Consider the following 57,671-nt stretch of genomic DNA (forward strand, 5'->3'; position numbering starts at 1 on the left):
AAGGCGATGGGCGCTGCGATGCGCCGGATCCAGGCAGGGAACGTGCTGAGCGCGTTCGGGCTCGGGTTCACCGTTCCGTATCTCTATGTGTATGTGGCTCAGGTGCGGGACCTGGGCGCGGGCACGGCCGGTGCCGTGCTCGCCGTCTTCGCCATGGCCGCGCTCGTCGTTCTCCCCTTCACCGGGCGGACCATCGACCGGCGCGGGCCGCTGCCCGTGCTCGTCGTGGCCGCGCTGCTGGCCTCGGCGGGTGCGCTCGCCATGGGGCTGGCCGGGAGTGTGCCCGCCGCCGTCCTTGCCGCCGCGCTGCTGGGCGCGGGTACCGCCGTGATGCAGCCGGCGCTGGCGACGATGATCGTCTGGTGCTCCAGCCCGTCCACCCGGACGCGGGCGTTCGCCATGCAGTTCTTCCTGCAGAACCTGGGGCTGGGCGTCGGTGGTCTGATCGGTGGGCAGATCGTCGACAAGACCCGCCCCGACAGCTTCATCCTGCTGTTCTCGATCGAGGCGGCGATGTTCGTCGTGCTCGCCGTGATCGCCGCGACCGTGCGGATGCCGAAGGCTCCGTCGATCCCCGACGCGATGCCGGAGAACACCGAGGCCAAGGCCCGGGGCGGGCTGCGGTCGCTGCTCGGGCACCGGGCGATGGTCCAGCTGTGCGTACTGGGCTTCGTGCTCTTCTTCGCCTGCTACGGGCAGTTCGAGTCGGGGCTCGCGGCCTACGGCACCGAGGCCGCCGGGATCGACCCCGCGGGGCTCGGCTACGCCCTGGCCGCGAACACCGCGGTCATCGTGCTCGCCCAGTTCCTCGTGCTGCGGTTCGTCGAGCGGCGGCGGCGTTCGCGCGTGATCGCCGCGGTCGGTCTGATCTGGGCCGTCGCATGGGTCATCGCGGGGTACGCGGGCCTCGGGCACGGCAGCCAGACGATGGCGACGGCCGCGTTCATCTCCACGTACGCGCTCTTCGGACTCGGTGAGGCGATGCTCTCGCCGACCGTGGCGCCGCTCGTCGCCGATCTGGCGCCGGAGTCGATGGTCGGGCAGTACAACTCGGCGTTCGCGCTGGTCAAGCAGCTCGCCCTGGCGGTCGGTCCGGCGGTGGGCGGGCCGATGGGCGCCGCGCTCCACGGCCCGTACATCGTGACCTTCGTCCTCTTCTCGCTGGGCATCACCGCGCTGGCCCTGAAGCTGGGCCGGAACCTGACGGCCGTACAGGACCAGCCGGCGCTCGCGTCGAAGTCGCGCATCGTCGCTCGGCACCGGCCCGAGCAGGACAAGGTCGAGGCCACCGCCTAACCGGGCAGCGCGAACTCGCACCACACCGCTTTGCCACCGCCAGGAGTGCGGCGGCTCCCCCAGGACGAGGCGATCGTCGCGACGATGGAGATCCCGCGACCCGCCTCGTCCTCCGTTTCCGCTCGGCGGCGGCGCGGCAGGTGGTCGTCGCCGTCCGTCACCTCGATGATCAGCCGGCGGTCGGTGCGGCGGAGCCGCAGGCGCATGGGTGGCGTGCCGTGCTGGAGCGAGTTCGCGACGAGCTCGCTGGCCGCGAGGACGCCGAGATCACGAAGCTCGCCGGGGAACCTCCAGGAAGCCAGCACTCCTGACGCGAAGGCACGCGCGCGTGGTGCGGCCTCCACTCCGCCGAGCAGTTCGAGGGCGGCGTTGTGGAACAGCTCCGCGTCCGGGCCGGAGCGGGTGGGGTGCTGCAGGACGAGGACCGCGACATCGTCGTCATGCTCCGCGGTCACGCCAAGGGAACGGATCAGCCGGTCGCACACCACCTGGGGGGTGCCGGTCGCGCCGGCCAGCGCGCGCTCCAGCGCGGCGATGCCTTCGTCGATGTCCTCGCCGCGCCGCTCGACCAGACCGTCCGTGTAGAGGACGGCGGTCGAACCGGGCTGGAGCGCGATCGTGCCCGAGGAGTGGAGCCAGCCGCCGGTGCCGAGCGGCGGGCCGGTCGGCTCCTCCGCGGAGTGGACCGTGCCGTCGGCGTCGCGTACGAGGATCGGCAGATGGCCCGCCGACGCGTACACGAGCCGGCCCTCGTTCGGGTCGTGCACCGCGTACACGCAGGTCGCGATCTGGCTGGGGTCGATCTCGGAGGCCAGTCCGTCGAGCAGTTGCAGTACTTCGTGCGGGGGAAGGTCGAGGCGGGCGTAGGCACGGACGGCGGTGCGCAGCTGGCCCATGACGGCGGCGGCGCGCACCCCGCGGCCCATGACGTCGCCGATGACGAGGGCGGTGCGGCCGGCGCCGAGCGTGATCACGTCGTACCAGTCGCCGCCGACCGCGGCGTCCGTGCCTCCCGGGCGGTACTCGGCGGCGATCCGCAGATCGTCCGGCTGCTCCAGCTCCTGCGGGAGCAGTGAGCGCTGGAGGGTGACGGCGGTCTCACGGTGGCGGCGCTCGCTGGCGCGCAGCCGCTCGGCGGCCTCGGCGTGGGCGGTGACGTCGGCGGCGAAGACGAGGATTCCGCTGATGACCTCGCCGGCGTGGCGGGGGTCGGGGGCCTCGGCGGGCAGGCAGGTGACCGTGTACGAACCGCCGCCCTGGATCCGGCGGGACTTCACGGTGCGGGGCTTTCCGCTGCGCAGCACCTGGTCCAGCAGCGGCAGCAGCCCCAGCTCGGCGAACTCGGGGCAGACCTCGGCGGCCGTGGCACCGGCGGGGCGGGCGCCGAACGCCGCCTCGTACGCCTCGTTGACGTAGGACACGCGGTGCTCGGGCCCGTGGACGAGGGCGACCAGCGCGGGCAGCGGGCCGAGCAGCTCCCCTGCCGAGAAGTGCTCCAGCGCGGGCACGGCGGGCACGCCCGGTGTGCCGGATGCGCCCGGCGTACCCGGCGTACCCGGTGTGCCCGGTGTGCCTGGTGCGCCTGCTGTGCCTTGCGGGTCGGTGAGGGCGTCGGTGGCGTCGGCCTCGCGGTCCGGCCGCTGGTCGTACTCACCGCGGGCCGCGGGCACGGAGCCACGGTCCAGCCGCGCTGCGGCGCGACGCTGCGTACCGGGGAGCCGGGCGCTCCAACGCGTGAAGTTCACGGATCTTCAAGCCTCGTGGTGTCGTTGCTGATTGGTGTGCGCGGCTGCGCCCGTGGTGTCTGCGGGGGGTCCGGGGTCGTCCCCGGGTGGAACAGCCAAGCCTCGTGGTGTCGTTGCCGGTCGGGATTGCGCAGGCGGGATCGCCCAGGGACGAATCACTCTGTGCAGGCCGCAGGTCCACCTATCGTCACACGTCCAGTGTGACCGACCGCACTGACAGAGAGGGGACGGTGAGCGATCAGCCCTCTCCGGGATCCGCCTCGGGCGCCGCGCCCGGGGCCTGTCCACGTCGTCTTTCGCGGCCTCTCGGAGGCGGGTCCTCATGGCGGCGCTCCAGCGGCCTGGACGGGACACCGCCCGCGGCGAGTTCGAATTCGGCACGCGGATGTTCCAGCGAGCCGAGCGAGACGATCTCACGCTTGAAGAGTCCGGACAGCATCCACTCGGCCAGGATGCGTGCCTTCCGGTTGAAGGTGGGCATGCGGCTGAGGTGGTACGCGCGGTGCATCAGCCACGCCGGGTAGCCCTTGAGCTTGCGGCCGTACACATGCGCCACGCCCCTGTGCAGACCGAGCGAGGCCACCGATCCGACGTAGGCGTGGACGTACTCCTTGAGGGGCTGCCCGCGCAGCGAGGCGACGATGTTCTCGGCGAGCACCTTCGTCTGGCGGACGGCGTGCTGTGCGTTCGGCGCGCACTCCTTGCCGGCCTCCTTCGCGGTCACGTCCGGCACGGCGGCGGCGTCCCCGGCCGACCAGGCGTGTTCGACTCCCTCGACGGTCAGCTCGGCCGTGCACTTGAGCCTGCCGCGCTCGTTGAGCGGGAGGTCCGTGGCGCAGAGGACGGGCGCGGGCTTGACGCCGGCGGTCCACACGACCGTGCGAGTGGGGAAGCGGGAGCCGTCGCTCAGAACGGCGACGCGGTTCTCACACGAGTCCAGCCGGGTGTCGAGGCGTACGTCGATGTTGCGGGCGCGCAGCTCACGGATGGCGTACCTGCCCATCTCCTCACCCACCTCGGGGAGGATGCGGCCGCTCGCCTCCACGAGGACCCATTTCAGGTCCTCCGGCTTGATGTTGTGGTAGTAGCGCGTCGCGTAGCGGGCCATGTCCTCCAGCTCGCCGAGCGCTTCGACACCGGCGAAGCCTCCGCCCACGAAGACGAAGGTGAGCGCCGCGTCGCGCAGGCCGGGCTCGCGGGTGGAGGAGGCGATGTCCATCTGCTCGATGACGTGGTTGCGCAGGCCGATGGCCTCCTCGACGGACTTGAAGCCGATGCCGTACGTGGCGAGGCCGGGGACCGGGAGGGTGCGGGAGATCGAGCCGGGCGCGATGACCAGCTCGTCGTAGCCGACCTGGACCGCGCCCGCGCCCTCCTCCTCGGTGGCGAGGGTCGCGACGGTCGCGGTGCGTTTGGCGTGGTCGACGGCTCTGACCTCGCCGATGAGGATCCGGCATCTGTTCAGGACGCGACGGAGCGGGACCACCACGTGGCGGGGCGAGATCGCGCCGGCCGCCGCCTCGGGGAGGAAGGGCTGGTAGGTCATGTACGCCTCGGGCGTCACCACGAGGATCTCGATCTCACCGTGCCCCAGCTCGGCCTTCAGCTTCTGCTGGAGACGGAGCGCGGTGTACATCCCCACGTAGCCGCCGCCGACGACGAGAATGCGCGTGCGCGGCGAGGAGCCGGGGGTCGTGTCCCGGGAGTATGCAGCCTTCACCATCCCATGAGGCAACGGTCCCAGGAGTTTGTCCACAGGCCCGGCAAATTGTGTGACCGGAGGTTTTGGCCAGACCTCACCGGGGCCGGTACCTACCGCAGTGGAAGATGCGCAGGTCAGCGAGGATTTGGGGGGTCTTGGGCAGGGGCGGAATCAGGAAGGTTCCGGCCCTTGGTCCGATCGGGGGGCGCACCGTGCGGAACTACCCCTTCTGAATTGACCTCGTCTCAACTATGTTCGTACCCCGTCGGGATGTCGGGCCGGTGACTCGTCTGATTCATCCTGGCTGCCACGACGGGGCGTCTCCGGGGGGAGACAAATCATTACCGGGGGAACACATATGCACATTCAGGATTCGCATTGGCCGGGTGCTGTCGCTTCCGAGGCCGGCGTGAACGGACGTGTGGGTACGGCAGTGACCGGCCGTTCCGCGCCGCTGCGTGTGGACGCGCAGCGCAATCTGGAGCATGTACTGCGCGCTGCGCGCGAGGTGTTCGGCGAGCTCGGTTACGGGGCGCCGATGGAGGACGTGGCGCGCCGGGCCCGGGTGGGTGTCGGCACGGTCTACCGCCGCTTCCCGAGCAAGGACGTGCTGGTACGGCGAATAGCCGAGGAGGAGACGTCCCGGCTGACGGAGCAGGCGCGTACGGCCCTCGGGCAGGAGGAGGAGCCGTGGTCCGCGCTCTCCCGCTTCCTGCGGACGTCGGTCGCGTCGGGTGCGGGACGGCTGCTGCCGCCGCACGTGCTTCGGGTCGGTGTGGACGTGGACGACTCGACGGTCGTCGCGGACGTGGCGCGCGAGGAGACTCGGGACGAGACGCGGGTGCCTCAGCAGCGGCTGGGCGTCGCCGGGCAGAACGGTCTGCGCGTCGTCGCACCGCGTCCGGTGCCCCCGGCGGAGCTGGACGACGCGGGTGCGGGCGAGCTGCTCGAGGTCGTGGGTCGGCTGGTCGAGCGGGCGCGGGAGGCCGGTGAGCTGCGGGTCGATGTCACGGTCGCCGATGTGCTGCTCGTGATAGCCACGGCGGCACCGTCTCTTCCGGACGCGGCGCAGCAGGCCGCGGCCTCGGCCCGGCTGCTGGACATCCTGCTGGAGGGGCTGCGCTCGCGACCGGCGTGACGGTGCGATGGCGTGACGGTGGGACGGCGTGACGGTGCGCATGTGACGTCGTCCGCCTGGCTGCCGTCGGCGTAACGGTGTCCGCGCCGCGCGCTGCACGGCGGCGTCACGGTGTCCGCGCGGTGGCCGGTCGTACGGCACGTTCGGTGTCTGTTGTGCGGGTGAATCGTCGTGCTTGGTTTCGGAAAGGCCTCCCCGGACGGGTGGTTGGGGTACCGGGGAGTCCGGGCCGTCGCCTCGCTGTGGCACTCTTGGCCGATACTTCGGGTCACTGGGTGCGTACGGGGGCTTCCGCGATGAGCGGTGACGGTCGGAACGAGCCAATCGCCGGTGGGGCGGGCGCGGAAACCGGCGGACGTGTGCCGCCGCAGCGGGAGGGCGGTGCGGCGAGCGCCGCCGGCGGTCCGCCGCCGTCCGACGCCGACCTGATCCAGCGGATGCGCGGGGGCGAGGACAGCGCGTACGAGGAGCTGTTCCGCCGCCACTCGGACGCCGTGCGCCGATACGCGCGTACGTGTTGCCGCGATGCCGACACCGCGGACGACCTGACGGCCGAGGTGTTCGCCAGGACGCTCCAGGCGGTACGCGGCGGCGCGGGGCCCGAGCAGGCCGTACGGGCCTATCTGCTGACCACCGTGCGCCGTGTCGCCGCCGCCTGGACGAGTTCCTCCAGGCGGGAGCAACTGGTCGAGGACTTCGCCGTCTTCGCCGACCAGGCCGCCCGCTCGTCCGAGGTACCGGACCAGAGCGCGCTCGATCTGGGCGCCGATGTGCGCGCGATGCACGAGGCCGATCGGTCGATGGCACTTCAGGCCTTCCGCTCGCTGCCCGAGCGCTGGCAGGCGGTGCTGTGGCACACCACCGTCGAGGAGGAGTCGCCCAGCACGGTGGCACCGCTGTTCGGCCTCACCGCCAACGCCACGGCGGTGCTGGCCAGCCGGGCCCGCGAAGGGCTCAAGCAGGCCTATCTGCAGGCCCATGTCAGCTCCGCGCTCACCTCGGGCGGCGACTGCGCGCGGTACGCCGACCGGCTGGGGGCGTACGCCCGGGGCGGCCTGCGGATGCGGGCCGAGCGCGGGCTGCGCAAGCACCTGGAGGAGTGCGCCAAGTGCCGGCTGGCCGCAGGCGAGCTGGAGCAGGTCAACGCCGGTATCCCCGCCCTGCTGCCGGTCGCGGTCATCGGCTGGTTCGCCGGCGGGTACTCGCTCAAGGCCGCCGGGATCGTGGCGGGCGGCGCCGCGGGGGCGGCGGGCGCCGGTGCTGCCGCCGCCACGAGCGGGTCCGGATCCGCCAGTGGCGGTGGTTCCGCCGGGGCCGGGGCCGCGGCCTCGGAGGGCATCGGGGCCCCGGTGAAGGCCGGGATCGCCGCGCTGGTGGCCGTCGCGGTGGCGGCCGGGCTGGTCTTCGCCCTCGCGGGCGACCCGCAGCCGGTGTCGAAGCCGCAGGCGCAGGCGCAGCCGCCGGCCGCGCAGCCCGTCGTACCCGAGCCGCCCGCACCGTCGGCGCCGAAGCCTCCGGCCCCGCCCTCGCCTCCGGCGCCGAAGCCCGAGCCCGAGCCCGAGCGGCCGTCGCCCCGGCCCGAGGAGCCGAAGCTCGAAGCGGCTGCTCCGAAGCCTTCGTCTCCCCCGCCCGCACCGGCGGAGCCGGCGCCCGAACCGCCAGCGCGCAAGCCCGCGCCCAGCACGCCGCCCCCGGCGCCCCCCGCGTCCGTCTACCAGGTCAACCGGCTGGAGTACGGAACGTTCGGCGATCACACCGAGCCCGAGGTGCGGCTGGGTGAGAGCAGCTGGGTCTGGAAGCGCCGGGGCATGTCGATCGACGGCACCCGGTACGGGCACGGGATCTCGGTCCACGCCAGGTCCTCCGTGACCATCGACCTGAACCGCCGGTGCACCTCGTACGACGCGCTGGTCGGCGTCGACGACATGTCGCCGGGCTCGGGCCCGGTGCGGTTCTCCGTGTACGGGGACGGGGTGCGGCTGTGGCAGTCGCCGCCGATGCGCGGCGGTGACGCGGCGGTCCCCGTGCACGTCGTTCTCTCCGGCCAAGAAACGATTCGGCTGGTCGTGGCACCGCAGAGGCCGTCCGCTTCGGTGGCCGTCGCGGACTGGGCGCAGTCCCGGATCAGCTGCGGCTGACGCCCCCGCCGCCAGGAGGACCGGGCTCGGCGGCGGTGGTCGCAGGACCGTCAGCGTCACGAGCGGTCCCGACGCGGCCCCGGACCCGCTACGCCTGCAGTGTCGGCCTTCTCGGAACGCCCGCCGCCACCGCTCGGCGGCGCGGCGCCGCCGTGCCCGTCCAGCAGGTGCCGCGCCGGGCGAGGAGGCGGCGGAGCCACAGTTCCGTGGAGACCAGGTCCGCGAGCCCGTCCAGGGGGACCGGCTCGCCCTCGGAGGCCGCGCGCAGGGCCTTGCGGACGACGCGGGCCTCGACGATGCCCGCGTCCGCGAGCAGGGGGGTGTCGAACAGGTCCAGCAGATGCGGCAGCGACATGCGCAGCCCGGCCCGTGTCGCCGCGCTGGACGCCGTCTGGGACGGTGCGCCCCACCCTGTCGGCAGGTCGTGGATGCCCGCTCCCGCGAGGACCGTGCGCAGGACCGCGGCCCGCGCCCCCGGCTGCACCCGGAGCGCCTCGGGCAGGTCGCGTGCGGCCCGTACGACCTGGTTGTCGAGGAACGGGGCGTGCAGCCGCTGGCTGCGTACCTCCGCCGCCTGCTCCAGCACTCGGTGGTCCGCCGCGTGCCGGGCGAGCGCCGCACGAGCGCGTGCCTCGCCCGGCCGCTGCACCGACGTGGGCCGGGTCGCCGCCTCCTGCAGCCGAACCGATACGTCGGCGAGCGCCTCGCCCGTGAGCCAGCGCGCCGCGGGCCCGGGGCGGGACCAGGACAGGGCGGCCAGGGACGCGCCCAGGGGCCCGTTGACCGCCGGGACGAGGCGGTTCGCCTCGGGCAACCGGGCGGCCGCCGACTCCAGTCCGGTGCGGTAGGGCGTACGGGCGAGCCTGCGCGCGGCCCGGTACACGGTCAGCGGGACGAGGAGCGAGCCCGCGGACGGACCGGACGCACGCGCCAGTGCCGAGACGGGACGGAGCAGGGGCCGGCGCCGACGGTCCATCAGCAGGTCCGCGAGGCGCGCCGGGTGCGCGTCGAGGACCTGGCGGGCGCCGAGCCCGGTGAAGTGGTCGGCGCTGCCGGACACCAGCCGTCTCCGGTTGCGTTCGGCCTCGACGAGCGAGGGGCCGGGCTCGTCGGTCAACGGCCCGTCGAGGTCGGCGTACGGGAGGGCCTCCTCGCCGGCCGCGACGACCACGTGGTGCAGCCGGGGGTTCTCGGCGATCGCCCGGGCCCGTTCCATCTCGGCCTCCCGGCCCTGCGGCACGGCCAGGTCGTTGAAGGTGACGGCCAGCAGTCGCTCGCCGGCGCCCGTGCCGTGGCCGAGTATCGTGCCCGGCACTCCGGGCAGCCCGGCGGCGAGCAGCGCGAGCGTTCCGGAGGCGCTTCCTCCGGACAGGTCGGCGCCGATGCCGGGCGCGGGCGCGCCCCGTGCCGCGCGCCGTTCCGCCGGTCCCATCCCGGGCACGGGTCCCGGATCGGGCGGGAGCGTCTCGGGCGCGTGCCGGGGCGCGGTGAGTCTCGCGCGTACGGCGTCGACGAGCGCGTCCCGCATCCCTTCCATGGCCTGGACCGGGTCGAGTTGGGGCGCGGCGACGGCGAGCGAGGCGACCGGTTCGTACCCGGTGATCTCGCGCGAGCCCTCGCGCAGGATCAGTGCGTGTCCGGGCGGGATCCGTTTGACTCCGGAGTACGGGGTGGAGTCACGCAGTGCCTCGGGCGACTCGGGGCAGGCGAGGAGCGCGGCGAGGTACCCGATGTCGAGCTGGGCCTCGATGAGGTCGGCCAGCGGCAGCGCGGCGGTGGCGTACGCCGTGCCGTTGGCCCAGGGCGTGTAGAAGACGGGCCGTGCGCCGGCGAGGTCGCCCGCGATGGTGATGCGGCGGCCGACCTGGACGACCGCGGTGTAGCTGCCGGGCCAGGCGGTGAGATGCCGCAGCGCGCCACCGCGGGCCGCGAAGAGCCCGACGCGCAGCTCCTCGTCGCTGGCGGCGCAACAGCCCAGTACGGCAAGGCGGGTGTTGGGGTCGACGGTGACGACGCGGACCTCGTCGGGGCGCCAGTCGCCGACGGCCCAGAGCGGATCGGGGTCGCCCCACAGGAGCCGGGCGCCGACGGGGTGGACGGTGCGGCTGTCGTCGTCGGCCGTGGTGGTGGGTGTACGGGATCCGACCGCTCCTGCCGTGCCGAAGCTTGCGGCGATACTGCTCCATCCCACCAGCCACCGCATCGCGCCTCCACAGCCTGTGGACAACTCTCGGCACACCCGGACCCCTGATTCGGCGGACCGGGTGCACCCGATGAGGACATGCTGCCACGACAACGGCGCACAGGAGGGTCTCCGGGTCGCGTGCGCAAAAAGTGAACGCGCCCCTGGCATTGGCCATTTGCCGACGGTCGACGGCACCCGGTGCCACAGGGTGGCCGTGTTGACCGCCACGCGACCGCACAGGGTCGCCGTGCGACCACCGCACCCGGCGCACGAGCCGCACGGCCCCACGCCGCCCCACGCGACCCCACGCCGTCCGGCACGCCCCGGGGCGGGGACCCTCGGGGACAAAACGCCGGGGTAAGGGCGGCATTCGGCCATTTTCTGAGCACCGGGGAACCGAACATACCCCCAGACATCCGGACAGACGCACAGTCCGGGAGGCGCTGTTCGCCTCCCGGACCGGTCCGCCGCCCGCGGGGAATTGAGGCGGCGGTGTCCCCCAGCCCACTGGATCCCTGGCCAGTGGGCCGACCCACGCAGCACTCATGGAAGCGCTCCCGCCGAGGCCGGACGAGAGCGCACGGACAGGCGCACGGCCACACACCCGGAGCACGGTCCCGGCCCCGTCCCTCGCCCGGGCACACAACAATCCCGCCATACGGAACACCGCCTCTTAACGGTCGGGATGCGGCGAACTACCCTGTGTGTCACTGCTGTTCTCCGCGGGGGGTGCATATTCCTGGGGGCTCGGCCACGCGCTCTTGCGTCCGGGTTCCGGGGGGTTGTCCCACTGTGGTGAGGGGCAGAACGAACGCCGGACGCGGAAGCCCGGCGGCCGTCTGTGTGTCGAGGGGTGGCGCATGTCCAGGGAGCAACGCGGGCCGAACGAAAAGCTCGGCACCGTTCTCGCCCTCGCGGGAATCAGCAACGCCGGCCTCGCCCGGCGGGTCAACGACCTCGGGGCGCAGCGCGGTCTGACCCTTCGCTACGACAAGACGTCGGTGGCCCGATGGGTGTCGAAGGGCATGGTGCCGCAGGGCGCCGCGCCGCATCTCATCGCCGCCGCCATCGGGCAGAAGCTGGGCCGCCCCGTGCCGCTGCAGGAGATCGGGCTCGCGGACGCCGACCCGGCGCCCGAGGTCGGGCTCGCCTTCCCGCGCGACGTGGGCGAGGCGGTGAAGGCGGCCACCGAGCTGTACCGGCTGGACCTGGCGGGCAGGCGCGCGGGCGGTGGCGGGATCTGGCAGTCGCTGGCGGGCTCCTTCGCGGTGAGCGCGTACGCGACTCCCGCGTCCCGCTGGCTGATCACCCCCGCCGACTCGTCGGTGGAGCGCGCGGTCGAGAGCACGGCGAGCGCCGAGGGCGCGGGCGAGAGCCCCGAGGACGGCCAGGTGCGAGTGGGCCACAGCGATGTGGCCAAGCTGCGCGAGGCGGCGGAGGACGCCCGGCGCTGGGACTCCAAGTACGGGGGCGGGGACTGGCGTTCGTCGATGGTCCCCGAGTGTTTACGGGTCGACGCGGCGCCGCTGCTGCTCGGTTCGTACTCGGACGAGGTCGGCCGGGCGCTGTTCGGCGCGACCGCGGAGCTGACCCGGCTGGCGGGCTGGATGGCCTTCGACACCGGCCAGCAGGAGGCGGCGCAGCGGTACTACATCCAGGCGCTGCGGCTCGCGCGCGCCGCCGCCGACGTGCCGCTGGGCGGCTATGTCCTGGCGTCGATGTCGCTGCAGGCGACGTACCGGGGCTTCGCCGACGAGGGCGTGGACCTCGCGCAGGCGGCCGTGGAGCGCAACCGCGGGCTGGCGACGGCCCGCACGATGAGCTTCTTCCGGCTGGTGGAGGCACGTGCGCACGCGAAGGCGAGCGACGCGGCGGCGGCCGGGGCGGCGCTGAAGGCCGCGGAGAGCTGGCTGGAGCGGTCCCGGGAGGGTGACGCGGACCCGTCCTGGCTGGGGTTCTACTCGTACGACCGGTTCGCGGCCGACGCCGCCGAGTGCTACCGGGACCTGAAGGCGCCGCGCCAGGTGCGGCGCTTCACGGAGCAGGCGCTCTCGCGGCCGACGGAGGAGTTCGTCCGCTCGCACGGGCTGCGCCTGGTGGTGAGCGCCGTGGCCGAACTGGAGTCGGGAAACCTGGACGCGGCGTGCGCGGCGGGCACCCGGGCGGTGGAGGTCGCGGGCCGGATCTCGTCCGCGCGTACGACGGAGTACGTACGCGATCTGCTGCACCGGCTGGAGCCGTACGGGGACGAGCCACGGGTGGCGGAGCTGCGGGAGCGGGCCAGACCGCTGCTGATGACCCCGGCGTGAGCCGTACCCCGGCCGTACTCCGTCCCGTGATGCGTGTCCCACCTGGTTTAACGCGTTTGTCAGTGGGCCAGTGCATCATCGGGGGTCCCGGGTGCTTTCCCGGGGCAGCACTGCCGGGGTGGAAGGTGTGTGGTGACGGCAGCCGCGTTCGACTGTGACGTGCTGGTGATCGGCGGCGGGATCATCGGCCTGTCGACGGCGTATGCCCTGACGCGTGCGGCGCCGGGCACCTCCGTGGTGGTGCTGGAGAAGGAGCCGGGCCCGGCCCGTCACCAGACCGGGCGGAACAGCGGAGTGATCCACAGCGGGATCTACTACCGCCCGGGCTCGCTGAAGGCACGTTTCGCCGTGCGCGGCGCGGCGGAGATGGTCAAGTTCTGCGCGGAGTACGGAATCCCCCACGAGGTCACCGGCAAGCTGATCGTCGCCACGGACCGCGAGGAGCTGCCCCGGCTGCACGCCCTGGTCCAGCGCGGCAGGGAGAACGGGATTCCGGTGCGCGAGCTGGGCCCCGCGGGCATCGCGGAGTACGAGCCGCAGGTGCAGGGCGTCGCGGCGATCCGGGTCGGGACGACCGGGGTGTGCGACTTCGGCGCGGTCGCGGCGCAGCTCGCGGAGGCGTCGGGAGCCTCGGGTGCGGAGGTGCTCTACGGCGAGGAGGTGCGGGTCGTCGACCGCCGGCCGTGGGGTGTCGCGGTCCGTACGGCCGGTGGCCGCGTCGTCCGCGCCCGGACGCTGGTGAACTGCGCGGGGCTGCACTGCGACCGCGTCGCGCGGCTCGCGGGTGACGAGCCGGGCATGCGGATCGTCCCCTTCCGGGGGGAGTACTACGAGCTGGCCCGGCCCGAGCTGGTCCGCGGACTGGTGTACCCGGTCCCGGACCCGGCGTTCCCCTTCCTCGGCGTCCATCTCACCCGCGGCATCGAGGGCGGCGTCCATGTGGGGCCGAACGCGGTCCCGGCGCTGGCCCGCGAAGGCTACGACTGGTCCACGGTCCACCCGCGCGAGCTCGCGGCCACGCTGACCTGGCCGGGCACCTGGCAGATCGCGCGCCGCCACTGGCGCTACGGCACGGGCGAGCTGCACCGCTCCCTCTCCAAGCGCGCCTTCACGACGGCGGTCCGCAGGCTGCTGCCCCCCGTCACGGAGGACGATCTGCGGCCGGCCGCCGCCGGCGTCCGCGCCCAGGCGGTGCTCCGGGACGGCACCCTGGCGGACGACTTCCTGATCATGGAGTCCCTCCGTACGGTCCACGTCCTGAACGCACCGTCACCGGCGGCGACGGCGTCCCTCCCGATCGGCCGTGAGGTGGCCAGACGGGCTCTCGCGCACCTGACGGATGCGTGACGCGCACCACCCGGGGACCGGGCGGGCCGCCGTACAATCGGGGCATTGTGTCTGAGTCCGAGAACGTCGTCACCGAAGGTCCCCGCGTGTCCTCCCCCCGTACCGTCACCGTCCGCCCCAAGGGCGAGCCGCGCTTCCCCGGCGGCCCCGCCGCGGATCCCGCCGGATCGCACCACGAGCGTCGGATCCGCAGCTTCCAGCCGCGCCGGAGCCGGGTGACCACCGGGCAGGGCGAGGCCCTGCAGCGGCTCTGGCCGGTCTGGGGCCTGGACATCGACGGGCTGCGCACCCTCGACCTGGGCGAGATGTTCGACGGGCTGCCGGTCGTCCTGGAGATCGGCTTCGGGATGGGCGAGGCGACCGCGCGGATGGCCGAGGCCGACCCCGGCACCGGCATCCTCGCCGTCGACGTCCACACGCCCGGCCAGGGCAATCTGCTCGGCCTCGCGGACCGGGCGGGGCTGACCAACGTGCGCGTGGCCAACGGTGACGCGATCATCCTGCTGCGCGAGATGCTCGCCCCCGACGCGCTCGACGGACTGCGGGTGTACTTCCCGGACCCCTGGCCCAAGAAGCGCCACCACAAGCGCCGGCTGATCCAGCCCGAGTTCCTCACCCTCGCCGCGAGCCGGATGAAGCCGGGTGCGGTCCTGCACTGCGCGACCGACTGGGAGCCGTACGCCGAGCAGATGCTCGAGGTCCTCACCGCCCACCCCGACTTCGACAACACCGAACCGGCCGGCGGCTACGCTCCCCGTCCGGCGTTCCGCCCCCTGACCCGCTTCGAGGGCCAGGGCCTCGACAAGGGCCACGTGGTGCACGACCTGCTCTTCCGCCGCGCGGGCTGACCGCGCCGGCTGATCGCGCGGGCTGACCGCGCCGGGCCGGGCGGCGGCGCCGCACGGACGCTGTGGACCATGGCCGGAGGAAGCCCAACGGCGGTATCGCCGTCGCGCGGTGTCGGTGGTGCTCGTTAGGGTCGTCTGGTGTCCGACTGGTCCCCGCAGCCGCAACAGGCCGCCCGCCCCGACGTTCCGACGTTCGACGAACAGCCGCTGTTCGACGCCGTACCGGAGCGTGCGCGCTGGCGGTACAAGCCGCGCCGTGACTTCTGGCGCAGCAAGGCCGTGCGCGCCGGGACCCTGATCACCCTGCTCGCGCTGTCCGGTCTGGTCATCCTGGCGCTGGTGCGCGAACAGACCGGTACGGAGGGCTTCCTCGTCGGCCTCGGCCTCGCCGTGCTGCCGGTACCGCTGCTGATGGCGGCGTTCCGCTGGCTGGACCGCGTCGAGCCGGGCCCCTGGCGGAACCTCCTCTTCGCCTTCGCCTGGGGCGCCTGCGCGGCCGCCCTCGTCGCGATCATCGCGAACTCGTTCGCGACCCAGTGGATAGCCACGGCCACGGCCGACCCCTCGCACGCGGACACGATCGGCGCAACCGTCATCGCCCCCGTGGTCGAGGAGAGCGCCAAGGCGACGGCCGTGCTGCTCATCTTCCTCTTCCGAAGACGGGACTTCACCGGCGTCGTCGACGGAGTCGTCGTCGCCGGCTTCACCGCGACCGGCTTCGCCTTCACCGAGAACATCCTGTATCTCGGCACCGCCTTCGGGGAGGACCAGCAGATCGGCACGTCCGGTTTCGCCTCCGTCACGGCCGCGACCTTCTTCGTACGGATCGTGATGTCGCCGTTCGCCCATCCGCTCTTCACCGTGCTGACGGGCATCGGCTTCGGCCTCGCCGCCGCCGGCGCACAGCGCCGGAAGTTCCGCAGGACCGTACTGCCCCTGCTCGGCCTCGTCCTCTCCATCGGCATGCACGCGTTGTGGAACGGCTCAGGGGTGTTCGGCCCGTGGGGCTTCTACGCCGTGTACGCGGCGTTCATGGTGCCGGCCTTCGGCCTGCTGACCTGGCTGGCGGTCTGGACCCGGCAGCGCGAACTGCGCACGGTCGCGGCCGAACTGCCCGCGTACGCGGCAGCGGGCTGGCTCGCCCCGGCCGAGCCGCACGCCCTGTCGTCCATGCGGGCCCGCACGATGGCCCGCGACATGGCGGGCCGTACGCACGGCCGGGAGGCCGCCCGCGCCGTCTCCGAGTACGAGGTCTTCGCGACCTCCCTGGCCTTTCTGCGGCACCGGGCCCATCGGGGCGCGGCGGGCACGGACTTCGTCGCCCGTGAGCAGGAGCTGCTCCACCACCTCTGGCAGCGCAGGGACGTGGCGGGCCCGGCCCTGACGTACGCGGCCCGCGCGACGGGCCGGGTCTGGCAGCCGCCCCCGTATCTGGACTACGGGGGCTACAACCCGTATCGCGGCTAGGGCCTTCGGGGCCGTCCTCGCGGCATGGCGTCCGGGCAGGGCAGACCGGCGACCCAGGCGTCGGGGGGAGTGCGCCAGGGCCGCCGGCGACTTGGGGGAGGACGAGCACGCGTACGAGCACGCGTCCTCGTACGCACACGGGTGCGGCCCGGTCCGGCGAGAACCGGAACCGGGCCGCGGCCCCGGGCCGGAAGCCGACCCGGAGGAGCACGCAGAGGGAGATGCCTTCAGGCGGAAGGGCCCTCAGAGGGAGAGGCCTCCGGACGCAGAGGTCCTCGGCCGGAAAGCCCTCGGACGGACAGACCCCCGGACGCAGAGACCCTCAGCGGAAGGCCCTCAGACAGAGAGGCCCTTGCCGCGCAGCCACGCCGCCGGGTCCACGCCGTCGCCGCCCGCCGTGTGCACCTCCAGGTGCAGGTGCGGGCCGGTGACGTTGCCGGTGGCGCCGACGCGCCCGATGGTCTCGGACGTGGAGACCTTCTGCCCCACGCCGACGGTCATCGACGACAGGTGGCAGTACCAGACCTCGCTGCCGTCCTCGAGCTCCAGCACGATGCGGTAGCCGTACGAACCGGACCAGCCCGCCGACTTGATGGTCCCGCCGTGAACGGCCTTGACGGGCGTACCGGTCGGGGCCGCGAAGTCGAGACCCGTGTGGTAGCCGGAGGACCACATGGAACCGGACTGCCCGAAGGTGGAGGTGAGCGTGTACGACGAGGTCGGCAGCGAGTAGCTCGCGGCGAGCTTGGCGAGGCGCTCGGCCTCCGCCTTGCGCGCGGCCTCGGCCTCGGCCTCGGCCTTCGCCTCGGCAGCCACTTCGGCGGCCTCGGTCTGCTGCTTCTTCGCCTCGGCGGCTGCCTTCTCCGCGGCGGCCTTCTCGGCGGCCGCCTTCACCTCGGCCTCGGCAGCGGCCCGCTGCTGATCGGCCTGCTGGAGGATCCGGGCGCGCAGCGCCTCGCCCGCGTCACCGGCGCCCTCGGCGCCGTCCGCCGCCGTCTGGGAGGCGGCGAAGGCGGTGAGCGGCGCGTCGTTCCCGTCCTCCTGGTCGGAGTCGTCCGACATGAAGGAGCCCACGCCGGGAAGGGATCCGGGATCCGGGAGGTTGTCCGTGATGGCGTCGGGGAGCGAGATGGAGACGGCCGGCTTGTCCTGCGCGGTGGCGATGCCACCCGCGCCGACCGCGGCTATGACGCCGACGCCGAGAACGGTGGAACTCCGGGCCAGTCCGTTGCGCTGCTTGACGACGCGGTGCCTGCCACGGACCGGACGGACCGATTCCTCGGTCGGGTTCCACTCCTCCGCCCCGGTGGCCGGTGTCCACTGGTCGCTGGGGACCCACTGTGTGGTGGGAGGCTCCTGGAGGGCAGGCTCGTTTGACGCCACGGAGGCGTGCTCCTTTCCTTCCTTCTCGCCTACCGGGTTAGCTGACGGGTTCGGAGCAGGAAGGTCTCCTACGAGCACGACGTAGTGCCCGATTCACCCCAATTGGTGGTTCCCCGGTTCCCTTGCGGAATTCGGCGCATGCGCACGGTGCCGTCTCTTGCGACGGCTGGGACGACCGCGCTGCGTTATCGAACGTTAATAGACACCGAGGTCGGATTCCAAGCTGTTCCCACTGATCGTTAACGACGTTGGCCTGGACTTACCAGCAACAAGAGGATCGAATCGGGCAAGTTGACCAACCCTCGATCCACTCCACTTTCCTGACGGTCTATCAAATGTTATGCGGAGCGGTGTCCTTCGATCACGGTCCGTGGCGCCCCCTCCACCGCAGGGGTCACGGGACGACGGGCATCGTCCTGCGCCGCTCCGGCTGGCGCTCCCCCGGCCGCCCGACCGCGAGCAGCGCCATGTCATCCGTCGACCTGCCGCGCGTATGCCGCCGTACGTCCTCGACGACCGCGTCCAGCAGCTCCTCCGGCCCGGGAAAGATCCGGCCGCTCAGCCGTGTGCGCGGATCGTAGAAGGCACCCTGCTTGTCACGCGCCTCCGACAGTCCGTCCGTATAGAGGAGGAGCGTGGCGCCGGGCAGGTAGGGGGTCTCGTACGCCCGGTCCGGCCACGCGTCCAGATCGCCCATGCCGAGCGGCAGGGCGCGCTCGGGCGGCTCCAGCACGTCCAGCCCACCGTCCGCGCCCAGCAGCAGCGGCGGCGGATGACCCCGGTTGACCATCCTGACCAGGCCGCTCCCGTGCGGGATCTCCGCGAGCACCGCGGTGGTGAAACCCTCGAACGCGTCGAACCCGGAGCGCCCCGTGCCCGCACGCGCCAGCGCCCGCTCCAGCCGCTGGGCGACACCCTCCAGCGAGGACTCCTGCTCTGCGGCCTCCCGGAACGCCCCGAGCACCACGGCCACCGCCTCGACCGCGTCCAGTCCCTTCCCTCGTACGTCGCCGACGACCAGCCGCACCCCGTGGGGAGTCTCCTGCACGGCATACAGGTCTCCCCCGATGAAGGCGTCCCGCTGCGCCGCCTCGTACCGCGCCGCGACCAGCAGCCCGCCGATCCGTTCGTCCGGCGTGGGCAGAACGGCGCGCTGCGCGGCCTCCGCGATGACCCGCGCCGACGCGAGGCGCTCGCCGCTGCGGCGTACGACCTGATTGATGAAGAGGGCCAGCACGGAGACCGTGAACACGGTCAGCAGCTCCGTCACGGCCGGGATCTCGCTGGTCCTGCTGTTGTACGCGTGGAGTCCTGCCACCGTCGCGACGGAGGCGACGCCCGTGAGCAGCGTGTAGAGGGCGGAGAAGAAGGGAGCGGCGACCAGCGGCGCCGCGGCGAAGAGGGGCGAGGCGGTGAACGACTCCGGGGTGCCCAGATCGAAGAAGACCCCGGTCACGATCAGCAGCACCGGCAACGCTCCGACGACCCTGCGGCCACCGTTGCGCCGCGGTCGTTCGTCGCGTTCTCGTTGCCCCACCAGTGGTCTCCTGCCAGGTCCGCCCGGCTGCGGACGGTACCGCGCCCTCTCCAGGCTGGCCGTAACCGCACCGCACGACGAATCGCCATCGGCCAACCGGACCAGCGGGCCGGCGGCTGTGCCATTTTGCCCCTGGCCGTGCCGTTGTGCCGTGCCGTTGTGCCACGCCGTTGTGGCCAATGCCGCTGTCCGTGCTGTCGGCGGGCTGTCCGGCCGTGCCGACGCCACCAGGGGGCCCTCCTGGTGACACCACCACACGTGGCGCGCCTCAGTCGTCGCTGAGGTTGCGCTCCGCGTACATCGTGATCGCATCGCGGACGAAGACCGCCGTTCCGTCCCCGTGCCGGTCGTAGTTCGCCGTGAAGCGCGGATCGGCGACGTACATCTCACCGAGCCCGATGACGTACGACCTGGTCGGTGCGGCCGTCACCGACAGCCACTCGCAGTGCCGCTGCGCGATCGCCTGAACCTCGTCGCTGTCCGGCGCGAGCCCGTCCTTCAGAGCCTGGCCGAAATCGCGGGCGATCGCGAGCTGACGGTCCTGGAACGCCTTCTTCTCCTGCGCGCTCAGCGAGCGCCACCAGCGGTCGCCCTTCTCGTACGCCTCGCGGCCCCAGCGCTGGGTGACCTCCTCCTCGTACCGGGTGTGGTCGAAGCCGTCGAAGACTTCTTCCGCCATGAGTTCCTCTCCCTTCTCCGTGCGGTCGAGAGTGGTCCGCACCGAGGCGATCTGTCGCCCGATGCGCTCCCGCTCCTGCTCCAGCAGCCCCAGATGGGCACGCAGGGCGGCGGCCGTGTCCCGCTGCCCCTCCAGGGCCTGCGCGATCGCCGGCAGCCCGAGACCCAGCTCGCGCAGCAGCAGAATCCGCTGCAGCCGGATCAGGGCGTCCTGGTCGTAGTAGCGGTAACCGTTGCCGCCGACGCGGCTGGGTGCGAGCAGGCCGAGTTCGCCGTAGTGCCTGAGCGTGCGGCTCGTCGTACCGGCCTTCTTGGCGATTTCCTGGATGGACCACTCCATGGCCCTCACGCTAAATCTTGACGTTGCGTAAAGGTCAAGGCCGGGCGGACGGAGACGGCCACCGGAACGCGGGCGACGGGAGAGCACCGCGCCGGAAGCCGGGAAAGCACCACGGAAGCCTGGAGAACCGGGAAAACACCGATGACCCGGGACCATGTGGTCCCGGGCCATCGGCCTTCAGTAGCGGGGACAGGATTTGAACCTGCGACCTCTGGGTTATGAGCCCAGCGAGCTACCGAGCTGCTCCACCCCGCGTCGGTGAACACAACCTTACGCCATCCGGAGCAAGATCCACTCCACTTTTCCCGCCGGGCCCCTCAGAACGCGGAAAACTGCAGGCCAGAGCATTCCGAAGCGGGCCCAAGCAGGCTGAAGCGAGCCCTCAGCAGGCCCTCGATCGGCCCACCACGTACGTCCCTGCCCGCGACTACTCGGCGACTTCGGTCCGCTCCCACCACTCGTACACGGTCAGCCGCCCCTCCGCGCTGTCCTCGTGCCGGGTCGTGGCCTTGAAGTGCTCGTAACCGCCACGGTGGGGAATCTTCAGCTCCTGTCCCGGAGGGGTGATCGGGACGATCTGCCCCTGCAGATCGTCCGGCCCGCCCTCCAGGCGTGCCTTGGTAGTCATACCTCCAGTTTTCCCACTCAGGCGACCTCCCCGCACGCCCGGAGCGCACCGGGAGCACACCTGGCGCACCCGTTCGGCTCATCCGGAGAGCTTGTCCAGGAAGCCGAAGAGATGGTCCCGGGTGCGTTCGGCCTGCTGCTCCACCGTGAGCGACTCCTGGAGGCGGCCGCCGGGAACCGGGGTCTTGATCCCCCGTACGTAGAGGGAGCAGGCGAGGTCGGTGCACATGTACAGCCCGACCGAGTTGCCCTCCCGGCCGGCCTGGCCCGTCTTGCGGGCCGTCATCAGGGAGACGCCGTCTCCCGGGTGGGTGGTCAGACACAGGGAACACATGCTGCGATGCAGATATCCCCGCTGCCGGGAGGGAAAGCGCAGCGCGATCCCGACGGCCGGGCCGTCGTCCCGCTCGGCGACGAGATAGCTGCGGTCGGGGGCGCCGGGGTCGCGCCACCCGAGGAAGTCCAGGTCGTCCCAGGGCCGCGCGTCGAGGTCGCGAGGGACGGCGAGACGCTTGGCCTCACCCTTCGAGCAGTTGATGAACGACGCGCGGACGGCGGACTCGGTGAGTGCCTTCATGACGCGGGACGCTACGTTTGCCTAGGATCCCTAGGCAAACGAATAATTCCCCTAGGAAGGGTGTGCATGCCCCCTGCTGATGCCCGTACCCGCACTCACGGCCGCGCCGGACTCAACACCGAGCGCGTGGTGCGTGCGGCAGCCGACCTTTCGGACGAGGTGGGGTTCGACGGCGTCACGGTCTCCGCGCTCGCCCGGCACTTCGGCGTCAGGGACGCCAGCCTCTACTCGCACGTGAGGAACCTGTCGGACCTGCGGACCCGGGTCGCCCTCCTCGCCACCCGGGACTTCGCCGACCGCATCACCTCCGCCGTGGCGGGCCGGGCCGGCAAGGACGCCCTGACCGCCTTCGCCGAGGCGTACCGGACGTTCGCCCTGGACCACCCGGGGCGCTACGCGGCGACCCAGAGCCGGCTCGACCCGTCCCTCCTCGACGCATCCCTCATCGACGCATCGCCGGACCTCGCCGCCGGCCCGCGCCGCATCATCGACGCCACCTACGCCATGATGCGCGCCTACGACCTCCCCGAACCGGACCTGACCGACGCCGTACGCCTGCTGCGCAGCACCTTCCACGGCTACAGCAGCCTGGAGGCGAACGGCGGCTTCCGCGCGGAACGCGACGTACAGGCATCCTGGGAGCGCGCCATCGAGGCACTCGACCACCTGCTGCGGAACTGGCCGCGCGCGTCCCCCGGCGACCACGACCAGCCGCTGCCACCGGACTCACCGGCTCCCCCGGCCCCACCGGCTCCCCCGGCTCCCCCGGCTCCCCCGGCTCCATGAACTTGCTGCTCGGCCACAGGACATGGACCCGCGCAGACCCGTCGCCGACGCCCCGGAACGGGGGTTGGCCTTCCGGTCGCACATGTCTGCCATGACGCGTCAGTGCCCGGCCGGACCTGGGGCCGGCCGGGCACTGGGAGGTAGGCCGTGTGGGACTCGAACCCACAACCAACGGATTAAAAGTCCGCTGCTCTGCCAATTGAGCTAACGGCCCTCGGCGAGTCATCCCCGAGCATAGCCGCACGACGCCCGGCATCCGATCGGGTATCGGTTGCCGGGCGTCGTCGCAGGCGGAAAGCGGGCCGGGAACGGGGAGCGTGGCCGGTCAGAAGAGTGTGCGGTAGTACTGCCAGCCCGTGGCGAGTGTCGTCGTCGCGCCGAACGACCCCTTGCCGTCGCCCTTGTTGCGGAGCAGTTTGCCGTTCGCGTCGCGCGAGAGGAGGTCCGGGAGGCCGTCGCCGGAGATGTCCCCGACGCCGAGAATGTCGGTGCGACCGGCGCCCCAGTCCCTGAAGACCAGCGCGCGGGGCTTCAGCGTGCCCGTTCCGGTGCCGCCGTAGCGCCACAGCTCGCCCGCCGGGTCGCGGGCCAGGAGGTCGGCGTGGCCGTCGCGGTCGATGTCGCCCGCGCCGATCAGGCGGTAGCCCTTCCAGCCGGTGCCGATGACGACGCCCGGGTCAAGGCCCGCGCGGGCGTTGGAGCGGTACAGGTAGAGCTTGCCCGTGGCGGCGTTGCGGGCCAGCAGGTCGGGGCGGCCGTCGCCGGTCAGGTCGCCGGGCGCGACGAGGGCGTCCATGCTGTTCCAGCCGGTGCCGATGAGCGTATGCGTGGAGGCCTGGCCGGACGGGAAGTACACCCCCTCGCACCGGCCGCCGATGCGCCACAGCCTGCCGTCCACGGTGCGGAGCACCATGTCCTCACAGCCGTCGCCGTCGAGGTCGCCCATCGGGACGAACCGCGTCGCCAGGTTCCAGGGACCGGTCGCCCAGTAGCCGGTCGCGCCGATGCGGTGCGCGGACAGCTTCCCCGCCGTCGTCATCGCGTAGTACTCGCCGAGCCCGTCCCCGTTGGCGTCCCGGAACGCCGACGCGCCGCCGGTCAGCCGCATCGAGCCGGAGCCGAGGCTCCGCGTGCCCGTGCCCGTGCCGTCGCCGGCGTCCGCGGTGAGGGCCCAGGTGTACGGGCCGCTCGCCGCCGTGCGGCCGTCGTCCCTGCGCCCGTCCCAGCTGATCCGTATCGCGGCGCCGTCCCGCTCCGTGCCGGAGAGCACCCTCGCGACCTTCCCGTACGCGTCCTTGAGGGTCAGCTTCCAGGAGCCGGCGGGCCGGCTGAGGCGCCAGTGGCCCGACCAGCGCGCCGACTCCTTGCGCAGGTCGAGCGTCGCGTCCGTACGCGCGTCCAGGAGCACCATCGGGGAGCGCGGCACGGTCACCGGCTTGATGTGGATGCGGCCGGCCTCGTCGGTGTACGCGAGGTGGCCGCCGTACTTGTCGACCGTCCAGTCCCACACGTACTGCCCGGCGTCGACGACCTGCTCGGACGTGGGCTGTCCGCCGCCCCGGTGGAAGTCGAGCAGCCGCAGCTTCGTCGGGTCGGGGTCCTTCCAGACGAGGAATCCGTCACCGATCTGGGCGCGTTGCACCACCGGCACCGGGATGCCGCGACCGGTGGTGTGGTCCCAGACGCCGGACTTGTTCGCGTCGGTGCAGCGCCAGTACAGCCAGCGGCCCACGGCCTGCAGCTCGTCCGGCCGGCAGCCGGAACCGAGCACGAGGTCCGGCGAGTTCACCTTCGTCCGCAGGTCGTACGAGTTGACCGTGCCGACGCGCGTCCCCGGCTTCCAGAGCTTGTCCCCCCACACGGCGGACGCGGTGATGGAGCGTGTGTGGACGAGCCCCAGGGGCTCGCCGGACGGATTGCGGTCCGCCTCGTCGAACGACCCGATGAGCTGCTTGCCCTGCCTGGTGTTGTTGACGACGACGTACGGTCCCGCCGCCCCGGCGACCAGGTCCGGCGCCTCCCACCAGCCCAGGGAGACCTCGCTCTGCGGTACGCGACCGCCGGCCGCCTCCTGGCCCACGCCGATCGGCACGTTGTAGGCGACCCGGCCGTCCCCGAGCGCCCACAGCCGGGACTCGAAGCCGTCGCACAACTCCCCGGCTCCCGGCCCGCACGGCCACTGCACCCAGAAGTGGGGCTCGGCCAGCCGCTGCGGGCCGGGCGTGGGCGTGCCGGCGGCGGCGAGGTCGTACTCGTACAGCCCCCGCCACTGCTCCGGGTCGATCCAGGCCGTGACGCTGAGCTTGCCGCCGCCGAGGGCGATCCCCTCCGGCCTGGCCGGGCGGCCGTCGCGGGTGCCGAGCGTGATGACGACCTCGTCGTCGGCGGCGCGCGCCGACCCGGGCGTGGCGGCCGCGGTCAGCGGGGAGAGACCGAGACCGCCGGCGGCCAGTGCGACGGCGGTCCCGATCGTGAGCGGTGTGCGTCTGAAGGTGCGGGTTGTCATGGTCGGCCCCCTGGTGAACGCGACGTCCCATCGTCGTCCTGGAAGCTATGACCGCCCGGACCTGCTGCGGGTTGTACAGGATTGAATGATCGTCAGTACGTCCGCCCGGCCGTCACCGGTCAGGTCTCCGGGCGCGGTGAGGGTTGAACTGGCACCAGCCGTTGCCGAGCAGAGTGGAGCCCTCGAACTGGGGTCTGGTCGCGAAGCCGGTGCCGATCTACACGTAGACGCCGCCGACAACGGGGCAGGGCCCGTACCCCTCGTGGGGTACGGGCCCTGCTCGGTGCGTCAAACGTCAGCCGTTGCGCTTCCAGCGCGGCTTGTCGTCGCGGCGGCCGCCTCCGAAGGAGCCGGAGTTCGAGCCACCACCGCGGTGGTCGTCGCGGCGGCCGTACGGACGGTCGTGGCCGCCGGAGCGGAAGCCGCCGCCCGAGGGGCGGTCGTCACGACGGTCGCGGTTGAACGGACGGTCGCTGCCACCGCGGTGGTCGCGACGCTCGAAGCCACGGTCGTTGTCGCGGCGCTGGAAGCCGCCCGAGGGACGGTCGTTGTCGCGGCGGAAACCACCGGACGGACGGTCGTTGTCCCGGCGCTCGAAGGAACGGCCACCACGGTCGTCGCGACGGTCGTCACGGCGCTGGAAGCCGCCACGGTCGCCGTCCCGGCGGTCGTCACGACGGTCGTTGTCCCGGCGGAAGCCGCCCGACGGGCGGTCGTCGCGGCGGAAGCCGCCACGGTCGTCACGACGGTCGTTGTCGCGGCGCTGGAAGCCGCCCGAGGGACGGTCGTTGTCGCGGCGCTGGAAACCACCGGAGGGACGGTCGTTGTCGCGGCGCTGGAAGCCACCGGACGGACGGTCGTTGTCCCGGCGGAAACCACCACGGTCGTTGTCCCGGCGGTCGTCACGGCGCTGGAAGCCGCCACGGTCACCGCCACGGTCGCCACCGCGGTCGCGACGCTCGTAGTTGCCCCGGTCGTCGCGGTACGCCGGACGCTCCTCGCGGGCCTCCCGTACCGGCTCCGCCTCGACGGCGGCCGCAACGGCCTCGGCCTCGGCCGCCTCCGTCACCTCGGCGACCGCGGCCTCCGGGTCCTCGCCCCGCTCGCGCGCGGCACGCGCGACCAGACGGTCGGCCTCCTCGCGCAGCTCGGCGGCGCGGCGCTGGACACGCTCCAGCTCCTTGGTGAGCTGGGCGACCTCGCGCTCGGCCTGCTTGGCCGCGTTGTTCGCGGAGTCGGCCTGGACCTCGGTCAGCGAACGGGCGCCGGTGATCTCGGCGACCTCCGGGTCGAACGCGCCGGCACCGCCGACGATGTGGCGCGAGGCGTCGACGCCCGCGTCCTCCATCAGACGGAAGATCTGGCGGCGCTGGTGCGGGAGCGCCAGCGAGACGACCGTGCCGGACTGGCCGGCACGGGCGGTGCGGCCCGAACGGTGCAGGTAGTCCTTGTGGTCCCCGGCCGGGTCCACGTTCAGGACGAGGTCGATGCCGTCGACGTGGATACCGCGGGCGGCGACGTCGGTCGCCACCAGCGCGTTGACGTAACCGTCCTTGAAGTCGGCGAGGACGCGGGTGCGGGCACCCTGCGTCATGCCGCCGTGCAGCGCGTCGGCCTTCACGCCCGCGTCGACGAGCTGCTCGGCGATACGGTCGGCGCCCAGCTGCGTACGGACGAAGATGATCGTGCGACCCTTGCGCGCGGCGATCGCGGCCGTGACCGGCGCCTTGTCCTTCGGCTTCACGACGAGGACGTGGTGGGTCATGGTCGTGACGTTGCCCTGGGCGCTGTCGACCTCGTGGCTGACCGGGTTGTTCAGGTAGCGCTTGACCAGGGTGCCGATCTCGTTCTCCATGGTGGCGGAGAAGAGCATGCGCTGGCCGCCCTCGGGCACCTGGTCGAGCAGCTCCGTGACCTCGGGCAGGAAGCCCAGGTCGGACATCTGGTCGGCCTCGTCGAGGACCGCGACCTGGACGTTCTCGAGGGAGCAGGCGCCACGGTTGATGATGTCGCGCAGTCGGCCCGGGGTGGCGACGAGGATGTCGACGCCGCGCTCGAGCGCGTAGATCTGGTTACCCATGGACGTACCGCCGCAGACGACCTTGATCTTCAGGCCGAGGACGTCGCCGTAGGGCTGGAGGGCGTCCGCGACCTGCATCGCGAGCTCACGGGTCGGGGTGAGGATGACGGCGCGGGGCTTCTTCTTCTCGGTCTGGCCGCCGGCCAGCGTGGCCAGGGTCGGCAGACCGAAGGAGAGGGTCTTGCCGGAGCCGGTACGGCCACGGCCCAGGATGTCCTTGCCGGCCAGGGCGTCCGGGATGGTCGCGGCCTGGATCGGGAACGGGACGGTGACACCGTTCTGGGCGAGCTTGCGGACGACGCCCTCGGGGAGACCGAGGTCGCCGAAGGTCACGTCGGGGGTGCTGGGGGCCTCGGTGTCGGCCGTGTCGGCCGCCTCGGCCTCGACGACGTTCTCGACGTTCTCGACGCTCTGCGCGTCGTCGATGTTCTCGTCGTTCTCGGGCAGGACGGCACGGTCAGTACTGGAAATGGACATGCGAAATGCGAAACCTTCCGGAGTCTCGGCACGCGCCCAAACTCCGTGATTCGCAATTCGACCGCCTCAATGCGGTCAGCCACGGCAAGGGAGAGTACGCGCCACACGCGGCGCGCTTCTGCTGGCGCCGGGCAAATGGGATCAAACGATCTACCACCATACGCACCCTCACCCTCCGATGGCAAACCGCCGCCCTGCGTCGCTCGTCACACTCCTCGGCCTCCCCTCGAAGCCCCTCGGCTTCCCGAAGGCCGTTCGCTGCCCGAAAGCCGTTGGCTGCCCGACGCCCGGTACCTACGCCGTGACCCGGCGGGCGGTCACTCAGGCCCCATCTGCGGCGAGGCTTCCGGCTCGATCCGCAGCTCGTCCTCCTCGTCGTCGATGGCCTCCCGCATCGCGCCCATCTGCGTATCGGCCGCCGGTGACGCGGTCGGCGGCTCGGTCGGCGGCTCGCTGGGGTCCGGATCCGGGTCCGGGCCGGGCGGGCTCGGGTCCGTGGGCGGCGTCGGCTCGGCCGGTGGAGTGGGATCCGTGGGCGAGGTGGGATCGCCCGGCGTCGTGGGCCACTGGGGCTCGAGCGGCTTCGGGCCGCCGTCGCCCTTCGGCGGGGTCGCCGGGGGCGCCACGGTGGCGCCCGGGCTCGCCGTGCCGCTGGGCTTCCCGCTCCTGGCCCCCGCCTCGGAAGGCGCGGCTCCGCCCATGCCCGTACGGCCGTGGCCACCGGCTGCGCCGGGCGCGGCGCCTCCGCCGTCCGGTTCCGCCGCGGTGCCGCGGTGCGGGGACTTCACGGGCACCGGCTCGTCGGCGCCGTCGCTCACGCTCATGCAGCCGGCGGAGGCCGCGGCTGCCAGGGCGGAGGCGATCCAAACGGCACAACGGCCTGGGGCGGACAACTGGCGCACGGGCGGCACCTCCGGGACACGGGACACGGGTTTCCCTGCCCAACTCCCTTTGCCCCGCAAGGGACACGCCCCCCGGGAGGCGGCTCCGTGCCCGCTAGCCCTCCAGCCCTCCCGTCAGGCCCGCCCCCAGCACCACCGCGCCCAGCCCGACCAGCAGCGACACCAGCACGTTCGCCACCGCCAGGAAGCCCCAGCCGCGCTCGGCCAGCCTGAGCGTCTCGTACGAGAAGGTCGAGTACGTCGACAGCGCCCCGCACAGCCCGGTGCCCAGCAGCGCGTACGTCCCCGAGCCGACCGAGGCTCCGGCCAGCACCCCCAGCACGAAGCTCCCCGACGCGTTCACGACGAAGGTGCCCCACGGGAACACCGAGTCGTGCCGCAGCTGCACCTCACGGTCCATCAGATAGCGCAGCGGGGCGCCCACCGCCGCTCCCACGATCACCAGGACCCAGTTCATGGACCCACCATCCTGCGGGTCACCGACGCCCCCAGCCACACCGCGCCCAGCGCCCCCGCGACCGTGGCCGCGGCGTACGCGAGGGCGGCGCCGCTCTGCTGACGCTCCAGCAGCCCGGCGAAGTCCAGGGCGTACGTCGAGAAGGTGGTGAATCCGCCGAGCACCCCGACGCCGAGGAACGGCCGCGCGAGCGGCCGCCTGACCACCTGACGCTCGCTCACCAGCACCATGAGGACGCCGATGAGCGCACACCCGAGCACGTTGATGGCGAACGTGGCCCAAACGGACGGCCAGGCCAGGGACACCGCGTACCGCGCGGTCGCCCCGATCACCCCGCCCGCCGAAACCGCCGCGAGGACCTTCCACTTCGCGGCACCCGCGGTTTCCGCCCGCTGGGCCGGCACATGGAGGTCGACGTCCGGATCGATCGCCTGCGGACGCCGATCGCGGGAGTGCGGATCGCGCTTACTCCGATCGCGGGAGTGCGGATCGCGCTTACTCCGATCGCGGGAGTGCGGATCGCGCTTACTCCGATCGCGGGAGTGCGGATCTCGGGAGTGCGGATCTCGGGAGTGCGGATCTCGGGAGTGCGGATCGTGCGGGTTCGGTTCGGGGGAGGCCGGACCGGGGTGTTCACTCATCCGTACCCCAGGGCGTGCAGCCGCTCGTCGTCGATCCCGAAGTGGTGCGCGATCTCATGGACGACCGTGATCTCGGTCTCCTCGACCACGTCCTCGCGGGAATCGCACATCCGCAGCGTCGGCCCCCGGTAGATCGTGATCCGGTCCGGGAGCACGCCCGCGTACCACTCGCCGCGATCGGTCAGCGGAGTCCCCTCGTACAGCCCGAGCAGCTCGGGGTCGGACGGGTCGGGTTCGTCCTCGACGAACACGGCGACATTGTCCATCAGGCGTGTCAGCTCCGGCGGGATCCTGTCCAGCGCCTCGGCGACCAGTTCCTCGAACTCCTCGCGCGTCATCTCCAGCACCCGGCCATTGTCACGCACATGCGCCCCGGCGGGCGGGCATAGCCTGCCGCGCACATGGGCATACGGGACCAATGGCCGCTCGTGAACGGCTCCATGCCGGCCTCGCCCGCCTCAAGCGCCACTACCGCTCGCGCCACACAAGCCCCATCAGCACCCTCGTCCACACACCCCACCCGTACGGCCGCGCCCTCGGGCTGATCGTCGTCGTCCTGCTGGGGGCTTGGCTCGGCCTGCTGATCGTGGGGTCCGTCCGTACGCCGGTCGGCCCCATGGACACCAGCATGACGCTCCGCCCCTCCCTCTCCGGCGGCACGAAGATCAACGTGTCCCCGCTCGGCGCCCTCGAACTCGATTCGCACACGGCACCCATCCGCCTCGACGTCGACATCGACCAGCTCGACCCGGTCCGCTCCCAGGCCCTCGTCGAACACCCCGAGCGTCTCGCCGGCCTCCAGGAGGAGGTCACCCAGGACGTCGCGGCCGGCACCCGCGAGCTGGCCCTGCGCTCCTGCGTCGCCGTCGTCTCCGGCGCCACCGCCCTGGGCCTCGCGGTCTTCCGCCGCCCGCGCCGCGCCCTCGCCGCCGGCGGACTCGCGTTCACCCTGCTGGCGGCCTCCGGCATCAGCGCGTACACCACCTGGAACCCGCAGTCGGTCCTGGAGCCGAAGTTCTCCGGCCTGCTCAGCAGCGCCCCCTCGGTGGTCGGCAACGCGCGCTCGATCGTCACCGAGTTCGACGTCTACCAGAAGGAGTTGGCGCGCCTCGTCACCAACGTCACCAAGCTGTACGAGGCGACCTCCACGCTCCCCGTCTACCAGCCGGACCCGGGCACCATGCGGGTCCTGCACGTCTCCGACATCCACCTCAACCCGGCGTCGTGGCACATCATCGGCTCGCTCGTGGAGCAGTACGACATCGACGTGATCATCGACTCCGGCGACACCATGGACCACGGCACCGCGGCCGAGAACACCTTCCTGGACCCGATCCCGGATCTCGGCGCGCCGTACGTCTGGGTCCGCGGCAACCACGACTCGATCGTCACCCAGCGCTACCTCCAGCGCCTCAAGCACGTCCACGTCCTCGACGAGGGCCGCGCGGTCACCGTGGCCGGGCTGCGAGTGGCGGGCACGGGCGACCCCCAGTTCACGCCGGACCGCTCGACGGTTGCCCAGGGCGACCCCGCCGAGCGCATGGCCGGGATCCGCCTCGCCTCCGCCCTCCGCGACCAGAGCCGTGCCGGCACCCCCGTCGACATCGCGGTCGCCCACAACCCCGTCGCCGCCCGTGAGACCGACGGCGAGGTCCCGCTCGTCCTCGCGGGCCACGTCCACCACCGCGAGACCGAGCTCCTGCCGCTCGGCACCCGCCTCAAGATCGAGGGCTCCACGGGAGGCGGCGGACTGCGCGCCGTCGAGAACGAGAAGCCGGAGAAGGTCCGCGCCTCCGTCCTCTACCTCGACCGGGGCACCCGCACCCTCCAGGCCTGGGACGAGATCACCCTGGGCGGCCTGGGCCTCACCACGGCCGAGGTCAGCCGCCACCTGGCCACCGAGCCGCCACCACAGGGCCCCGACGCCGAGCGCACCACGCCCCCGGCGACCCTGCCCTCCCCCGCCTCGTAAACCGTTTTGGCGATAGGTCCCCGCATCCCATATGCTTCTCACGTCCCCGACGCGCTGCGAAGCGCCCAGGCGGGCCCTTAGCCCTCATCGTCTAGTGGCCCAGGACGCCGCCCTTTCAAGGCGGTAGCACGGGTTCGAATCCCGTTGGGGGCACGTACAACCGTGTGCGAGACTTGCTCTCGCACAATGCATCACCTCTGGTCCTGTGGAGCAGTTTGGAGTGCTCGCCACCCTGTCAAGGTGGAGGCCGCGGGTTCAAATCCCGTCAGGACCGCTGCGACTCTTCGTGAGTCGCGTGGCTGGGTAGCTCAGTTGGTACGAGCGTCCGCCTGAAAAGCGGAAGGTCGCCGGTTCGACCCCGGCCCCAGCCACCGTACCGAAGGCCCCGATCCTCTGGATCGGGGCCTTCGTCGTACCCGGGATCCGCCCCCCGGGCCCACCCCCGAAATGGCATGCCCGTGTCGGAGGTCGTTGCTACGCTCCAGCGGCCCGCCGCCCGGGCGGGCGTCACAGGGGAGGGGACACACCTTGGGAAGACGCTTCCGAGGCAGAACGACGGCGGTGATCGCCGTCGCGGCGCTGGGTGTCATGACGGCGCCGGGAGCGGCGGTGGCGGCGGAGAACCAGCCGCCGTCGCAGCCGCTGATCAGTGAGCTGAAGACGGGCTACGAGGGATGCGCCACGGGCGAGAACCGGTTGTACGTCGCCCAGCCGCCCGCACTCACGGCCGTTCTCCGAGACCCCGACGCGGTGCCGCCGCTGTACGTGGGGCTCACGGCGCAGTTCGAGATGTGGTGGACCGATCCGCAGGGGCAGGAACAGCGCAGGTCCTACTCGTCGGAGTACCAGCAGGGCTCGGGCAGCTCACACCGTTGGCAGGTGCCCGCGGACATTCCGGCCGACACGTTGATCTCCTGGCGGGTCCGCGCCTTCGACGGCACGGCATGGTCGCCCTGGAGTTCCGACGGTAATGGGGCGCCCTGTCAGTTCATTCACGACAAAGTGAGCCCCGAGAAGGCCACGGTGACATCGACCGACTATCCGGCCGACACCTGGACGGACGGCGAAGGTGTCTACGGCAGCTTCACGGTCGACTCGCCGTCCGACGACGTCGTGAGGTACGAGTACGGCTTCATGGGCGGTCCGTACGGTTCCGCGGAGCCGGAAACGCCCGGGGGATCGGTCACGATCCGGCACCTCCCTCTTCGGTACGGGCCGGACCGGCTCGATGTGTACGCGGTGGACCGGTCCGGTCGGCGCAGCGGCACCACGTACTACTCCTTCGGCGTGAACAGGGGTCGCGCCCCCTTGGCCCACTGGAAGCTCGCCGACCCGGCCGGCTCCCGGAGCGCCACCGCCGAGAACGGCCCCGTCGCACGGGCCGGGGCCGGCGTCACCTTCGGCGCCGCCGCGCCGAGCGGGACCGGGCTCACCAGCACCGCCCGCCTGGACGGCTCCGGGCACGGCTTCCTGACGCCGGACGTTCCCGCCGTCACACCCGGGAAGACCTTTGCCGTGGGCGGCTGGGTACGCCCGGAGCGGACCGACCGGGACATGACCGCCGTCAGCCAGGACGCCGGGACGACGGCCCCGGGCTTCACCCTGGGGCTGCGCACGGCGGACACGGCGCCCGTCTGGTCGTTCGAGATCGGCGACGCGAAGGTCAGCGGCAGTGCTCCCGAGACCGGCGAATGGGCGTACGTCCTCGGGCTGTACGACGCGGAGACCGGCACCGCGCGGCTGTACGTCAACGGGACCGAGACCGGCACCGCCGTGCAGGCCACCCCTTCGACCGCGAGCGGCAATCTGCAGATCGGGCGCGCCAAGGGCAAGCTCGGCTACCGGGACCGCTGGCAGGGCGAGATCGGTGATGTCCGGACGTACGACCGGGTCGTCGTCCCCGAGGAACTGACCCGGCTCGCCCGCCGCGCCGCACAGCAGACAGGGCACTGGTCCCTCGAATCCGCCCCCGACGGAGTCTCCCAGGAGGAGAGCGGCGGGCAGGCGCTGCGACTCGGCGGTGGAGCCTCGATCTACACGCAGTCGCAGGAGTGCGATCTGCTGGATCCGGAGTGCGTCCCCGCGCCCTGGCCGCTGGACGGCGAGGGGCACCTCGAACTGGACGGCGTGGACGGGTACGCGGCCACCGAGGAGCCCGTTGTCGACACCAGCGACAGCTTCACTCTCGCCGTACGGGTGAGGCTCACCGACCGTGAGCCGGCCGGCCCCATGACCGTCCTGTCGCAGCGCGGAGAACAGGCCGACGCGTTCCGACTCCGCTACGTCCCCGCCGAGTACCGCTGGCAGCTCGTCATGACACACGCGGATACGGCCGGCGCGCAGGAGACCGTGGTGGCTTCGATCGCGTCACCGGACGGCGGCGAAGGGTCCGGACACCGGCTGGCGATCGTCTACGACGACGCGGCGGACCAGATCCGGCTCTACCTGGACGGGCACACGACCGTCGGCTCGACGGCCGCTTTCCGAAGTGCGTGGAAGAGCGGCGGCGGCCTTCAGGTCGGCAGGGCCACGGCCGGTGACGGCTGGAGCGAGTACCTGCATGGTTCGGTGGACGAGATCCGTTCGTTCTCGGGTGCCCTGACCGCCACCGAGGTCGTTCAGTTCGGCTGATGACCGGTGGGGCCCGTCCTTCCGGACGGGCCCCACAGCGGAAGCGGACCGCTCACGCCCGGTCCCGGCCCCGCCACCCCCGTACCGCGAGGACGATCGCCGCGATCGCCACCACCGTTGTCAGCAGTACCCAGTCGGGGATCGCGCGGCCCACCGAGGACGCCCACTGTTCCGCGGCGAAGGAGTCGTCGACCGACAGGAGGCCCGGGAGGGCCGTGGTGCCGTCGAAGGCGAGGAAGAGGGTGCCGAGGACGATGAAGAAGAGGCCGGACAGGGCCGAGGTGGTGTGCAGTTCGAAGCGGCCCGCGATGCGGACGGTCCGGCCGCGGAGCCAGCGGCGGCGGGAGATTTCGTAGCGCTCCCAGAGGAGGGCGAGGACGAAGAGCGGCACCGCCATGCCGAGGGCGTAGACGGCGAGGAGGAGTCCTCCGTAGGCGGGGCTGCCGCTGAGGGCCGCGACCGTGAGGACGCTGCCGAGGATCGGGCCCGCGCAGAAGCCCGCGAGGCCGTAGACCAGGCCGAGGGCGTAGACGGAGACCGCCGTCGTGGGGCGGATACGGCCGCCGACCGCGGCGAGCCTTCGGGAGGCGAAGCCGAGGCCCGCGAGCTGCGCCACGCCGAGCGCGATGATCATCCAGCCGCCGGTGGTGACCAGCAGCTCCCGGTGGCCGTAGAAGAGCCGGCCGGCGAACGAACCGGCGGCGCCCAGCGGCACCAGCGTGGTCGCGAGGCCGGCGTAGAAGATGCCGGTGCGCGCCATGAGTCTGGTCGCGGTGTCGATCGAGTACGCGAAGAACGCCGGCAGCAGGAGGGCGCTGCACGGACTGAGCAGGGCGAGGAGGCCGCCGAGGAAGGCGGCCAGGTATCCGATGTCGCTCACTTGCCGCCCGCCGGTCCCGAAGACTTCGATCCCGACGGCTTCGGTCCCGACGGCTTCGGTCCCGAAGGCGTCGATCCTGCCGCCTTCTCCGTCGCGGCCTTCCGCGCGGCCTCGATCGCGTCGGTGAAGGCCCGCTGCGGCTGGGCGCCGGCGAGCGGCCGGCCGTTGACCAGGAACGACGGCGTGGACGTCGCGCCCAGCCCGTACCCCTCCTGCTGGTCCTTCGCCACGGCCTGGCGGGCCGCCTCCCCGTCGGCGTCGCGCACGAAACGGTCCAGGTCCTTGACCCCCGCCTGGGCGGCGAGCTCCTTCAGTCGCTGCTCGCCGAAGCCCTTCTCCTTCGCGCCCTCGGCGTACGCGGCCTCGTGGAACTGCCAGAACCTGCCCTGCTGCCCCGCGGCCCAGGCCGCGCGCGCCGCCGCCTCCGACTCCTCGCCGAAGATCGGGAAGTTGCGCCACTCGATGCGCAGGGTGCCGTTGTCGACGTACTTCTTCACCAGCGCCGGCTCGGTGTCGCGGGCGAACTTCCCGCAGTAGCCGCACTTGAAGTCGGCGTACTCGATCATCACGACGGGTGCGTCCGCGCGGCCCAGCGCGAGCGGGTCGCGGGCATCGCGCCGGGCGAGCTTCTCCAGCTCGGCGTACACGTCGGCCTGCGGGTCCGTGGACTCCTCGGCGACGGTGCGCCCGCCGGCCGCGGAATCGTCGGGCCTGGTGGCGGTGTACGAGACGACGCCGAGCAGGACCGCGGCCGCGGCGACTCCGGCGCCGAACGCGTACGGCTTCATGGAACGGGGCCGCCGCTTTGACTGCGACGTGGACGTGGACGTGGTCTGCGACTTGGGAAGGCGGGTACGACGGGCAGCGGGCATGGCTGTGTTCTCTCCGGGACGCGAGGGGAAGGGCTGGGCTCGGCTGTGCCGCGCCTATACGCGCAGGACGGAGAGATCTATCGGGCTCGGAGCCGCGACCGGCGGCGGAGCGCGCCCCGGCGCGAGATCGAGCACGGCACCGTGCACGGCCCAGCAGCCGGACGCACCGTGGGCGGAGGTCTGCAGGGCCGGCGGGAGTTCGTACGCGGACGACCCGCGCGGCGGAGTGGCGGGACTCAACCCGCCGTCGTCACCGGCGCCGTCGTCGCAGCCGGGTGCCTGTCGCCCATCGGCCGGGGCCGCCACCGCGGTCGGGACGCCCGCCCCGGCCGGGGCCGCCACCGCGACGGAGTCCGTCACCGCGACCGTCCGGCCGGTGTCCGCCGCGGCGCCCGTCCCCGTGCCGAGCAGCACGCCGGTCAGCACCGCCGTCAGCGCGGCCACGACCGCGAGGACGCGGCGCCACCTGTTGCTGGGGCCGGGCATGGGCGGGTGCTCTCCTGTCGACCGACGTGTTCGGCTTGATCAGCTTCATCGGCTTGATCGGCGTCATCTGCTCGATCCGCTTGATCTGGTTGATCTGCTTGATCTGCTTGATCTGCTGATCGATGTGCCCGTAATCGTACGGGCCTGCGGACCGCCACCCCCGAAGCACCGCCCCGAAGCACCGCCCGGAGCCCCCCTCCGCGGCCCCCGCGCCCCGCCCCCGGAAACCCACCCGGAAATGGGTTCGCCACTCCGCTCGCACGGGTGCGATCCTGGATCCCGTATGTCTACTTCCTTCGCCGATCTCCAGAAGCAGCTGGCCGAGATCTCGCTGCGCGACGCGCACCGGCTCGGGCGGCGCCTCGAGGGCACCCGCCGTATCCGTACGCCCGAGGCCCGGCAGGCCGTGCTGGACGAGATCGCGGCCGAGGCCGCGCAGGCCGCCGCCCGGACCGCCGAGCGCGCGACACGCCTGCCCGGGATCACGTACCCCGAACAACTGCCGGTCAGTCAGAAGAAGGACGACATCCTGGCGGCGATACGGGACCACCAGGTCGTGATCGTCGCGGGTGAGACCGGCTCCGGCAAGACGACGCAGATCCCCAAGATCTGTATGGAGCTCGGCCGCGGCGTACGCGGCATGATCGGGCACACCCAGCCGCGCAGGATCGCCGCACGGACCGTCGCCGAGCGAGTGGCGGAGGAGCTGCGCACCCCGCTCGGCGAGGCGGTCGGCTGGAAGGTCCGCTTCACCGACCAGGTGAACCCGGACGCGACCTTCGTCAAACTCATGACGGACGGCATCCTCCTCGCGGAGATCCAGACGGACCGCGAGCTGCGCGCGTACGACACGATCATCATCGACGAGGCCCACGAGCGGTCCCTCAACATCGACTTCCTGCTCGGGTATCTGGCCCAGCTGCTGCCGAAGCGGCCGGACCTCAAGGTCGTGATCACCTCCGCGACCATCGACCCCGAGCGCTTCTCCCGGCACTTCGGCGACGCGCCCATCGTGGAGGTCTCCGGCCGTACGTATCCGGTGGAGGTCCGTTACCGGCCCCTCCTCGAAGAGGACGGCGACGATTCCGACCGCGACCAGATCACCGCCATCTGCGACGCCGTCGACGAGCTCCAGTCCGAAGGACCGGGCGACATCCTGGTCTTCCTCTCCGGCGAGCGCGAGATCCGCGACACCGCGGACGCGCTCATCAAGAAGAACCTCCGCGGCACCGAGGTCCTCCCCCTCTACGCCCGGCTCTCGCACGCCGAGCAGCACCGCGTCTTCCAGGCGCACTCCGGCCGCCGGATCGTCCTCGCGACGAACGTCGCCGAGACGTCGCTGACGGTCCCCGGCATCAAGTACGTCATCGATCCGGGCACCGCACGTATCTCCCGCTACAGCCACCGCACCAAGGTCCAGCGCCTCCCGATCGAGGCCATCAGCCAAGCCAGCGCCAACCAGCGCAAGGGCCGCTGCGGCCGTACGTCCGACGGCATCTGCATCCGCCTCTACTCCGAGGACGACTTCGAGGCCCGCCCGGAGTTCACCGACGCGGAGATCCTCCGTACGAACCTGGCGTCCGTCATCCTCCAGATGACCGCGGCCGGGCTCGGCGACATCGAGAAGTTCCCCTTCATCGACCCGCCGGACCACCGCAACATCCGCGACGGTGTGCAGCTCCTGCAGGAGCTGCACGCGCTGGACCCCGCGCAGAAGGATCCGAGGAAACGGCTGACGCAGCTGGGCCGCAAGCTCGCGCAGCTGCCCGTCGACCCGCGTCTGGCCCGGATGGTCATCGAGGCCGAGAAGAACGGCTGCGTCCGCGAGGTCATGGTGATCGCCGCCGCCCTCTCGATCCAGGACCCGCGCGAGCGTCCCGCCGAGAAGCAGGCGCAGGCCGATCAGCAGCACGCCCGCTTCAAGGACGAGACGAGCGACTTCCTCGCCTTCCTCAACCTCTGGCGGTACATCCGCGAGCAGCAGAAGGAGCGCGGCTCCTCCAGCTTCCGCCGGATGTGCAAGCAGGAGTACCTGAACTTCCTGCGCATTCGCGAATGGCAGGACATCTACGCGCAGCTGCGCACGGTCGCCAAGCAGATGGGCATCCATCCGAACGAGCAGGACGCGGCCGAGCAGTCCGTCCACGTCTCGCTCCTCGCCGGCCTCCTCTCCCACATCGGGATGAAGGACGTGAAGGAAGGCACGAAGAACGAGTACCTGGGCGCCCGCAGCGCCAAGTTCGCGGTCTTCCCCGGCTCCGCGCTGTTCAAGAAGCCGCCGCGCTTCGTCATGTCCGCCGAGCTGGTCGAGACGTCCCGGCTGTGGGCGCGGGTCAACGCGAAGATCGAGCCCGAGTGGATCGAGCCGCTCGCGGAGCACCTGGTCAAGCGCACCTACAGCGAGCCGCACTGGGAGAAGGACCAGGCGGCGGTGATGGCGTACGAGAAGGTCACGCTGTACGGCGTGCCGATCATCGCCCAGCGCAAGGTGAACTACGGCCGCATCGACCCGGAGGCGAGCCGCGAGCTCTTCATCCGCAACGCGCTGGTCGAGGGCGACTGGCGTACGCACCACAAGTTCTTCGCGGACAACCGCAAGCTGCTCACCGAGGTCGAGGAGCTGGAGCACCGGGCCCGCCGCCGCGACATCCTCGTCGACGACGAGACGCTGTTCGACTTCTACGACCAGCGGGTGCCCGAGCACGTGGTGTCGGGGGCGCACTTCGACTCCTGGTGGAAGCACAAGCGCCGTGAGGAGCCCGACCTCCTCGACTTCGAGCGCGAGATGCTCATCAACGAGAAGGCCGGGGCGGTCACCAAGGACGACTACCCGGACTCGTGGCGGCAGGGACCGCTGAAGTTCCCGGTCACCTACCAGTTCGAGCCGGGCGCGGACGCGGACGGCGTGACCGTCCACATCCCGCTCCAGGTGCTGAACCAGGTCAGGGACGAGGGCTTCGACTGGCAGATCCCGGGCCTGCGCGAAGAGGTCGTCACGGAGCTGATCCGCTCGCTGCCGAAGCCGATCCGCCGCCATTACGTGCCGGCGCCGAACTACGCGAAGGCGTTCCTGGAGCGGGCCGTGCCCCTGCAGGAGCCGCTGCCGGTCACGCTCGCTCGAGAGCTCCAGCGCATGGTCGGCGTCCCGGTCACGGGTGACGACTTCGACCTGTCCAAGGTCCCGGACCATCTGAAGATAACGTTCCGGATCATCGACGAGCGGCGCCGCAACCTGGCCGAGGACAAGGACCTGGAGGCCCTGAGGCTCCAGCTGAAGCCCAAGGCCCGCCAGGCGCTGTCCAAGGCCGCCGCGGCCACGGCCGGGCGCTCGGGCGGTGACGCCATCGAGCGGACGGGCCTGAAGGACTGGACGATCGGCACGCTCACGAAGGTCTTCGAGACCCGGCGCGCGGGCCAGCCCGTCAAGGCCTACCCCGCGCTCGTGGACGACGGCGAGACCGTCTCCGTACGGCTCTTCGACACCGAGGCCGAGCAGATGCAGGCCATGTGGCGCGGCACGCGCCGGCTGATCCTGCTGAACATCCCGGTGAACCCCGCGAAGTTCGCCTCCGAGCGGCTGACGAACCAACAGAAGCTCGCTCTGTCCCGCAATCCGCACGGCTCGATCCAGGCGCTCTTCGACGACTGCGCGACGGCGGCCGCGGACCGGTTGATCGCCGACCACGGCGGGCCGGCCTGGGATGAGGAATCGTTCCGGAAGCTGTACGACAAGGTCCGCGCGGACCTCGTGGACGCGACCGTGCGGACCGTCGACCAGGTCGGACAGATCCTCGCCGCCTGGCAGGCCTGCGAGCGTCGGCTCAAGGCCACGAACAGCCTGGCCCTCATGAACAACGTCCAGGACGTACGGCAGCAGCTGACGGCCCTGATGCCGGCCGGCTTCGTGACGCGCACGGGGGTGCGCAGGCTGCCCGACCTGATGCGCTATCTGGTCGCGGTCGACCGCCGGCTGCAGCAGATGCCGACGGCCGTCCAGCGCGACACGACCCGGATGGCGAAGGTCCACGAGATGCAGGACGAGTACGCCTGGCTGCTGGAACAGCTGCCCAAGGGGCGGCCGGTGCCGCAGGAGGTCCTGGACATCCGCTGGATGATCGAGGAACTGCGGGTGAGCTACTTCGCCCACGCTCTGGGCACCGCGTACGCCGTTTCCGACAAGCGCATCGTCAAGGCGATCGACGCGGCGGCACCGTGACGCGGCCGTCGCCTTGAGTGAGTTCGACCGGACCCTCTGACCTGCTGTACAGTCTCTCTCGCAGCCAACGAGCAAGTGGGGCTGCGAAACCTGGTCCTGTGGAGCAGTTTGGAGTGCTCGCCACCCTGTCAAGGTGGAGGCCGCGGGTTCAAATCCCGTCAGGACCGCGCGTATCACCGATGGCCCGCACCAGCTGGTGCGGGCCTTCGTCGTGCCGTCACCGGAAGGCCCGCCCAAGTGGTGCGGGCCTTTCGACGTATTGACTGCGGTGCCCTGCCGCCGGTACCCAGTCAGGACAGGGGTTGCGGGGCCCCCGACCGCGGAGGTGGCGCGATGGCGGCATCCACAGCGAGGCACGAGACCAGGGCGTTGCTGCGCGCCCATCTGGCGGCCGTCTCCGGCTATCGGCACCTCACCCGGCACTGTCCGGTCTGCCATCGGCTGTTGCGCCTCGCCATGGATCCCTCCGAGACGGTCCCGATGGATCCCTCCGAGGGCGCCCCGGAGGAGCTGGAGCCGCTCCCGGAGCCGAGGCCGGCCGAGTGGCGGGCGGAGCGAGGCGCGGAGCTGAGGGCCGAGCTGGGGGCGATGCCCGCCGAGCGGGGACCGATGCCGGGGCCCGAACCGGGCATCGGCACCGAGGACGAAGGTCCCTCCCATGCGTGACCAATGGCGCCTTGTCCCGATCCGCACACGTGGCAGGCTCGCCTTGGCAAGACCGTCGGCATGTGACGGGAGTCACCGAAGTTGTTTGGGAAACAGGGGAACTTACACCCTCCCTACAACCGAAAAATCAAATACGTGCAATTGCACCCCCTTCTGAGCAGCCCCGCCCGACTCCGAAGGGTCCGCCGACGCCCTGCGCCGGCCGCACGCGAACCCCGCGCCCACCTGCGAACGCGCCCTCGCGGGAGCCCCTTCCGGGCATAAAAAAGATCGCGCTGGACCCGGCGGAGTCCAGCGCGATCGACGACGAAACCTGTTGGGGCAGGCGCCCGCCGTGTCGAGCTCAGTTCGGGCTGCGGGGTTGGGGGACCCGGCTATGCCCTGCTATCGGGGTTTCAGGCCTCGCTGCGCTGCTGCGGAATACCCGCAAGCAGTGCGCGGACCTCTGCCTCGCGGTACCGGCGGTGTCCACCGAGCGTACGGATGGACGTGAGCTTGCCTGCCTTTGCCCAGCGAGTGACCGTCTTCGGGTCCACGCGGAACATCGTGGCAACCTCAGCCGGGGTCAGCAGCGGCTCGGCATCAGGGGTGCGAGCGGTCATGAGCGGCCTCCTCGGGAGAACCGAACCTTCTCGGTTCTTTCCTCTAAATTCTGCACCTTGACCCGCGTTGCCCGAAATGGCGGACGCGGGCCGAGTCGGTTATAGGACGAACGGCTTGTCCTCGGCACTACAACTACACCATCTGTCCAGCCACGTCGGCCAAACCGATGGAATTGCCCTCTCAGGTGTTCATCAGCGGCGGAAGCCGATGGTTCATGCCATAACGGACAGTCACGTCACAGTGACGATCAGTCACAGAGCGATCAGGAGTCATCAGACCCCCCATAGAGTGCAATGCTGAGATTTCCGCCCTTAGGTAGGCGGAAGGAACCCTCCCCGGACTCCTTGTCCTATTTTGGCACGAGGGTGGGCGAGCGACGCAAGGGACGACTTAGTGCTGTCCGTCACGCTTGAGACAAAGGCCCGGATCGGGACCTACGTCCCGGACACTCCTCGTTCAGCCCGCGGAGGCCGGATCGTCAGTTGGCGAACTGACGATCGCGTACCGCCCGCCAGCGGTCCGTGAGCCGGCCGTAGGCCTCTCCGGCGCCCTCGCCGTCCCCGTCCCGCAGCGCCGCGATCCCCTCGGCCACATCCGCGGCCGAGTGGTCCTCGGCGAGCTGCGCCGGAGACAGGGCGTGGACGAGTCCGCCGTAGTCGAGCTCGACCAGGGAACGCGGATGGAACTCCTCCAGCCACCGCCCCACATCTACCAGGCCCTCCGTGAGAGGCCCCTCGTCGACGGACTCCCGCAGCGCCTTCAGCGAGCGCGCCAGCCGGCGCCTGGCCTGCACCATGGGCGTCCGGTAGCGCAGTACGGGCGCCACACCCGCCACGTCCCCCGGCTCGTACTCGCGCTCGTCGTCCGCGAAGAGCGTGAACCAGCGCACCGGCACCTGCCACACCGCCGTCCTGATCCACGGCCGCGCGTCCGGGTTGCGCTCGCGCCACGCCTCGTAGTCCGCGGCGGCCTGGCCGCGCACCACCGGCGGCAGGACCGCGTCGAGCACCGTGGGAGGAAAGAGCTCCGTCAGCTCCTCCAGGGCCAGCCAGCCGCGCAGCCGCGTGCGCCAGGGACAGACGCAGACGACGCCGTCGGCCTCCGTGACGAAGGCGTCGGCGCTCTCGTGGACCGGGACGGCCACGGGAGGGGTCGGCAGCAGGTCCGCGAGCGACCGTCGCAGTTCGTCCTGCGCCGTGGGGGTGCGCTCGCGCCGGGCGTACCGCGCCCAATGGCTCCGCTCCGGTTCGGGAAAAGCCGCCAACGGCTCGTACACCCGCAGGTAGGACGCGTACGGGACGAGCACAGAAGTGGCGGCCGGCATGTCACAGATCCTTCCACGCGCGTACTCCGGGAGGGGGTGATCCTGAGCACTGCGAGCGATCTACCCCCGCGTAGGACTTACTCTCTTGCCCATCAGGTCCCTCCCCACCCGCAGGAGGGCCCTCAATCGCCGCTTCGTACTTGGGAGTCACCACCGTGACCGATGTGACCGACGGCGTCCTGCACACCCTGTTCCACTCGGACCAGGGCGGACATGAGCAAGTCGTGCTGTGTCAGGACCGTGCCACTGGGTTGAAGGCCGTCATCGCCATCCACTCCACCGCCCTGGGCCCCGCCCTCGGCGGCACCCGCTTCTACCCGTACGCCTCCGAGGAAGCCGCCGTCGCCGACGCGCTGAACCTCTCCCGGGGGATGTCGTACAAGAACGCCATGGCCGGCCTCGACCACGGCGGTGGCAAGGCCGTGATCATCGGTGATCCGGAGCGGATCAAGTCCGAGGAGCTCCTGCTGGCATACGGCCGGTTCGTCGCCTCGCTCGGCGGTCGTTACGTCACGGCGTGCGACGTCGGCACCTACGTGGCCGACATGGACATCGTGGCGCGCGAGTGCCGCTGGACCACCGGACGCTCCCCCGAGAACGGCGGCGCCGGCGACTCGTCGGTCCTCACCGCCTACGGCGTCTTCCAGGGCATGCGCGCCTCCGCCCAGCACGAGTGGGGCGACCCGACGCTGCGCGGCCGCAAGGTCGGTGTCGCGGGGGTCGGCAAGGTCGGCCACTACCTGGTCGAGCATCTGCTGGAGGACGGCGCCGAGGTCGTGGTCACCGATGTGCGGGAGGAGTCGGTGCGCCGTATCACCGACAAGTACCCGCAGGTCACGGTCGCGCCGGACACCGATGCGCTGATCCGCACCGAGGGGCTGGACATCTACGCCCCGTGTGCGCTCGGCGGTGCGCTGAACGACGAGACCGTGCCCGTGCTGACCGCCAGGATCGTGTGCGGCGCCGCCAACAACCAGCTCGCGCACCCGGGCGTCGAGAAGGACCTCGCCGACCGCCGCATCCTCTACGCACCCGACTACGTCGTGAACGCGGGCGGGGTGATCCAGGTCGCCGACGAGCTGCACGGCTTCGACTTCGACCGGTGCAAGGCGAAGGCGTCGAAGATCTTCGACACCACTCTTGCGATATTCGCACGTGCGAAGGACGACGGTATTCCGCCGGCCGCTGCGGCGGACCGGATCGCCGAGCAGCGCATGTCCGAGGCGCGCCGCCGGTAGTACCTCGCGGGCGGTCTCGCCGACCGGCCCCGGTGTGCACCGGGGCCGGAGCACACCGGGGAGACAAGACTCACGCCGGTCGGCGAGCCGCCCGCCAAGAACAGGTTAAAATCGCGGTTGACCAGCGAGGACGGGGCGCCTCGCCGGTCCTGCGAGGTGGCACGTGATGCGGGCGGCGTACCGTATGGCCGCGGAAGCAGGTACCGTTGAAGCCCTACGGACACGGTCTCTCCAAGGAGAGCCCGCTCCGAACCATGAACGCGTGTCAAGACTCTGGGGCCGTCGAGCCCCGTCACCGAGGGGGTCGAGCCATGGGGCGCGGCCGGGCCAAGGCCAAGCAGACGAAGGTCGCCCGCCAGCTGAAGTACAACAGCGGCGGGACTGACCTGTCGCGTCTGGCCAACGAGCTGGGCGCATCGACTTCGAGTCCGATTTCGAGTCAGCCGCCGAACGGCGAGCCGTTCGAGGACGACGACGAGGAAGACGACCCGTACGCCCGCTACGCGGATATGTACAACGACGACGATGACGAGGACGAAGAGTCCGATCCGTCGTCGCAGCGTCGCGGTGCTTGACGCCTGCACCTGCTTACTTCAGACCCGGTCCGGGGCCCGACCCCGGACCGGGTTCTGTGCTGTTCAGCTCGCGTAGTCGCCGACCAGGGCCGCGCCGGTGGTGTGCTCGCCGCGCTCGGTGATCTCGCCGGCGACCCAGGCGTCCACGCCACGGTCCGCGAGCGTCGTCAGGGCCACGTCGACGGACTCCTGGGGGACGACGGCGATCATGCCGACGCCCATGTTGAGCGTCTTCTCCAGCTCCAGCCGTTCGACCTGACCTGCCGTGCCGACGAGATCGAAGACCGCGCCCGGCGTCCAGGTGGACCGGTCGACGACCGCGTGCAACCCGTCCGGGACGACCCGGGCCAGGTTGGCGGCGAGCCCGCCGCCGGTGACGTGGCTGAAGGCGTGCACCTCGGTGGTCCTGGTCAGCGCCAGGCAGTCCAGCGAGTAGATCTTGGTGGGCTCCAGCAGCTCCTCGCCGAGGGTGCGGCCGAACTCCGGGATCTCCCGGTCCAGCGCCCACCCGGCCCGGTCGAAGACCACGTGCCGCACGAGCGAGTACCCGTTCGAGTGAAGGCCGGAGGACGCCATGGCGATGACCGCGTCCCCCGTACGGATACGATCCGCGCCCAGCAGCCGGTCGGCCTCCACCACGCCCGTACCGGCGCCCGCGACGTCGAAGTCGTCCGGGCCGAGCAGGCCCGGGTGCTCGGCGGTCTCGCCGCCGACCAGCGCACAGCCGGCGAGCACACAGCCCTCGGCGATGCCCTTGACGATGGCGGCGACGCGCTCGGGGTGGACCTTGCCGACACAGATGTAGTCGGTCATGAAGAGCGGCTCGGCGCCGCAGACGACGAGGTCGTCGACGACCATGCCGACCAGGTCGTGGCCGATCGTGTCGTACACGCCCATCTGGCGGGCGAGGTCGACCTTCGTGCCGACGCCGTCGGTGGCGGAGGCGAGCAGCGGACGCTCGTAGCGCTTGAGAGCCGAGGCGTCGAAGAGGCCGGCGAAGCCGCCGAGGCCGCCGAGGACCTCGGGGCGCCGGGTCTTCCTGACCCACTCCTTCATCAGCTCGACGGCGCGGTCGCCTGCCTCGATGTCGACGCCCGCGGCCGCGTAGGAAGCACCTGTCTCAGACATTGCCTGGGATCTTTCGGTTGGGATTACGGGGCTTGATCACGGACGACGGAGCGCGTCGGCGGCGTCGGCGCCACCCGCAAGCTCGGTCTCCAGAAGCTGCTTGCCGAGGAGCTCGGGGTCGGGCAGCTCCATCGGGTACTCACCGTCGAAGCAGGCGCGGCAGAGGTTCGGCTTGTCGATGGTGGTGGCCTCGATCATGCCGTCGATGGAGATGTACGAGAGCGAGTCGGCGCCGAGCGAGGTGCCGATCTCGTCGATCGTCATGCCGTTGGCGATCAGCTCGGCGCGGGTCGCGAAGTCGATGCCGAAGAAGCACGGCCACTTCACGGGCGGGGACGAGATCCGGATGTGGACCTCGGCGGCGCCGGCCTCGCGGAGCATCCGGACCAGGGCGCGCTGGGTGTTGCCGCGGACGATCGAGTCGTCGACGACCACCAGGCGCTTGCCCTTGATGACTTCCTTGAGGGGGTTCAGCTTGAGGCGGATGCCGAGCTGACGGATCGTCTGGGAGGGCTGGATGAAGGTCCGGCCGACATAGGCGTTCTTGACCAGTCCGGCGCCGTAGGGGATGCCGGAGGCCTCCGCGTAGCCGATGGCGGCGGGGGTGCCGGACTCCGGCGTCGCTATGACGAGATCCGCCTCGGCGGGCGCCTCCTTCGCGAGGCGGCGGCCCATCTCCACCCGGGAGAGGTACACGTTCCGCCCGGCGATGTCGGTGTCGGGGCGGGCGAGGTACACGTACTCGAAGACACAGCCCTTGGGCTTCGCTTCTGCGAAGCGGGAGGTGCGCAGTCCGTTCTCGTCGATCGCGATGAGCTCGCCCGGCTCGATCTCGCGCACGAAGCTCGCGCCGCAGATGTCGAGGGCGGCGGACTCGGAGGCGACCACCCAGCCGCGCTCCAGCCGGCCGAGGACCAGCGGGCGGATGCCCTGCGGGTCGCGGGCGGCGTAGAGCGTGTGCTCGTCCATGAAGACGAGGGAGAAGGCGCCCATGACGTCGGGGAGGACCTTGGCGGCCGCGTCCTCGATGGTGAGCGGCTTGCCGTCGTCGTCGGTCTGGCCCGCGAGCAGCGCGGTGACGAGGTCGGTGTCGTTGGTGGCGGCGACCTGGGTGGCGCGGCCGTCCTTGCGGGGCAGGTCGGCGACCATCTCGGCGAGCTTGGCCGTGTTGACCAGGTTGCCGTTGTGGCCGAGCGCGATGGAGCCGTGGGCGGTCGCCCGGAACGTCGGCTGCGCGTTCTCCCACACGGAGGCGCCCGTGGTCGAGTAGCGGGCGTGACCGACCGCGATATGACCCTGGAGGGAGCCGAGTGAGGTCTCGTCGAAGACCTGGGACACGAGGCCCATGTCCTTGAAGACGAGGATCTGGGAGCCGTTGCTGACCGCGATTCCCGCGGATTCCTGGCCCCTGTGTTGAAGGGCGTAGAGCCCGAAGTACGTGAGCTTGGCGACCTCTTCGCCCGGAGCCCAGACACCGAAGACGCCGCAAGCGTCCTGGGGGCCCTTTTCGCCGGGGAGCAGGTCGTGGTTGAGTCGTCCGTCACCACGTGGCACGGCACCGAGTGTAGGCGAGATCGACCACTGGTCCGAATTGGGGATGGCGACGGACGGCCGTTGATCAGGTCAGATGTTCGCACAAAAGCCGCGTAATGAAGCCTTTGGCGGGACATACGGGTGGTGGTGACGCGCGTTGAGGCGTGCCGCACATCACTCTCCGCACCGTCCGTTCCGAAGGACGCCCGGGCGTGTACGGGTCCCTTCCGGGGACATACCGGGCGCCTTCCGAGGGCGTACGCCCCGAGGTCAGCCCGGGCGTACGACCTGAGGTCAGCCCGCCGTCGCCGACACTCCCTTGCCGCTCTCCGCGGTGAGGGACAGGCTGCGGTGGTCCAGCTTGTACGTCACCTTGCCCGTGAGGGCCTCGGTCACGGACTGCTCCACCATCGCCGAGGTGCCGGTGCACATCATGCGCGTGGTGGACAGGCGGCCGAAGGTGATCGTCGAGCCGTCCACCTTCGCCTCGCCCCGGAAGGTGTTGCAGCCGAGGTTGCCGCGGACGGACCCGTCCTTGCCGATGACGAGGTGGGCCTTGTTCTCCGTGCCGGCGGGCAGGGAGGACGCGACCTCGCCCTTGAGCAGGGACGTGACCGTCCACTTCGTGCCCACGAGCGGCGCCGGGGACTGCGCGGCCAGTGCGACGGAGTCGCCGTCCGCGGTGGTCAGCACGAGGTTCTTGGCGGTCTTGCCCGCCTCGCCCGACGCGCCGGACACCTTCGCCTTGAGCTCGCCGGAGAGTGCCTTGCTCAGCGCGGTCTCGAAGCCCTGGACGTCCTTGGCGCAGCCCATCTCCGTCATCTGGGCCTGCCCGACCGTGATCGTGTCGCCCTCGATCTTCGCGTCGGCGCCGAAGTGGTTGCAGCCGTAGTTGCCCTCGGCCCGGCCCTTCTGGAACTCGACGTGGGCTCCGGCCGGGGCCGCCGTCTTCTTCCCGTCGACGGTGACGCTCTCGACGGTCCAGCGCACGCCGGTGAGGGGCGCGGCGGGCCGCACGGAGTCTCCTGAGCCGTCCCCCGCGCCCTTTCCCGAGCCCGTCTCGGTGCCACAGGCGGTGAGCGTGAGGACGGCCGTCAGGGCGGCCACTGCGGGAACGATCAGCTGAGTACGCATGCCTCTGTGACGGGGCGGGTGGGGCTCCGGTTCCCCCAGGGCCCCGACCTCGGCCCATCAGGGCGGCGCGGCAGCCCTCAGCTCATCAGGGGCAGCAGCGCCGACAGATCGGCGCGTTCACCGCTCGCGCTCACGGCGGCCGCGTCGAGTTCCGTGTCCCATCGCGTACGTCCCGTCGCGAGCCGGACCCAGGTCAGCGGGTCGGTCTCGACCACGTTCGGCGGGGTGCCGCGGGTGTGCCGGGGCCCTTCGACGCACTGCACCACGGCGTACGGCGGGATCCGCACCTCCACCGAACCACCGGGCGCCTTCGCGGCGAGCACGTCCGCGAGGAGCCGCACACAGGCCGCGAGCGCCTGCCGGTCGTACGGGACGCCCAGCCCGGTCGCGGCGTTCAAGTCGTCGGTGTGGACGACGAGTTCGACGGCGCGGGTGACGAGGAGGTCATCGAGACGCAGGGCACCCCCGCGGGTCTGGACCAGCCGGTCACCCGGCGTCCCCGACAGCACGTCGCCGACGTCCTCGGCGGCCCGCCCGTACAGCGCGGCGAGGTCCTGAGAGGCGTCGACCGCCGCCCGTACCCCCTCGTCGACCGCGTCGGCCCGCGCGGCCGTCGTGGACGGCCAGTCCAGCAGCGCGACTTCCGCCGTCGCCGGCTCCGGCAGCTCGGCCGCCCGTGCGACGGAGGCGAATCCGATCGCGATGTGCGTGGCCAGCTCGCGGACGGTCCAGTCCCCGAGCCTGGTCGGCAGTTCCAGCTGCTCGGGGGTCAACGTCCCTACCGCCTCCCGGACATGCCCGAACTGGGTGAGGACGGCGGCGCGGATCTTGACGGAGTCATAGCTGCGGGTGCGCTTTCTGGCCGGTGGCATGGGCTGAGGTTAGTCCTCGGCACCGGGCAGTTCCCTGTCGCATGGCACGGGTATGGGAGCCGTCAGAAGATGAGAGTGGCGGGAATACCGGTACGAAAGGTGTGAAACAGCATGTCTGAGCACCCGGACAGTGCCCTGGTACGCCGGGGCTACGACGCCTTCAACAAGGGCGACATGGCAACCCTCCGCACCCTGTTGACAGCGGACTGCATCCACCACATCCCGGGAAGCAGCCGGCTCTCGGGTCACTACAAAGGGCAGGACAACATCCTGGAGATGTACGGCGAACGCATGGAGCTCGCCGGCGGCAGCCTGCGGGTCGAGCTGCACGGCGCCTATCCGGACGGCCGGGGACACGTCATGGCCGTACACAAGTACTACGCCGAGCGCGGGGACCGTGGCATCGAGATGCCGGGCGGCCTCTGGTTCACCATCGTCGGAGGCAAGATCACCGACATCGACGAGTGCGTTCAGGACATCGACGAGACGGACGCGTTCTGGGGCCCCGCCGGCTGAGCGGTGAAGGCCTCCCCGTTGCGCGGTACACCGGTGCCGCGCCAGGTGAACGGGACGCCGGTCGCTGCCTCGGGGTCGGGCCCGTCCATCAGCTGGAAGTGCAGATGCGGCTCGGTGGAGTTCCCGGAGTTGCCGCACCGGGCCACGAGCTGCCCGGCACGCACCCGCTCCCCCTCCCGCACGGCGAGCGAGCCCCGCCGGAGGTGGGCGTAGGCCGCGTACGTACCGTCCCCCAGGTCGAGCACGAGATGGTTGCCGAGGATCCGGCGCGCGCCACCGAGCATCCGGACGACGCCCTCCGCGAAGAACCAGATCAGGGCCGGCATCGAGTTCCGGCTGAGGTGGTCGCGCTGGCTGTCGGTCGCGCGTACGACGGTGGCGTCGGCGACCGCGTACAGCGGGGCGTCGAACGCGGGGAAGTCCCGGTTTCGCCGGACGAGCGGCCACAGCCAGGCGAAACGGGGCCGCGGCCGTTCCTCGGACTCGGCCACGATGTCGATCGCGAAGCTCTGCGCGCACTCGTGGGTGCCATGGCTCGGCACCTTGTCGGCCGGGCCGTTCAGGGCGCTCCAGCGGCCGGCGACCGGGGGTGCGGTCTCGACGGGGCCGCCCTTCCGCGCGTCGATGCGGCGCCGGGCGGCACGGCCCAGGGCGATGGCGAGGGCGATCGCGCCGGCCGCCGGCAGCAGGCGCAGCCAGTCGGGGCGCAGGTCGATGAGACGAGTCGGGGCCATCAGGGCGAAGAAGGCCGCCCACAGGACGCGTATGGCGAGTGCCCCGGCTTTGCGTACGGACATGACCGTTCCTCCCTAGGGACGTGCCGCGGTCAGCGCCACCAGCAGCGGGACCACCCGGGCGCCCGGCACCTCGTACCGGCCCCGGCCCGTGGTGTGCAGCCAGCCCGCGGCGGTCAGCTGGCGCAGATGGTGGTAGATCTGGCCGGTCGTGCCGAGCCCTTCGAGCTCGGCGAGCTCGGCCGCGGTACGACGGCCGCCGACGATCTCGCGCAGCAGCCGCAGGCGCACGGGATTCCCGAGCGCCGCGAAGGAGTCGGCGGCGGCGGACCAGTCGTCCTCCAGCAGTTGCTCGGTGAGCGCGCCGAACTGCCACTCGTACCGCTCGTGCGTCGGCAGTCCTACGGCGCCGGTGAACAGCACCCCGCCGCCGCCCTCGGCCTCGTCCCCGATACGCGCGAGCTGCGCCTTCAGCCCTTCGAGGGCCCAGAAGTCCGCCTCGCTCACAGCCGGCGCACGGCGCTCCGCGCCCTCCAGCGCCGCCATCCGCCGCTCCAGCTCGGCCACCCGCTCTTCCAGCTCCATGAGTCAGAGGTTACGTAATTACGTAATCTCAATCAAGCCCTCGGACGGCCGCACGGCAAAGCCCCCGCCCGGACGACGATCCGTCCGGACGGGGGCCTGTGACGTGCTGTGCCGCGCTGTGCGTCAGGCGAGCAGAGCCGGGATGGTCTCCTCGTGAGCCGTGCGCAGCTCGCTCAGCGGGATGGCGAACTCGCCCTGTACGTCCACCACGTCCCCGTCGACCACACCGATCCGCGTGGCCGGCAGCCCTCGCGCACCGCACATGTCGGTGAAGCGGAGCTCCTCGCTGCGCGGTACGGCGACGACCGCACGGCCCGCGGACTCGGAGAAGAGGAACGTGAAGGCGTCGAGACCGTCCGGGACGACCAGCCGCGCACCGGTGCCGCCGCGCAGGCAGGACTCGGTGACCGCCTGGACCAGACCGCCGTCGCTCAGGTCGTGCGCCGCGTCGATCATGCCGTCGCGGGAGGCCGAGATCAGGATCTCGCCGAGCAGCTTCTCCCGGTCCAGGTCGACCTTCGGCGGCAGACCGCCGAGGTGGTCGTGGATCACCTGCGACCAGGCCGACCCGCCGAACTCCTCACGCGTGTCGCCCAGCAGGTAGAGCAGCTGCCCCTCCTCGGCGAACGCGATCGGCGTACGGCGCGTGACGTCGTCGATCACACCGAGCACGGCCACGACCGGCGTCGGGTGGATCGCGGTCTCGCCCGTCTGGTTGTAGAGCGAGACATTGCCGCCGGTCACCGGAGTGCCCAGCTGCTGACAGCCGTCGGCCAGACCACGGGTGGCCTCGGCGAACTGCCACATGACGGCCGGGTCCTCGGGCGAGCCGAAGTTCAGGCAGTCGGAGATCGCGAGCGGCTTGGCACCGGAGGCGGCGACATTGCGGTACGCCTCCGCCAGCGCGAGCTGCGCGCCCGTGTACGGGTCGAGCTTCGCGTACCGGCCGTTGCCGTCCGTGGCGACCGCGACACCGAGGTTGGTGTCCGGGTCGATCCGGACCATGCCGGAGTCCTCGGGCTGGGCCAGCACGGTGTTGCCCTGCACGAAGCGGTCGTACTGGTCCGTGACCCATGCCTTCGACGCCTGGTTCGGGGACGCGACCAGCTTCAGGACCTGCTCGCGCAGCTCCTCGCCCGTGGCCGGCCGGGGCAGCTTGCCCGCGTCGTCCGCCTGGAGGGCGTCCTGCCACTCGGGGCGGGCGTACGGCCGGTGGTAGGTCGGGCCCTCGTGGGCGACGGTGCCCGGCGGCACGTCCACGATCTGCTCGCCGTGCCAGAAGATCTCCAGCCGCTCGCCGTCCGTCACCTCACCGATGACCGTGGCGATGACGTCCCACTTCTCGCAGATCTCCAGGAAGCGGTCGACGTGCCGCGGCTCGACGATCGCGCACATGCGCTCCTGCGACTCGCTCATGAGGATCTCCTCGGGCGAGAGGGTCGCGTCACGCAGCGGAACGGTGTCGAGCTCGACCCGCATACCGCCGGAGCCGGCGCTCGCCAGCTCGCTCGTCGCGCAGGACAGACCGGCGCCGCCGAGGTCCTGGATGCCGGCGACCAGCTTCTCGCCGAAGATCTCCAGGGTGCACTCGATGAGGAGCTTCTCCTGGAACGGGTCGCCGACCTGGACGGCCGGGCGCTTGGCAGGACCGGTCGACTCGAAGGTCTCGCTCGCCAGCACCGACACACCGCCGATGCCGTCGCCGCCGGTGCGGGCGCCGTAGAGGATCACCTTGTTGCCGGCGCCGGACGCCTTCGCCAGGTGGATGTCCTCGTGCTTCATGACACCCACGCACAGCGCGTTGACCAGCGGGTTGCCCTGGTAGCAGGGGTCGAAGACGACCTCGCCGCCGATGTTCGGCAGGCCCAGGCAGTTGCCGTAGCCGCCGATGCCCGCGACGACGCCCGGCAGGACGCGCTTGGTGTCGGGGTGGTCGGGGGCGCCGAAGCGCAGCGGGTCCATCACCGCGACCGGGCGGGCGCCCATGGCGAGGATGTCGCGGACGATGCCGCCGACGCCGGTGGCCGCGCCCTGGTAGGGCTCGATGTAGCTGGGGTGGTTGTGCGACTCGACCTTGAAGGTGACCGCGTACCCCTGGCCGACGTCCACGACGCCCGCGTTCTCGCCGATGCCGACGAGCAGCGCGTCGTTCTCGGGGGCCTTCTCGCCGAACTGCTTCAGATGGACCTTGCTGCTCTTGTACGAGCAGTGCTCGGACCACATCACGGAGTACATCGCGAGCTCGGCACCGGTCGGGCGGCGGCCGAGGATCTCGCGGATGCGCGTGTACTCGTCCTCCTTGAGGCCGAGCTCCTTCCAGGGCTGCTCGGTCCCGGGCGTCACGGTTGCGTGCTTGACGGTGTCGAGAGTCATGCGGCGACCAGCTTCTTGATGATCGAGGTGAAGAATCCGAGGCCGTCCGTGCCGCCGGTGCCGATCAGCGGCTCCACGGCGTGCTCGGGGTGCGGCATCAGGCCGACGACGTTGCCCGCGGCGTTCGTGATGCCCGCGATGTCGCGCAGCGAGCCGTTCGGGTTGCCGTCCAGGTAGCGGAACGCGACCCGGCCCTCGGCCTCGAGCTCGTCGAGGACGCGCTCGTCGGCGACGTAGCGCCCGTCCATGTTCTTCAGCGGAACGGAGATCTCCTGGCCCTGCTCGTAATCGGCGGTCCAGGCGGTTTCCGCGTTCTCCACCCGCAGCTTCTGGTCGCGGCAGATGAAGTGCAGATGGTTGTTGCGCAGCATCGCGCCCGGCAGCAGATGGGCCTCGGTGAGGATCTGGAAGCCGTTGCAGATTCCGAGGACCGGCAGCCCGGCCTTCGCCTGCTCAATGATCGTTTCCATCACCGGCGAGAAGCGGGAGATGGCACCCGCCCGCAGATAGTCACCGTAGGAGAAGCCGCCCGCGAGGACGACCGCGTCGACCTGCTTGACGTCCTTGTCACGGTGCCACAGCGAAACGGGCTCCGCGCCCGCGAGGCGGACGGCCCGCAGGGCGTCCTGGTCGTCGAGCGTTCCAGGGAATGTGACGACTCCGATACGAGAGGTCACGACTCCACCTTTACGACGAAGTCCTCGATGACGGTGTTGGCCAGGAACGTCTCGGCCATCTCATGGATGCGGGCGAGGGCGGCATCGTCGACCGGTCCCTCCACCTCGAGTTCGAAGCGCTTTCCCTGACGTACGTCCGCGATCCCCTCGAAGCCCAGGCGGGGCAGTGCACGCTGCACCGCCTGGCCCTGCGGGTCGAGGATCTCCGGCTTGAGCATGACGTCGACTACGACGCGTGCCACTGGCACTCCCGATGGTGTGGTGCTGAAGGCGGTTCCCTCAGCGTACCCGCCCGAAAAATCTACGCGCATAGATATCGGGAGAACCCCATGTGAAAATCCAGAGAAAAACTCCGCCGACCCATTGCGGAGGACACGCGGATGCAATTGGCTGGGCTTCACAATGCGCTGCCGTCCGCTGTACAAAGGAATACGGCGGAAAGCAGCAATGCCCCGCAGCAGCCGGAATACCGGTATCGCCCCGTGTCGGTACTGACCTGTACCGACACGGCACGGCGAACCGCAGGAAAGGACCGATATCCGTGGCGCAGCGCGTAGTGGTGACACTCTTCGACGACATCGACGGCGGAGAAGCGACGGAAACGGTTTCGTTCAGCCTGGACGGGAAGTCGTACGAGATCGACCTGAATCCCGCCAATGCAAAGAAACTGCGCAAGACCCTCGCCCCGTACGTGGCGGCGGGCCGCAAGGCGGGCAAGCACGCGGGCAGACCCCACAGGGAGTACCGCCACACCGCCCTCGCCCCCGACCCGGCGGCCGTCCGCGCTTGGGCCCAGTCCAACAAGATGGACGTACCTGCCCGCGGGCGCATCCCCAAGCGCGTGTACGAGGCGTTCCGCGAGGCGAGCTGAACAACCGCCAGGACACGGGGAGAAGGACCCGCCAACCGGCACCCGCGGTGAACCGAGTTGCACTGCACCCCCGCAGGTGGGCTAAAGTCTGGAGCACGCCGAGGGGCGAGGCCGGAAGGCCGGACCTCACGGAGCGTGCGGGTGTAGTTCAGTAGTAGAACAGCCCTCTTCCAGAGGGAAGGCGCAGTGTGCAATTCCTGTCACCCGCTCCGCACCGCTCACCGACCACTCCGGTGGATCAGGTACAGTGGTGACGCACCGCCCAGTGAGAGCTGAGCGGCAGCAATGCGGACGTGGCTCAGTTGGTAGAGCATCACCTTGCCAAGGTGAGGGTCGCGAGTTCGAATCTCGTCGTCCGCTCAGGTGAACGAAGGCCCCGGTCATCACGACCGGGGCCTTCGTCGTATGTGCGCGACCTCTGTGCGCGCCTCGGTATGTGCGCGACCTCTGTCCGCGCCTCGGTACTGACATTTGTCATGTGCGGCGATGACAGCACGCACTGCCCCCGGCCCCGGTCCGGCGGAACCCTCGAAGTATGGAAACCGATGGGACCGACGGGTACGTGATCGAGGCGGCCGAGCTGCGCCGCAGTTACACGGGCGGCTACGAGGCCGTGAGCGGAATCACGTTCTCCGTGGCACGCGGCGAACTGTTCGCGCTGCTCGGGACGAACGGCGCCGGCAAGACCTCCACCGTCGAGCTGCTGGAGGGACTCGCCGCTCCGAGCGCCGGGACCGTGAGGGTGCTCGGCCACGACCCGTACCGCGAACGCGCCGCCGTAAGGCCCCGGATCGGGGTCATGCTCCAGGAGGGCGGCTTCCCCTCCGATCTGACGGTCACGGAGACCGTGCGGATGTGGGCCGGCTGCACGAGTGGGGCGCGGCCCGTGCCGGAGGCGCTGGACCTGGTGGGCCTCGGACACCGGGCCCGGGTACGCGTCAAGCAGCTCTCCGGCGGTGAGCGGCGCAGGCTCGATCTGGCACTCGCCCTGCTCGGCCGGCCCGAGGTCCTCTTCCTCGACGAGCCCACGACGGGCCTGGACGCGGAAGGGCGACGGGACACCTGGGAGTTGGTGCGGGAGCTGCGGGACACGGGGACGACCGTGCTGCTGACCACGCACTACCTGGAGGAGGCGGAGACGCTGGCCGAACGGCTGGCGATCATGCACGAGGGGCGGATCGTCACCACCGGCACCCCGGCCGAGGTGACCGCCTCGCGTCCGTCCCGTATCCGCTTCGTCCTGCCGCGGGAGGTACCGGCGGCGCGGCTGCCGCTCGCGCTGCGTGCCGCGGCCGAGGGGCAGCGGATCGAGATCCGTACGCACGACCTGCAGCGATCGCTCGGTGAACTGCTCCGCTGGGCGGAGGAGTCCGGCGTACGGCTGGAGGGGCTCGACGCCCGCTCCGCCTCGCTCGAAGAGGCGTTCCTCGACATCGCCCGGTCACGGACGGACGCGGAACTGGAAGGTGCCCTGTGAACACGACAACCACGACAACCACGACCCCGGTCACGACCACGACGGCGGCCGGCCGGCTGACGGCGCTCGGAAGGGCCGAGCTGACCCTCCTCGTACGGAACAGGACCGCGCTGTTCGTCGCGCTGCTGATGCCCGTGGCGATGGTCGTCCCGCTGCGGTCCACGCTCGACCGCTTCGACCTCGCCGGGACCGGAGTGACCGTCGGCGGCGCGCTGCTGACCGGCGCCATCGGGCTCGTGCTGATCCTCGTCGTGTACCTCAACCTCACCTCCGCGTTCGTGGCCAGGCGTGAGGAGCTGGTGCTCAAGCGGCTGCGGACGGGCGAGGTGTCCGACCTGGAGGTCCTCGCCGGGACCGCGCTGCCGGCCGCCGCGCTGGCACTCGTGCAGTGTGCGCTGATCGTCGTCGCGGGCGCCGCGTTCCTCGGCACGGGTGCGCCACCACGGCCCGAACTGCTCCTCGCGGGCGTGCTGCTGGGCACGGTCCTGATGACGGCGCTCGCCGCCGCGACCTCCGCGATCACCCGCACCGTGGAGAGCTCACAGATCACGACGATGCCGCTGTTCCTGGTCACCGCGGCCGGCTCGGGGCTGTTCGTCCCGCTCGATCTGCTGCCGGAGCGGATCGCGTCGGTGTGCGAGCTGCTGCCGATGACCGGTGCGGTACGGCTGGTGGAGGCCGGTCTGCTCGGCGGCGCGGGCGCGGCCGACTGGGCGGGCGCCGCGCTGAGCGCACTGGCCTGGACCGTGATCTCGGTGTTTGCTGTGCGGCGGTGGTTCCGCTGGGAGCCGCGGCGCTGATTCGTGAGCTTTCGGGAGTGACTGTGCGGGTGAAGGGCTGGAGCGGCCGCAGCCGGCCGGCCAAGGTCGACCTCTATACGCGCGGCACGGTCTACGGACTCGTCTGGGCCGCGGCCGTCGGCCTTGCGCTGCTCCTGCTGACGGAGCCGGTCCGGGAAGGCGGCACACCGGCGCTGGTCGTGGTCGGGCCACCGCTCGCGCTCGCGATGGGCCTGGTCTGCGCCCGGCTGGCGCGGCGGTCGATGGACGCGTATCTGGGCCGGGGAGCGGTGCCACGCCGGGTCGTCGGCTGTGCGGCGTCGACGACGGCCGCGGTCGTCGGGACCGTGCTGGGGCTGGCCC

General features: G+C 71.3%; 47 protein-coding genes, 8 tRNA genes and 1 riboswitch (1 of these 56 only partly in view). Of the genes, 25 read left to right on the forward strand and 30 right to left on the reverse strand.

Features of this window, described 5'->3' with window-relative positions:
• Positions 1-6 precede the first annotated feature (6 nt).
• A complete protein-coding gene (locus tag OG766_RS16470) occupies positions 7-1,296 on the forward strand; it encodes an MFS transporter (RefSeq protein WP_328727486.1) in 1,290 nt (429 codons plus the stop codon).
• On the opposite strand, the gene OG766_RS16475 is transcribed toward OG766_RS16470, so the two are convergent.
• Together OG766_RS16475 and OG766_RS16480 are read right to left on the reverse strand one after the other, a co-directional pair.
• A complete protein-coding gene (locus tag OG766_RS16475; protein ID WP_328725659.1) occupies positions 1,293-3,041 on the reverse strand; it encodes an ATP-binding SpoIIE family protein phosphatase in 1,749 nt (582 codons plus the stop codon). The two genes, OG766_RS16470 and OG766_RS16475, sit on opposite strands and share 4 nt — an antisense overlap.
• 238 nt (positions 3,042-3,279) lie before the next feature.
• Positions 3,280-4,764: an NAD(P)/FAD-dependent oxidoreductase gene (locus OG766_RS16480; protein WP_328725660.1), complete on the reverse strand. Its 1,485-nt coding sequence runs from the start codon at positions 4,762-4,764 to the stop codon at positions 3,280-3,282.
• A 337-nt stretch (positions 4,765-5,101) separates the two neighbouring features.
• Here OG766_RS16480 and OG766_RS16485 point away from each other — a divergent pair, with 337 nt between their 5' ends.
• Both OG766_RS16485 and OG766_RS16490 read left to right on the forward strand, forming a co-directional pair.
• Complete coding sequence (locus tag OG766_RS16485; RefSeq protein WP_266379797.1) at positions 5,102-5,881, forward strand: TetR/AcrR family transcriptional regulator; 780 nt, start codon at positions 5,102-5,104, stop codon at positions 5,879-5,881.
• 296 nt (positions 5,882-6,177) lie between these two features.
• Entirely contained in the window at positions 6,178-8,019 is a 1,842-nt protein-coding gene (locus OG766_RS16490) for a sigma-70 family RNA polymerase sigma factor (protein WP_328725661.1), read from the forward strand.
• An 88-nt stretch (positions 8,020-8,107) separates the two neighbouring features.
• Here OG766_RS16490 and OG766_RS16495 read toward each other — a convergent pair whose 3' ends face one another.
• Positions 8,108-10,222, reverse strand: coding sequence for an asparagine synthase-related protein (locus OG766_RS16495; protein WP_328725662.1), 2,115 nt, complete (start codon positions 10,220-10,222; stop codon positions 8,108-8,110).
• A gap of 842 nt (positions 10,223-11,064) precedes the next feature.
• Between OG766_RS16495 and OG766_RS16500 the strand changes: the two genes are divergently transcribed.
• From OG766_RS16500 to OG766_RS16515, 4 genes are all read left to right on the forward strand, one after another.
• Positions 11,065-12,513, forward strand: coding sequence for an MFS transporter (locus tag OG766_RS16500; RefSeq protein WP_266379806.1), 1,449 nt, complete (start codon positions 11,065-11,067; stop codon positions 12,511-12,513).
• Positions 12,514-12,642: 129 nt separating this feature from the next.
• The gene (gene lhgO / locus OG766_RS16505; RefSeq protein ID WP_328725663.1) at positions 12,643-13,860 is read left to right on the forward strand and encodes an L-2-hydroxyglutarate oxidase; all 1,218 of its coding nucleotides are present in this window, start codon (positions 12,643-12,645) and stop codon (positions 13,858-13,860) included.
• Between the two features lie 86 nt (positions 13,861-13,946).
• Positions 13,947-14,708, forward strand: coding sequence for a tRNA (guanosine(46)-N7)-methyltransferase TrmB (gene trmB / locus OG766_RS16510; protein WP_266384196.1), 762 nt, complete (start codon positions 13,947-13,949; stop codon positions 14,706-14,708).
• 138 nt (positions 14,709-14,846) lie between these two features.
• A complete protein-coding gene (locus OG766_RS16515; protein ID WP_266379811.1) occupies positions 14,847-16,175 on the forward strand; it encodes a PrsW family intramembrane metalloprotease in 1,329 nt (442 codons plus the stop codon).
• Between the two features lie 336 nt (positions 16,176-16,511).
• On the opposite strand, the gene OG766_RS16520 is transcribed toward OG766_RS16515, so the two are convergent.
• The 6 genes from OG766_RS16520 to OG766_RS16545 all read right to left on the reverse strand — a co-directional run bounded on the left by OG766_RS16520 (position 16,512) and on the right by OG766_RS16545 (position 21,317).
• Entirely contained in the window at positions 16,512-17,558 is a 1,047-nt protein-coding gene (locus tag OG766_RS16520) for a M23 family metallopeptidase (RefSeq protein ID WP_266379814.1), read from the reverse strand.
• A gap of 11 nt (positions 17,559-17,569) precedes the next feature.
• A riboswitch (cyclic di-AMP (ydaO/yuaA leader) is annotated at positions 17,570-17,705 on the reverse strand.
• 247 nt (positions 17,706-17,952) lie between these two features.
• Positions 17,953-19,095, reverse strand: a complete 1,143-nt coding sequence (locus OG766_RS16525; RefSeq protein ID WP_328725664.1) for a PP2C family protein-serine/threonine phosphatase — start codon at positions 19,093-19,095, stop codon at positions 17,953-17,955.
• A 268-nt stretch (positions 19,096-19,363) separates the two neighbouring features.
• Positions 19,364-20,113: a MerR family transcriptional regulator gene (locus tag OG766_RS16530; protein ID WP_328725665.1), complete on the reverse strand. Its 750-nt coding sequence runs from the start codon at positions 20,111-20,113 to the stop codon at positions 19,364-19,366.
• 181 nt (positions 20,114-20,294) lie between these two features.
• A tRNA-Met gene (locus OG766_RS16535) sits at positions 20,295-20,368 on the reverse strand.
• 172 nt (positions 20,369-20,540) lie between these two features.
• Entirely contained in the window at positions 20,541-20,741 is a 201-nt protein-coding gene (locus tag OG766_RS16540) for a DUF5988 family protein (protein ID WP_328725666.1), read from the reverse strand.
• A gap of 78 nt (positions 20,742-20,819) precedes the next feature.
• Positions 20,820-21,317, reverse strand: coding sequence for an FBP domain-containing protein (locus OG766_RS16545; protein WP_328725667.1), 498 nt, complete (start codon positions 21,315-21,317; stop codon positions 20,820-20,822).
• Between the two features lie 66 nt (positions 21,318-21,383).
• Between OG766_RS16545 and OG766_RS16550 the strand changes: the two genes are divergently transcribed.
• Complete coding sequence (locus OG766_RS16550) at positions 21,384-22,103, forward strand: TetR/AcrR family transcriptional regulator (protein WP_328725668.1); 720 nt, start codon at positions 21,384-21,386, stop codon at positions 22,101-22,103.
• Between the two features lie 141 nt (positions 22,104-22,244).
• Here OG766_RS16550 and OG766_RS16555 read toward each other — a convergent pair.
• The 7 genes from OG766_RS16555 to OG766_RS16585 form a co-directional block, all read right to left on the reverse strand.
• A tRNA-Lys gene (locus tag OG766_RS16555) sits at positions 22,245-22,317 on the reverse strand.
• A gap of 111 nt (positions 22,318-22,428) precedes the next feature.
• A complete protein-coding gene (locus OG766_RS16560) occupies positions 22,429-24,609 on the reverse strand; it encodes an FG-GAP-like repeat-containing protein (RefSeq protein WP_328725669.1) in 2,181 nt (726 codons plus the stop codon).
• Positions 24,610-24,904: 295 nt separating this feature from the next.
• Complete coding sequence (locus tag OG766_RS16565; protein ID WP_328725670.1) at positions 24,905-27,166, reverse strand: DEAD/DEAH box helicase; 2,262 nt, start codon at positions 27,164-27,166, stop codon at positions 24,905-24,907.
• Between the two features lie 317 nt (positions 27,167-27,483).
• Positions 27,484-27,990 (reverse strand): hypothetical protein, encoded by a 507-nt coding sequence (locus OG766_RS16570; RefSeq protein ID WP_266379835.1) that lies wholly within the window; start codon positions 27,988-27,990, stop codon positions 27,484-27,486.
• Between the two features lie 172 nt (positions 27,991-28,162).
• Entirely contained in the window at positions 28,163-28,525 is a 363-nt protein-coding gene (locus OG766_RS16575) for a fluoride efflux transporter FluC (protein WP_266379838.1), read from the reverse strand.
• On the reverse strand, positions 28,522-28,929 hold the full coding sequence (locus tag OG766_RS16580) for a fluoride efflux transporter FluC (protein ID WP_266384198.1): 408 nt from the start codon (positions 28,927-28,929) through the stop codon (positions 28,522-28,524). The genes OG766_RS16575 and OG766_RS16580 overlap by 4 nt, the downstream gene beginning before the upstream one ends.
• A gap of 233 nt (positions 28,930-29,162) precedes the next feature.
• A complete protein-coding gene (locus tag OG766_RS16585; RefSeq protein ID WP_266379841.1) occupies positions 29,163-29,513 on the reverse strand; it encodes a metallopeptidase family protein in 351 nt (116 codons plus the stop codon).
• 71 nt (positions 29,514-29,584) lie between these two features.
• Here OG766_RS16585 and OG766_RS16590 point away from each other — a divergent pair, with 71 nt between their 5' ends.
• The 5 genes from OG766_RS16590 (at position 29,585) to OG766_RS16610 (ending at position 33,769) form a co-directional block, all read left to right on the forward strand.
• Positions 29,585-31,138, forward strand: a complete 1,554-nt coding sequence (locus OG766_RS16590) for a metallophosphoesterase family protein (RefSeq protein WP_266379844.1) — start codon at positions 29,585-29,587, stop codon at positions 31,136-31,138.
• A gap of 80 nt (positions 31,139-31,218) precedes the next feature.
• A tRNA-Glu gene (locus OG766_RS16595) sits at positions 31,219-31,291 on the forward strand.
• Positions 31,292-31,337: 46 nt separating this feature from the next.
• A tRNA-Asp gene (locus OG766_RS16600) sits at positions 31,338-31,412 on the forward strand.
• A gap of 23 nt (positions 31,413-31,435) precedes the next feature.
• Positions 31,436-31,509: transfer RNA gene (locus OG766_RS16605), tRNA-Phe, on the forward strand.
• 157 nt (positions 31,510-31,666) lie between these two features.
• Positions 31,667-33,769 (forward strand): LamG domain-containing protein, encoded by a 2,103-nt coding sequence (locus OG766_RS16610; RefSeq protein WP_323137290.1) that lies wholly within the window; start codon positions 31,667-31,669, stop codon positions 33,767-33,769.
• Between the two features lie 52 nt (positions 33,770-33,821).
• On the opposite strand, the gene OG766_RS16615 is transcribed toward OG766_RS16610, so the two are convergent.
• From OG766_RS16615 to OG766_RS16625, 3 genes are all read right to left on the reverse strand, one after another.
• On the reverse strand, positions 33,822-34,649 hold the full coding sequence (locus OG766_RS16615) for a cytochrome c biogenesis CcdA family protein (protein WP_328725671.1): 828 nt from the start codon (positions 34,647-34,649) through the stop codon (positions 33,822-33,824).
• Entirely contained in the window at positions 34,646-35,437 is a 792-nt protein-coding gene (locus OG766_RS16620; protein WP_266379850.1) for a DsbA family protein, read from the reverse strand. Before OG766_RS16620 ends, OG766_RS16615 begins: the two co-directional genes overlap by 4 nt.
• 138 nt (positions 35,438-35,575) lie before the next feature.
• Positions 35,576-36,007, reverse strand: a complete 432-nt coding sequence (locus OG766_RS16625) for a hypothetical protein (RefSeq protein WP_328725672.1) — start codon at positions 36,005-36,007, stop codon at positions 35,576-35,578.
• Between the two features lie 283 nt (positions 36,008-36,290).
• Between OG766_RS16625 and hrpA the strand changes: the two genes are divergently transcribed.
• From hrpA to OG766_RS16640, 3 genes are all read left to right on the forward strand, one after another.
• Complete coding sequence (hrpA, locus tag OG766_RS16630; protein ID WP_328725673.1) at positions 36,291-40,223, forward strand: ATP-dependent RNA helicase HrpA; 3,933 nt, start codon at positions 36,291-36,293, stop codon at positions 40,221-40,223.
• 92 nt (positions 40,224-40,315) lie between these two features.
• Positions 40,316-40,390, forward strand: a tRNA-Asp gene (locus OG766_RS16635).
• Positions 40,391-40,556: 166 nt separating this feature from the next.
• Complete coding sequence (locus tag OG766_RS16640) at positions 40,557-40,889, forward strand: DUF6274 family protein (RefSeq protein WP_266379858.1); 333 nt, start codon at positions 40,557-40,559, stop codon at positions 40,887-40,889.
• A 395-nt stretch (positions 40,890-41,284) separates the two neighbouring features.
• Here the strand turns inward: OG766_RS16640 and bldC are convergent, their stop codons facing one another.
• Both bldC and OG766_RS16650 read right to left on the reverse strand, forming a co-directional pair.
• Positions 41,285-41,491, reverse strand: coding sequence for a developmental transcriptional regulator BldC (gene bldC, locus OG766_RS16645; RefSeq protein ID WP_003949541.1), 207 nt, complete (start codon positions 41,489-41,491; stop codon positions 41,285-41,287).
• A gap of 479 nt (positions 41,492-41,970) precedes the next feature.
• On the reverse strand, positions 41,971-42,816 hold the full coding sequence (locus OG766_RS16650; RefSeq protein ID WP_328725674.1) for a hypothetical protein: 846 nt from the start codon (positions 42,814-42,816) through the stop codon (positions 41,971-41,973).
• A gap of 155 nt (positions 42,817-42,971) precedes the next feature.
• On the opposite strand from OG766_RS16650, the gene OG766_RS16655 reads away from it, so the two are divergent.
• Positions 42,972-44,054, forward strand: coding sequence for a Leu/Phe/Val dehydrogenase (locus OG766_RS16655; protein ID WP_266379861.1), 1,083 nt, complete (start codon positions 42,972-42,974; stop codon positions 44,052-44,054).
• A gap of 311 nt (positions 44,055-44,365) precedes the next feature.
• Positions 44,366-44,629, forward strand: a complete 264-nt coding sequence (locus tag OG766_RS16660; protein ID WP_266379864.1) for a DUF3073 domain-containing protein — start codon at positions 44,366-44,368, stop codon at positions 44,627-44,629.
• A 63-nt stretch (positions 44,630-44,692) separates the two neighbouring features.
• Here the strand turns inward: OG766_RS16660 and purM are convergent, their stop codons facing one another.
• From purM to OG766_RS16680, 4 genes are all read right to left on the reverse strand, one after another.
• The gene (gene purM / locus OG766_RS16665) at positions 44,693-45,757 is read right to left on the reverse strand and encodes a phosphoribosylformylglycinamidine cyclo-ligase (protein ID WP_266379867.1); all 1,065 of its coding nucleotides are present in this window, start codon (positions 45,755-45,757) and stop codon (positions 44,693-44,695) included.
• A gap of 36 nt (positions 45,758-45,793) precedes the next feature.
• Positions 45,794-47,311, reverse strand: a complete 1,518-nt coding sequence (purF, locus tag OG766_RS16670) for an amidophosphoribosyltransferase (protein ID WP_266379870.1) — start codon at positions 47,309-47,311, stop codon at positions 45,794-45,796.
• A gap of 273 nt (positions 47,312-47,584) precedes the next feature.
• Positions 47,585-48,424, reverse strand: a complete 840-nt coding sequence (locus tag OG766_RS16675) for an META domain-containing protein (RefSeq protein ID WP_266379873.1) — start codon at positions 48,422-48,424, stop codon at positions 47,585-47,587.
• A 77-nt stretch (positions 48,425-48,501) separates the two neighbouring features.
• On the reverse strand, positions 48,502-49,296 hold the full coding sequence (locus OG766_RS16680; RefSeq protein WP_328725675.1) for a maleylpyruvate isomerase family mycothiol-dependent enzyme: 795 nt from the start codon (positions 49,294-49,296) through the stop codon (positions 48,502-48,504).
• A gap of 111 nt (positions 49,297-49,407) precedes the next feature.
• Here OG766_RS16680 and OG766_RS16685 point away from each other — a divergent pair, with 111 nt between their 5' ends.
• Positions 49,408-49,812 carry a nuclear transport factor 2 family protein gene (locus tag OG766_RS16685; RefSeq protein ID WP_266379879.1) on the forward strand — a complete coding sequence of 135 codons (405 nt, stop codon included), beginning with the start codon at positions 49,408-49,410 and terminating at the stop codon, positions 49,810-49,812.
• Here OG766_RS16685 and OG766_RS16690 read toward each other — a convergent pair.
• The 5 genes from OG766_RS16690 to purS form a co-directional block, all read right to left on the reverse strand.
• Complete coding sequence (locus tag OG766_RS16690; RefSeq protein ID WP_328725676.1) at positions 49,767-50,609, reverse strand: M23 family metallopeptidase; 843 nt, start codon at positions 50,607-50,609, stop codon at positions 49,767-49,769. The two genes, OG766_RS16685 and OG766_RS16690, sit on opposite strands and share 46 nt — an antisense overlap.
• A gap of 12 nt (positions 50,610-50,621) precedes the next feature.
• A complete protein-coding gene (locus tag OG766_RS16695) occupies positions 50,622-51,131 on the reverse strand; it encodes an ArsR/SmtB family transcription factor (RefSeq protein ID WP_328725677.1) in 510 nt (169 codons plus the stop codon).
• Between the two features lie 123 nt (positions 51,132-51,254).
• Positions 51,255-53,504 carry a phosphoribosylformylglycinamidine synthase subunit PurL gene (gene purL, locus OG766_RS16700; RefSeq protein ID WP_266379888.1) on the reverse strand — a complete coding sequence of 750 codons (2,250 nt, stop codon included), beginning with the start codon at positions 53,502-53,504 and terminating at the stop codon, positions 51,255-51,257.
• The gene (gene purQ, locus OG766_RS16705; RefSeq protein WP_266379890.1) at positions 53,501-54,181 is read right to left on the reverse strand and encodes a phosphoribosylformylglycinamidine synthase subunit PurQ; all 681 of its coding nucleotides are present in this window, start codon (positions 54,179-54,181) and stop codon (positions 53,501-53,503) included. Before purQ ends, purL begins: the two co-directional genes overlap by 4 nt.
• A complete protein-coding gene (purS, locus tag OG766_RS16710; RefSeq protein ID WP_266379892.1) occupies positions 54,178-54,423 on the reverse strand; it encodes a phosphoribosylformylglycinamidine synthase subunit PurS in 246 nt (81 codons plus the stop codon). Before purS ends, purQ begins: the two co-directional genes overlap by 4 nt.
• Before the next feature lie 299 nt (positions 54,424-54,722).
• Between purS and OG766_RS16715 the strand changes: the two genes are divergently transcribed.
• The 6 genes from OG766_RS16715 to OG766_RS16740 form a co-directional block, all read left to right on the forward strand.
• Positions 54,723-55,052, forward strand: coding sequence for a histone-like nucleoid-structuring protein Lsr2 (locus OG766_RS16715; protein ID WP_266379895.1), 330 nt, complete (start codon positions 54,723-54,725; stop codon positions 55,050-55,052).
• A 137-nt stretch (positions 55,053-55,189) separates the two neighbouring features.
• Positions 55,190-55,261, forward strand: a tRNA-Gly gene (locus tag OG766_RS16720).
• A gap of 78 nt (positions 55,262-55,339) precedes the next feature.
• A tRNA-Gly gene (locus OG766_RS16725) sits at positions 55,340-55,412 on the forward strand.
• A gap of 175 nt (positions 55,413-55,587) precedes the next feature.
• A complete protein-coding gene (locus tag OG766_RS16730; RefSeq protein WP_328725678.1) occupies positions 55,588-56,529 on the forward strand; it encodes an ABC transporter ATP-binding protein in 942 nt (313 codons plus the stop codon).
• The gene (locus OG766_RS16735) at positions 56,526-57,329 is read left to right on the forward strand and encodes an ABC transporter permease (RefSeq protein ID WP_328725679.1); all 804 of its coding nucleotides are present in this window, start codon (positions 56,526-56,528) and stop codon (positions 57,327-57,329) included. The genes OG766_RS16730 and OG766_RS16735 overlap by 4 nt, the downstream gene beginning before the upstream one ends.
• Before the next feature lie 17 nt (positions 57,330-57,346).
• Positions 57,347-57,671, forward strand: the start of a protein-coding gene (locus OG766_RS16740; protein ID WP_266379901.1) for a sensor histidine kinase. 1,022 nt of this gene lie beyond the right edge of the window; the window shows 325 of its 1,347 coding nt (coding positions 1-325); it begins with the start codon at positions 57,347-57,349; its stop codon lies beyond the right edge, outside the window.

This window comes from Streptomyces sp. NBC_00259, from assembly GCF_036181745.1.
GTDB lineage: Bacteria > Actinomycetota > Actinomycetes > Streptomycetales > Streptomycetaceae > Streptomyces > Streptomyces pratisoli.

Excerpts from the sequence above, each read along its gene's own strand:
- OG766_RS16470 (WP_328727486.1), top strand. The coding sequence starts at position 7 with ATGGGCGCTGCGATGCGCCGGATCCAGGCAGGGAACGTGCTGAGCGCG.
- OG766_RS16480 (WP_328725660.1), bottom strand. The coding sequence starts at position 4,764 with ATGGTGAAGGCTGCATACTCCCGGGACACGACCCCCGGCTCCTCGCCG.
- OG766_RS16485 (WP_266379797.1), top strand. The coding sequence starts at position 5,102 with ATGCACATTCAGGATTCGCATTGGCCGGGTGCTGTCGCTTCCGAGGCC.
- OG766_RS16490 (WP_328725661.1), top strand. The coding sequence starts at position 6,178 with ATGAGCGGTGACGGTCGGAACGAGCCAATCGCCGGTGGGGCGGGCGCG.
- OG766_RS16495 (WP_328725662.1), bottom strand. The coding sequence starts at position 10,222 with ATGCGGTGGCTGGTGGGATGGAGCAGTATCGCCGCAAGCTTCGGCACG.
- OG766_RS16500 (WP_266379806.1), top strand. The coding sequence starts at position 11,065 with ATGTCCAGGGAGCAACGCGGGCCGAACGAAAAGCTCGGCACCGTTCTC.
- OG766_RS16530 (WP_328725665.1), bottom strand. The coding sequence starts at position 20,113 with ATGGAGTGGTCCATCCAGGAAATCGCCAAGAAGGCCGGTACGACGAGC.
- OG766_RS16540 (WP_328725666.1), bottom strand. The coding sequence starts at position 20,741 with ATGACTACCAAGGCACGCCTGGAGGGCGGGCCGGACGATCTGCAGGGG.
- OG766_RS16545 (WP_328725667.1), bottom strand. The coding sequence starts at position 21,317 with ATGAAGGCACTCACCGAGTCCGCCGTCCGCGCGTCGTTCATCAACTGC.
- OG766_RS16550 (WP_328725668.1), top strand. The coding sequence starts at position 21,384 with ATGCCCCCTGCTGATGCCCGTACCCGCACTCACGGCCGCGCCGGACTC.
- OG766_RS16560 (WP_328725669.1), bottom strand. The coding sequence starts at position 24,609 with ATGACAACCCGCACCTTCAGACGCACACCGCTCACGATCGGGACCGCC.
- OG766_RS16565 (WP_328725670.1), bottom strand. The coding sequence starts at position 27,166 with ATGTCCATTTCCAGTACTGACCGTGCCGTCCTGCCCGAGAACGACGAG.
- OG766_RS16570 (WP_266379835.1), bottom strand. The coding sequence starts at position 27,990 with ATGAGCGTGAGCGACGGCGCCGACGAGCCGGTGCCCGTGAAGTCCCCG.
- OG766_RS16575 (WP_266379838.1), bottom strand. The coding sequence starts at position 28,525 with ATGAACTGGGTCCTGGTGATCGTGGGAGCGGCGGTGGGCGCCCCGCTG.
- OG766_RS16590 (WP_266379844.1), top strand. The coding sequence starts at position 29,585 with ATGGCCGCTCGTGAACGGCTCCATGCCGGCCTCGCCCGCCTCAAGCGC.
- OG766_RS16620 (WP_266379850.1), bottom strand. The coding sequence starts at position 35,437 with ATGAAGCCGTACGCGTTCGGCGCCGGAGTCGCCGCGGCCGCGGTCCTG.
- OG766_RS16625 (WP_328725672.1), bottom strand. The coding sequence starts at position 36,007 with ATGCCCGGCCCCAGCAACAGGTGGCGCCGCGTCCTCGCGGTCGTGGCC.
- hrpA (WP_328725673.1), top strand. The coding sequence starts at position 36,291 with ATGTCTACTTCCTTCGCCGATCTCCAGAAGCAGCTGGCCGAGATCTCG.
- OG766_RS16640 (WP_266379858.1), top strand. The coding sequence starts at position 40,557 with ATGGCGGCATCCACAGCGAGGCACGAGACCAGGGCGTTGCTGCGCGCC.
- bldC (WP_003949541.1), bottom strand. The coding sequence starts at position 41,491 with ATGACCGCTCGCACCCCTGATGCCGAGCCGCTGCTGACCCCGGCTGAG.
- OG766_RS16650 (WP_328725674.1), bottom strand. The coding sequence starts at position 42,816 with ATGCCGGCCGCCACTTCTGTGCTCGTCCCGTACGCGTCCTACCTGCGG.
- OG766_RS16660 (WP_266379864.1), top strand. The coding sequence starts at position 44,366 with ATGGGGCGCGGCCGGGCCAAGGCCAAGCAGACGAAGGTCGCCCGCCAG.
- purM (WP_266379867.1), bottom strand. The coding sequence starts at position 45,757 with ATGTCTGAGACAGGTGCTTCCTACGCGGCCGCGGGCGTCGACATCGAG.
- OG766_RS16675 (WP_266379873.1), bottom strand. The coding sequence starts at position 48,424 with ATGCGTACTCAGCTGATCGTTCCCGCAGTGGCCGCCCTGACGGCCGTC.
- OG766_RS16680 (WP_328725675.1), bottom strand. The coding sequence starts at position 49,296 with ATGCCACCGGCCAGAAAGCGCACCCGCAGCTATGACTCCGTCAAGATC.
- OG766_RS16685 (WP_266379879.1), top strand. The coding sequence starts at position 49,408 with ATGTCTGAGCACCCGGACAGTGCCCTGGTACGCCGGGGCTACGACGCC.
- OG766_RS16690 (WP_328725676.1), bottom strand. The coding sequence starts at position 50,609 with ATGTCCGTACGCAAAGCCGGGGCACTCGCCATACGCGTCCTGTGGGCG.
- OG766_RS16695 (WP_328725677.1), bottom strand. The coding sequence starts at position 51,131 with ATGGAGCTGGAAGAGCGGGTGGCCGAGCTGGAGCGGCGGATGGCGGCG.
- purL (WP_266379888.1), bottom strand. The coding sequence starts at position 53,504 with ATGACTCTCGACACCGTCAAGCACGCAACCGTGACGCCCGGGACCGAG.
- OG766_RS16730 (WP_328725678.1), top strand. The coding sequence starts at position 55,588 with ATGGAAACCGATGGGACCGACGGGTACGTGATCGAGGCGGCCGAGCTG.